Raw genomic sequence first — 57671 nt, forward strand, 5'->3', positions numbered from 1 at the left:
GTAGAAAATATGAGCTACATGAGCTCAACTGCCAGTAACGACGGTACTTTGGCCATTACCGTTTACTTTAAACAGGGAACTGATCCGGATCAGGCGGCGGTAAATGTGCAAAACAGGGTAGCCCAGGCTACAAGTCAGCTTCCTCAGGAGGTTGTGCAACAGGGGATCACCACCACGAAACAGCAGAACAGCTTAATTGGTGCCGTGGGGATTTACACAGAACATCCTGAAAAATACGACCAGACTTTTGTAGCGAATTACGCGCAGATTAATATCATTCCTGAAATTAAACGGATTCCGGGGATAGGTTCTGCAGTGATCTTTGGTGGGGTTAAAGACTACTCTATGCGTGTTTGGCTTAATCCGGCACAGATGGCGGCCTACAAAATTACCCCTGCCGAAGTGATGGGCGCTATACAGGACAAAAACCTGGAAGCTGCACCCGGAAAATTTGGGGAAACCAGCAAGGAAGTATTTGAGTATGTGATTAAATACAAAGGCAAGCTAACCAAACCGGAGGAATATGAAAATATTGCGATCCGTGCCAATAACGACGGTTCTGTACTGCATTTAAAAGATGTAGCGCGTGTAGAACTGGGTGCCTATTCTTACACTAGTGTTAGTCATTTAAACGGTAAAGATGGGATCGCAATCGGTTTGATCCAGCTGGCAGGTTCAAATGCCAATGAAATTCAAATTGAGGTAGACAAGCTGATGGAAAAAGCAGCAAAAGATTTTCCGGATGGCATTAAATACAATCAGTTTTACCGTACCAAAACGGCACTTGATGAATCCATCAGTCAGGTTGAACATACGCTTATTGAAGCCTTTATCCTGGTATTTATTGTGGTGTTCATTTTCCTTCAGGATTTCAGGTCTACCTTAATTCCGGCTATTGCCGTTCCTGTGGCCTTAATGGGTACATTCTTCTTCATGAGCCTGTTTGGATTTTCTATTAACCTGCTCACCTTGTTTGCCCTTGTTCTGGCCATAGGTATTGTGGTAGATGATGCTATTGTGGTGGTGGAGGCGGTGCACGCTAAACTGGAACACCACCCGGGAATGAGCCCCAAAACCGCTACTAAAAAGGCCATGCATGAAATTACTGGTGCTATTATATCTATTACCTTAGTGATGGCAGCGGTGTTTTTACCGGTAGGTTTTATGACCGGATCAACGGGTATTTTTTACCGGCAGTTTGCCTTTACCATGTCCATAGCCATTGTGATCTCGGCGGTTAACGCCTTAACTTTGAGTCCTGCTTTGGCCGCATTGTTCTTGAAAAGTACACATGTTAACGAACACGGAGCAGTAGTTAAAACAGGATTTGTACAAAAGTTTTATACTGGCTTTAACAGTGCTTTCGGAGTAATTACCGACAGGTATATCAATGGGGTAAAGTTTCTGATTAAGAAAAGATGGGTAGCCATTAGCGGATTGGTAGTGATTGTGGTGGCCACTGTTTTTATGGTGATGAATACCAAGTCTGGATTCATCCCTACGGAAGACCAGGGTTTTATTGCCGTGTCTATGTCAACGCCCTCAGGGACTTCCTTAGATGGAACCACTAAAATACTGAATGCAGCAGAAGAATCTGTACGTTCATTGCCTGCGGCAAGATTTGTGACCGCTATATCTGGGTTTAACTTGTTAACGAACTCCAACAGTCCATCTTCCGCAGTGTTTTTTGTACTGCTTAAACCTAATAAAGACCGCGGAGAGGTTAAAGACATCAATGCCATACAGGACATCATCCGTGGTAAATTGGGTGCTATAACTGGGGGTAGTTTCTTTGTGTTTAGTTTTCCAACGGTGCCTGGTTTTAGCAACGTAGAAGCACTTGATTTGGTGTTGCAGGATAAAACTGGTGGTAAATTGGAGAAATTTAGTGGTGTGGCCAATGAGTTTATCGGCAAACTGATGCAAAGGAAGGAAATAGCATATGCTTTTACTTCTTTTAAAGCAGATTATCCGCAATTACAACTGGAAGTTAACGATGAAAAAGCTAACCAGCTAGGTGTAAATGTGAAAGACATTCTGCAAACAATGCAAGCCTATTTCGGGAGTGCCCAGGCTTCGGATTTTAACCGCTTTGGTAAATATTACAGGGTAATTGTACAAGCTGACGTGAGCGACAGAACAGATCCATCATCGATAGACAGGGTATTTGTGAAAAACAAAGCCGGTGAGATGGTGCCAATTAATACATTGGTTAAACTGACCCGGATTTATGGGTCTGAAACGGTTTCACGTTACAACCTGTTCAATTCTATACAAATTAATGCAATTCCTAAACCTGGATTTAGTTCTGGTGATGCGATTAAGGCAATTCAGGAGACTGCTGCGGAGCAATTGCCATCTGGCTTTGCGTACGAGTTTTCTGGTCAGACACGTGAAGAAATTTCATCCGGTGGCCAGTCTACCGTTGTATTTCTGCTTTGTTTGGTCTTCGTTTACTTTTTGTTATCTGCACAGTACGAAAGTTACATCTTGCCACTGGCCGTAATTCTTTCCATCCCTACAGGTATATTTGGTGTGTTTGTGGTACTTGGTTTAACAGGGATTGAAAACAATATCTATGTGCAGGTGGCCCTGATTATGCTTATTGGTTTGCTGGCAAAAAATGCGATCCTGATTGTAGAATTTGCGGTGCAAAAGCGAAAAGCAGGAATGGGATTGGTTGAAGCCGCCATTGATGCCGCAAGGTTAAGGATCAGGCCAATTATCATGACCTCACTGGCTTTCGTATTCGGTTTGTTCCCAATGAGTATTGCTACAGGTCCATCAGCCCAGGGTAACCACTCTATCAGTATCGGCGCAGCCGGAGGAATGGTGTCCGGGGTAATTTTGGGATTGTTCATCATTCCGGTGCTCTTCATCATTTTCCAGCATTTGCAGGAAAAACTTAGTGGTAAAGCCAATGCTGTTGACCACAATCAACATAACCATAAAGAAATTGAATATGAACCCGACATGATTTAAATAATTATTAAGTACACGGTACAATAATTATTTAAATCATCAAAGGCTCCATCTAACAATTAAAATAAAATAAATAAACAGATGAAAACGCATAATTTTATATATGGCTTTTTAATCCTTGCGCTAATTGCGCAGGGATGTAAAGTCTCTAAAGACATCAAAACCCCGGTTTCGGCCGCACCTGCTGCTTTCAGAAATAGCGCTGCGGGAAGCAGTATAAACGATACGCTTAATATTGCCAGTAAGCCGGTAAGCGATTTCTTTAGCTCAACTGTGCTCAAAGCCTTAATTGATACCGCATTGGTTAGAAACTATGATTTACAGCTGGCGGTAAAAAACATAGAATCTGCTGAGCAGTTGTTTAAACAAGCCCGGTTGGGTAATGTGCCAACGCTAAACCTTCAGGTAACGGCAAGTTCAAACCGCCCTTCAGACAACAGTTTGAATGGCTTAAGTACAAGTCAGTTTTTAGGTACCAAACACCTGGAAGATTTTAATGCGGCACTGGGCCTGAGCTGGGAAGCTGATATCTGGGGCAAGATTAAAAATCAAAAGCAAGCTGCTTTGTCTTCTTACCTGCAAACCACAGAAGCTAAAAAAGGTATTCAAACCCGTCTTGTTGCCAATGTTGCCCAGGGTTTTTACAGACTCCTGATGTTGGATGCCCAGCTGGCTGTAGCTAAAAGAAACCTTTTGTTGAATGACAGTACTTTAAGGATCATCAGGATGCAGTTTACGGCAGGTCAGGTTACCTCTCTTGCCATACAACAGGCCGAAGCACAACAGTTGGTTGCCGCACAACTGGTGCCTCAAATGGAGCAAAATATAGAAATACAGGAAAATGCATTGAGGGTACTTACAGGACAATTGCCATCGGCAATTGAGCGCTTGGTTACTTTAGATGAGTTAAATGTACAGGAAAATATGGCTGCCGGCGTTCCGTCACAGTTGTTAAGCCGCAGACCTGATGTAAAAGCCTCGGAGTTTGCATTAGCTGTGGCTAACGCCAGAGTTGGTGTTTCCAAAGCCAATATGTACCCTACGCTGGCCATTACGGCTAATGGTGGATTAAATTCTCTTCGTGCAAGCAATTGGTTTAATGTACCCGCTTCCCTGTTTGGCGTAGTTAGTGGTGGCATCACCCAGCCTTTACTTCAACGCAGACAATTAAAAACGCAGTATGAACTTGCCAAAATAGATCGTGAGAAAGCGGTGATCGAATTTAGACAAGCTGTTTTAAACGCAGTAGCAGAAGTATCGGACGAATTGACAAGGGTTGAAAAACTAAAAACACAATATACCATTGCCACCTCTCGTACGGCAACTTTGCAGCAAGCTGTAAAAAATGCAAACTTGTTGTTTAAGAATGGTATGGCCAATTATTTAGAAGTGATTACTGCACAAAGTAATTTACTTCAAAGCGAGCTGGATCTTGCAACGCTTAAAACTTCGCAGCTAAGTGCCTCGGTAGAGTTGTACCGTGCGCTTGGAGGAGGATGGCAATAAGCGATATTAATAACCGTTAGAGACGTTATATTCTGGCCGAATATTTGGAGTATTAGCTTTTTGTTGTACATTAAGCTAATATTCCAAATTTTCGTTTTAAAAGGTAGGCCCGGCGTTTTCTATGGTAAATTTTATTCCCAAGTCTTTTTGTATACTGACTTTGCTGTTATTTTTCTTTTTTGCTCCAAGTTCAGCGCAACAAACGCAAGGTTTATCCCGTACGCTGGTTTCCGGCACGGTTACCGACAGCAAAGACCGAAGCCCTATTCCTTATGCAACGGTATCTTTTAGCAATTCTAAAATTGTAACCAAAACCGATGCTAACGGCAAATATACCATTAGCAGTACTACGCCCTACAGCCAGTTACAGGTTGTTTATGTAGGGTACAAAATACAAACATTGTCGGTTAAGCCTTCTGAAAGCCAGGTAATCAATATCAGGCTTCAAGAATCTGCCCAGCGGTTAAATGAAGTAACCATCAATACGGCGAAGAAAAAGGAGCGGTACCGGAATAAAGACAATCCGGCTGTTGAATTGATTCATAAGGTTATTGAACACAAACCGATGAACCGGATGCAAAGCGAGCAGACGGTGCAGTATCAGCAATACGACTGGATGCAGTTCTCTATGAGCAACATCAGCGATAAATTTAAAAACAAGAAAATCTTTCGCAAATATCAGTTTTTGTTTAATGAACAGGATTCGACCGAAGTAGGAGGGAAAAATACGCTGCCTATCTATTTGAGGGAGCGGTTTTCAAATAATTATTACCGTAAAAATCCTGAAAAAACAAAAGTAATTGTACTGGCAGATAAACACGTAAACTTTGATGCGGGCGTGGTAGATAACAATGCCATAGCGCAGTATTTTGAGCGGATGTATGCTGATGTAAATATTTATGATAATAACATCATTTTTACGAACAGCCAGTTCCTGAGTCCAATTGCAGATGGTGCACCATCGTTCTATAAGTTTTTTATCACAGATACGATTAAATCGCATAGTCCAAACCTGATTGAACTTTCATTTATCCCACGCAATCCCAATACCTTACTTTTTGAAGGAAAAATCTTCATTACCATGGATGGCAAATATGCCGTTCAGGATGCGTATTTAAAAACTGCTAAAGGCGTAAACATCAATTTTGTACGCTCGCTGGAAGTTAAACTTAATTTTGAAAAGGACACAGCTGGCAAGTACCACTTAAATAAAAGTCACCTTGTTATGGATTTTGGTACTGGTAAAGAAGGTGCAAGGGGCTTTATAGGAGAGCGGTCTGTAGTCATTAAAGATTATAAAAGCAATGTCGTCCAGCCCGATAGTTTATATAGAGGTGAAGACGTGGTAGTAGCAGTTAATGCCGAAAAACAATCTGACCAGTTTTGGCAACAGAACCGTTTAGATAGTGCGGCTAATTCAAAAATTAAGATCTATAGCAATATGGATAGCCTGGGCAGAATGAAATCTTTCAAAAGAATTATGGCCATTGGCGGAATTGTTTTTGTAGGCTATAAACAATTCGGCCCAGTTGATGTAGGTCCCTTTTACAGCTTTTATAGTTTCAATAGTCTTGAAGGACTGAGGCTGAGACTTGGCGGGCGTACCAATGAAGAATTTAGCAAGAGTTTTTATTTTGATGGTTATGGTGCTTACGGTTTTGGAGACCAAAAATGGAAAACTCTTTTAAGCGCTGCGTATGCCTTTAATCATAAGTCTATTTATACTTTTCCCCAAAGTTTTATCCGGGCCAGTTTTCAACGTGATGTAGATGAACCTGGAGATGGAGCAAAAAACTTTATTGCAGAGAGCAACCTGTTAACCGCTTTAAGGCGGGGCGAGAACAATAAGTTTATGTATAGTGACTATTACCGTTTAAACTATATACAGGAGTATGCTAACCATTTCTCTTTTGATTTGGGATTTCGAAAATGGTCACAGACTCCTGCAGGTGTCCTTTTATTTCAAAGTTATCAGAACAATCAGCTGTTTAACCAGGATAAGGTAACCACCTCAGAGCTAAGCCTGGAGTTGAGATACGCACCTAAAGAGAAATTTTACCAGGGCAAGCGTTACCGTGAGCGTACGATAGAGAAGTACCCTGTTTTTGAACTGAACTATACTGCGGGTATCAAAGGGCTGCTTGGTGGACAATACAGTTACCAAAGTCTGCTGGGTACAATAGACAAGCGGTTCTACTTGTCACAGTTCGGACGGTCAGATGTTCGTTTGGAAGGTGGCTACATTTTTGGCCGGGTTCCTTTTCCACTATTAAATATTCACAGGGCCAACCAAAGCTATTCTTATGAGGTATATGCGTATAACCAAATGAATTTTTTGGAGTTTGTGAGTGATCATTATGCCGGTTTAACAGTTGATCATAACTTTAACGGATTGATTTTAAACCGGATTCCATTGATTAAAAAGTTAAAATTGAGGGAGTACATCACCTTTAAAGCCCTTTATGGCGGACTGCGCTCAGAGAACGACCCGCTAAAAGATAGATCTTTATTGCAGTTTCCTGTAAATACATCTGGTGTTCCCACTACTTATTCGCTCGGTTCACAGCCTTATATGGAGGGTAGTATCGGAATCGGGAATATCTTAAAAGTAATCAGATTAGACGTTGTACGTCGTTTCAATTACCTTAACAATCCTAACGTAAGTAAATACGGTTTAAGGGCCAAAGTTCAGTTCGAATTTTAGAAAGAAAACTGTTCATCCTGTTCATTTTTTTCTATAAATGCCCTTGGTGATACATTTAGATTCACCTGGATTTTATTTACTTGTTTTTGTACTATATTTAGTGACCAATCGAACTTAATACCAGTTTACCATGTCACCTAACCAAATAAACGAACAGGAACGGCTCAGGGCGCTTCATAATTACGAAATTTTGGATACGCTTGCTGAAGAGGAATTTAACAGGATTACTGAACTAGCTGCATTAATCTGTGAGGTTCCCATATCATTAATTTCTCTGGTAGATGAAAATAGACAATGGTTTAAAGCTACAACAGGATTGGATGTTGCTGAGACGCCAAGAGAGGTTGCATTCTGTGACTATACCATCCGTGGAAACGGTTTGATGGAAATTAAAGATGCCAGTAAAGATGATCGGTTTAAAGACAATGAATTTGTAACTGATGAACCCAATATCCGCTTTTATGCAGGGTATCCGCTTACAGATCCCAATGGGTATAATCTGGGCAGTTTATGTGTCATTAGTTCAGAAGCCAAGGTGCTAAATGATTCGCAGAAGAAAGCGCTTAAAATACTTACTGACCAAACGGTAGCGCTAATTAAAAACAGAAGGCAGCAGCAAGAATCCCGGTATTTTAGTTCTTTATTTAATTTGTCTAACGATTTGATTTGTGTGGCTGGAGAAGATGGGAAATTTAAAAAAATCAACCCTGCATTTTCTAGACTGCTGGGTTGGGATGACGAATTTTTGCTGAATAAGGCTTTAACAGACTTGGTTCATCCAGATGATATAGAGAATACCAGGTTCCGTATGATGGAACTGCTGAGTGACCGGAACGATCTAACTCATTTTGTGCAGCGATTACAGGCTAAAAGTGGTGAATATAAGGTGTTGCAATGGACAGCTACCTTAGAAAATGGTACGGGTAATATTTTCGCCATAGCCAGAGATATTAGCCATGAAAAGATGCAGGAAGAGAAGTTACGGGTAAGCGAAAATAGTTTAAGGTCATTTTTTGAGAATTCTCAGGGGCTAATGTGTACGCATGATCTGGAAGGAAATTTCATTTCTGTAAATGCTGCGGGTGCCGGGCTTCTGGGTTACACTACGGACGAGGTGTTACAGAGGAGTTTGTTTGATATTATCCCGCCCGCCAACCGGCATTTAATGGAGGCTTACATACAGGAGATTCAAAATAATGGAACTTCAAGTGGTTTAATGACCACTGTAACAAAGGATGGAAGGATCCGGATATGGATGTACAATAATATCATTGAATGGGATTTTAAAGGACATCCTTATGTGATTGCAAATGCTATAGACATTACAGATAAGTATTTACTGGAAAGGGATCTGGAACGAACTAAGAATATGCTGGAAGAAACCAACCAGGTAGCCAAAATTGGGGGTTGGGAGTGGGATATAGGGAATAATAAGATCATGTGGTCAAAACTTACCTACCAGATTCATGAGGTTGATGAAAATCATAAACCTGAATTGTCTACTGGACTCGATTTTTACGTGGAAGGTGAGCATAGAAACGCCATAGCGAAAGCAATTGAACTGGCATTGCTAAATGGCACCCCATGGGATCTGGAAGCGCAATTTATTACGGCCAAAGGAAATGTCATTTGGGTGCGCTCCATCGGGAATCCTGAATTTGAAGATGGGAAGTGTAAATGTATATTTGGTGCATTCCAGGATATAAATGAAAAAAAGCTAGCAGAAATTGCCCTTCAAAAGGCAAAAGAGCAGGCAGAAATGGCTAGTGTTGCAAAATCGGAATTTCTCGCTAACATGAGCCACGAAATCCGAACGCCACTAAATGGAGTAATTGGTTTTACAGATTTGGTACTCAAAACAGATTTGAATGTGGTTCAAATGCAGTATATAGGTATCGTAAACCAGTCTGCGAATGCATTATTAAGTATCATTAATGACATCCTTGACTTTTCTAAAATAGAGGCTGGTAAGCTCGAATTAGATATAGAAAGGTGCGATTTGTATGAGATTGCTGGCCAGTCGGCAGATATTATCACTTATCAGGTTCAGCACAAGAACCTGGAAATGCTTTTGAACATTCCGGTCAATTTGCCTCGTTTCATTTGGGCTGATGAGGTAAGGTTAAAACAGGTGCTGATTAACCTGTTGGGCAATGCGGTAAAATTTACTAGCCAGGGCGAAATTGAATTGAAGGTGGAATGTATTTCAGATCCGAATGAACTTGAAGTTGTTTTTCGCTTTTCTGTGCGGGACACCGGAATTGGCATTAAACAAGAAAAACAGCAGAAGATTTTTGAAGCTTTTGCACAGGAGGATGGTTCTACCACAAAGAAGTATGGCGGAACGGGGCTTGGTCTTACCATTTCTAATAAATTACTGGAACTAATGGGCAGTAAACTCCAGATCATCAGTAGTCCTGGGGCTGGTAGTATATTCTTTTTTGATGTAGCTTTAAAATCTGAGCAGGGAGTACCTATAGCCTGGGACAATCTTGAAAAGATTAAAACAGTTTTAATTGTTGACGACAACGACAATAACAGAACGATTATGAGGCAGATGCTTTTGTTAAAAAGTATACAGGTTACAGAAGCTAACAATGGATTTGAAGCGCTAAAACTTCTGGCCCAGGGAGAGCGCTATGATGTGATCCTGATGGATTACCATATGCCTTATATGGATGGTCTGGAGACCATTCAGAAAATCAGAAAAAGCTTTTTCCCTTCAGCAGAAGATCAGGCAATTGTTCTGCTTTATAGTTCTTCTGACGATGAAACGGTAATTAAAGCCTGCGACGAGCTTCAGGTGAGTTTGCGTCTTGTAAAGCCGATAAAAATGCAGGAAATGTACAGAGCACTGTCCCGCTTGTATCAAAAAGAACAAGAGCCGGGGCTTACAATTGTGCCTGATTTTACAAAAAATGATGAACGTGTGATTAACGTGCTGGTTGCCGAGGATAATACGATCAATATGTTTTTGTCTAAAACCATCATTCATAGAATTGCCCCTAATGCTGTTATTTATGAGGCTTATAATGGCTCTCAATGCGTGGCAATTTGTGAACGGCACACCCCGGATATCATTTTAATGGATGTACAAATGCCTGATATGAATGGTTATGAGGCCACACAAAGGATTAGAAAGTTTGAGGGCTTCGCTGATATTCCAATTATCGCATTTACTGCCGGTAATGTGAAGGGTGAGCGGGAGAAGTGCCTTGATGTGGGCATGAATGATTTTGTATCTAAGCCGGTAATTGAAGAGGATATCGCATTAATGTTTAGGAAGTACCTGGAGTTTTAAACCTCTTTTTTTTAAAATATTCCTTCTTTGCAGGTGTGCTTTCTTATATATTTACCTCTATGCTAACAAAGAAAGACATATTCGGATATATACCGGATCAAAAATACGATACTTCAGTTGCTTATTTCTCTATGGAATTTGCTGTTGACCAGGCATTGAAAATTTACAGTGGTGGCCTTGGATTTTTAGCTGGTTCTCATTTGAGAAGTGCTTATGAACTTAAACAAAATCTGTTGGGGATAGGCATGCTTTGGGAATATGGATATTATGATCAAACCAGGGATGAAAAGGCCTTGATGAAGCCGGGTTTTACAGAAAAACAATATTCGTTTCTGCTGGATACAGGCATCGTATTTACAGTGCCTGTTCATGATGCCCAGGTTCATGTAAAGGCTTATTTGTTAAAACCAGAAACTTTTGGTTCTGCTCCTTTATTTTTATTGAGCACAAATATCCCGGAAAATGATTACCTCTCCAGGACCATTACGCAGCGCTTATACGATCCACATGAAACGACCCGGATTTCTCAAAGTATTATTTTGGGCATTGGTGGTGCCATGCTTTTAGATATTCTGGAAATGACGCCTGATGTATACCATATGAATGAGGGACATGCCGTTCCGCTGAACTTTTACTTGTATGCCAAACATAAAAGTTTAGAGGAGGTTAAAAAAAGAGTGGTCTTTACTACCCATACTCCTGAAATGGCCGGGAATGAAGAGCACCGGTATGAATTGTTAAAGGAAATGTCCTTCTTCTATCATCTTCAGGACCATGAGGTAAAGTATATTTTAGGTATGGATGGCGATATGTTCAATTACACGCTTGCTGCATTAAAGTTTGCCCGTAAAGCCAATGGTGTATCTGCCTTGCATGGCCAGGTAGCCAGGGAGATGTGGAGCCACAATGCCGGGGTTTGTGAAATTACCTCGATTACAAATGCCCAAAATGCAACATACTGGGTTGATCCGGAAATAGGCAAGTCTATCCAGGCTAAAGATGATGCTGCTATACTGATCCGTAAAAAAGAGATGAAGCGTGAACTATTCAAAGTTGTGGCTGATCAATGCGGGAAGATTTTTGATGAAAATGTACTTACTATTGTTTGGGCGAGACGTTTTGCGGGGTATAAACGTGCTGATTTGATGATGCAGGATTGGGATAGGTTTCTTAAATTGATAGAGAACGCAGAATATCCTGTACAGGTAATTTGGGCGGGGAAACCTTATCCGGAAGATTTTGCTGCGATAGATATGTTTAACCAGATTATCAGCAGGGCCAAACCTTATAAAAATTGTGCGGTATTGCTGGGTTACGAACTTGGGCTGTCGGCATTGCTGAAGAAAGGATCGGATGTTTGGCTAAACAACCCGCGCATGTACCGTGAAGCTTCTGGAACAAGTGGTATGACGGCCGCCATGAACGGATCTGTAAATTTATCCCTGCCTGATGGCTGGGTACCTGAATTTGCCAAAGATCTCGAAAACTGTTTTATCATACCTGCTGCGCCAGATCAGTTTTCAACAGAAGAGAAAGATCAAAAAGAAAATGCCAGTTTAATGGATACTTTTGAAAGCAGGGTATTGCCCATCTATTACAATAGTCCAGCACAATGGCTGGATATTGTAAAACAAGGATTTGCTGATGTGATGCCAGATTTTGAAGCAGGACGCATGGCAAATGAGTATTATGTAAAAATGTATAAGGCCTAAGGCCTTATACTGCTTTAAAAACTATAGTTGCATTGTGACCGCCGAAACCGAAAGTATTGCTCATTGCTACATCAACCTGTAGAGGTAGGGAAGATCCAGTAACAATGGTAATATTTTCTGGAATGGCAGGATCCAGTGCTGTAGTATTTATTGTTGGTGGAATGACCTTATCCCGAATAGCCAATAAGCATAATATAGCCTCTATGGCGCCTGCAGCGCCTAAAAGGTGACCGGTCATAGATTTTGTAGCACTGATTTTTAGTTTTATTTTTTCATCACCAACAAGGTTGGTGACCGCTTTAATTTCCGATAAATCACCAACAGGTGTTGAAGTGGCATGCGTATTTAAATAATCCACATCGGCAATACTTAACCCAGCTTCCTTTAACGCTAATTTCATAGCCTGTGCCGCACCTAATCCTTCAGGATGCGTGGAGGTCATGTGGTATGCATCAGCAGTCATGGCCGCACCAACAACTTCAGCATAGATCTTTGCACCTCTGGCCAGGGCATGTTCATATTCTTCCAATACTAATGCACCCGCACCTTCGCCCATTACAAATCCATCTCTGTTTACATCGAAGGGCCTTGAGGCAGCTCCCGGCTCGTCGTTTAAATTAGACATGGCTTTCATTGCGGTAAATCCGCCTATAGAAGCAGCAGAAATAGGTGCTTCAGAACCACCGGTGATGATGATATTGGCTTTGCCCCAGCGGATGTAGTTAAAGGCGTCCATAATGGCCGTATTCCCTGTAGCACATGCAGAGACTGCGGTATAATTGATGCCCATGTAGCCATTTCTTAATGAAATTAAGCCTGCTGCCATGTTAACCAAAAATTTAGGAACAAAGAAGGGGCTATACCTGGGTTGTCCGTTGCCCTGTGCAAATTCAGTTACCTGTTGCTCGTAGGTATCCATTCCGCCCTGGGCCGATCCCCAGATCACACCCACGTCAAAAGGGTCCATGGTCTTTAGGTCGAAACCGGCATCTTTGATCGCCTCATCGCTGGCAACCAGCGCGTATTGTGTGTATAAATCCGTTCTTTTTAAATCTGCCCTGTCCAAATGCTTTGTAACATCAAAGTCCTTAAGCTCACAGGCAAATTGAGTTTTAAATAGGGTGGCGTCAAACCTGGTAATCTTAGCAGCACCGCTTACACCTGCAAGCGCATTGTTCCAGAATGTCTCCCTGTCGTTTCCAATCGGGGTAAGCGCTCCAATACCGGTAACTACAACTCTTCTATGCATCATATTTCAATATTAAGGCGCAAAGCTACTAATTGTGGCATCATTTTTAGTATTTGATGGCTATGATAAAATTAAACCAGCGGTCTGTCTCTCTTATAGCGTACTACTTTTTATTTTTTGTGATGCTTAGTCTAACTATTTTTTCATGTAAAAAGAAAGAACGTTCAGACATCTCCAAAGTGCTATTTACGGAAACCCGAAATAAGGTATTCAAAAATCTGGATGCAGATACATTTGCATTGGTGATGAAAAAGAACCTGGAAGCGAAAAGGGCACAGCTGAGCAATCCAAAGCTGATTACGGGTTTTTATGCATCCAAAGATTATGAGCCGATTTTAATCTTGCAGCATTTACCTAAAGGGGTATTAAAGGTAATTCCCGAGTATTTAAATAAATCTGCCGAGCATGGTCTTAGCCCAGATATTTTTCATGCTTCTGCCATTGCAGCTTTAATGTCAAAGTTTTATGATAAAAAAGCCATAAAGACTAAAGAAGAAGCCTATCAGGATTTAGCCGACCTGGAAATGATGCTGGCCAATTCCTTAATTAACTATACCAATGCATTGCAGTTTGGGATATTGAGTCCGAGAAAAATTTACGCCAATTATTATACAGAAACTAAAAGGCCGGATAGTGCCAGTATGATGCATGTGTTTGCGGTACGGGATGTACGCGGTTTTCTGGATAGCATTCAGCCTAAGGATGGGCAATATCTTGCACTACAGAAAGCACTGCAAAGTGGAGTTACTGCGGCAGGGATGACTAAAGAGGAAACAAGCAGGATTTTACAGGTTAACCTTGAACGTTTAAGATGGAAGAATAAGCCCTCGCAGGATAAGTATGTATTGGTAAATATTGCTGATTATAGGTTGGATGTGATGGAAAAAGGTAAATCTGTATTGAATATGAAAGTTTGTGTAGGAGAGGGCCGCAACAAGGGTTTAAATCCGGAATTAAAAGAATATGATGAAACAGGTTTAAACAAAGACCGTCCTTTTTCCAGGGAAACACCACAGCTGAATAGTATGATCCATAGTGTGCAGGTAAATCCGGTTTGGAATATTCCGGAAAGTATTGCTACGAATGAAATTACCAAATATGCGGCTGCCGACCGTTATTATCTGGACAACAAGAATATAGATGTATATAAGGATGGACAGAAAATAGAAGATCCGGAGACAATAGATTTTAGCGCCGCTGGCGCAGGTAAAATATATAGTTTTAAACAGCGCCCTGGTGACGATAACTCATTGGGCAAGATAAAGTTTCTTTTTAAAAATGACCTGAGCGTTTACCTTCATGATACACCTGCAAAAGAGGCCTTTAACCAATCCATGCGTGCCGTAAGCCATGGTTGTGTAAGGGTAGAAAAACCGCTTGATCTTGCGCATGCTTTGTTTGGCGACGGGTCAAAGTTTGAAACCATTAAAAAGGAAATGAGTGCAGAGACACCCGAAGCCAAAGATATTTCTTTGAAACCGCAGGTACCGGTTTACTTATCCTATTTTACAAGCTGGGCAGATGAAAAAGGGACCATACAGTTCCGTAAGGACGTGTATGGTCTTGATATCGTTTTGGATAGTTACCTGCAAAGGTTAAACCGGATCAAAAACTAAGTTCCGGAAGCGATTAGCGCTGTACTGATTTTTTCTGGGTAAATACCAGCTAGATCTGCAGCTTTGTGCTCGTCTAAAAACTTAGAGGTATATCGTTGATCGCTGCTGTTGATGAACAGTACAGTCTTACCTTCAATAGTATTGATGACTTCATTGGCAAGTTCGGGCGCAACCGCAGGGCAACCCTGACTGCGACCCAGCCTGCCTAATGCGTTAATGGTACCCTGGCTTACATAAGCAGCACCGTGAACCACTATTGAGCGCCTACGTGCATTATCGTTATAGCCATTGTCCATGCCATCCAGTTTAAGTGATCTTCCATGTTTACCGGTATAAATTTCTCCGGTTACATAAAAGCCTAAACTGCTTTGAAAAGAATCATTGGTGTTGGAAAAACGAGTAGCTTTATCGTCTCCGCTATGTTGTCCATGAGCAACCCAGGTATTAAGAAGCAATTCTTTTTTATCCAAATCAATAATCCAAAGACGTTTTGAACTGCTGAGCTGGTCCATATCCGCAATGCTGAGAATGGATTTTGCATTACTTACTTTTCCGGTTATTTTAAGGTTGTAATAGCCGGTTATTGCTTTTTCAAAAACAGTTCTGCTCAATCCGGTTGTGGCCAGTTTTACTGAATCATAAAGGTCCTTTACGTATTTGTTATACAAAGAATCTTCCGATGCAGTGCGTACAACCGGGCTGGTTTCTACTGGAGATTTCCAGCTCATGGTAAAAAGCGAAAGGGTGATTAGAACAATACCAGCTCCGCCTAAAATGTATTTTCTCATAGAATGTATTTAACTCTGTGTGGTGATACGTTGATTAGGTAAGTTATCTTCAAATAAATTGTTTAAGTATTTCGTCTTATTTCTAAAACAAATATACGTATTTGTAAACGAATGTCAGCATATGTCCTTCGGTTTTACGCTTTTGTGACTATTCGGAACTTCAATACTATCAGTTAATTAGTGGAATTATCAGCCCTGCTCAACGTTTAAAGTGTAGTTTTGTAATTTATTGTATGGAATATCTAATTTATTGAAGATTTTTCGCAAAACAAATGTTTAAAAAAATGATGAGTTAACTATATATTTGTTGTATTAACTTATGGCGATATGGAAGATGATAAATTGGAAGAAAAAAAATACAATATTGAAGATCCGGTTATTAGTAAAGTGGAGGAGATTGACCTTTCCGGAACCTATAGCTATGCACAGTATTTGAAATGGGAAATTGACGAACGCCTGGAGCTTATAAAAGGGAAGATTTTTGCCATGAGTGCCCCGAACCGCAACCACCAGAAGATTTGCGGGCATATATTTAGTAAATTATATAATTACCTTGAAAAACATCCCTGCGAAGTATATATCGCTCCTTTTGATGTGAGGTTGGCTAATAGGTACAATCCGGATTCAAAGGTTTTTACCGTAGTGCAGCCAGACATATGTGTGGTATGCGATCAAAATAAGCTGGATGAAAAAGGCTGCATTGGCGCTCCGGATATTATGGTTGAGATTTTATCTCCCGGTAATAATGCCAAAGAAATGCTAAATAAATACGATGTGTATGAAGAATCTGGCGTGAGGGAGTATTGGGTAGTGGTGCCCGCAGAAAGAATTCTTTTGCAATACGTTTTAAACGAGGCCGGCGTATTTGAAGCACAGCGCCCTATTACTGGAAAAGGGATGTTGGTTTCTGTGGTGTTGCCCGGATTTCAAATTGAAGCAGACCTTGTTTTTAAAGGAATTAGTGAATAAATGTTAAAAGATTACCCGTTAGCCTAAGCTAATGGTAATCTTTTACCGCATCCATCTTTTTGGGAAATGCCGAAGTACCTTCCAGTCCAATTACTTTTACGCTTCCTGATTGATGTATTTCCACCGCGTGGCCAAAATAATCAGGAAGCTGCGTTCCCCATTTTATGCTGCTGTTGCGAATGAGTACATCATTGGCCTTATCAATATAGAACGCAGAGACATTGGCTTTTGGTAAACCTTCTACATTAGAGGGACGGCGGTCAAAGAAGCCTCCAGAGATGTTTGTTGTTTTATCAATGAAGAGATCTACCTGGTCAAATGTAATTCCAGACACAAGCTCCGGACTTTCGCCGCCTACGTAAATGCCATTTTCACTGCTGCATTTGATGTTGCTGAAAAAGATGTTTTTTACGGCACCTGCGCGGCCTTCGGTTGCCCCTTTCGGAAAACGCCAGCCTGCGTCCTTGTTATTGCCTTTTGCACGGGCATAAGAAGTAACATATATCGGCTCTGATTTGCCCCACCATACATCAGAAAACAAATGAGACTCTATAATAATGTTAGAGAAGATCACATCAGATACGGTTCCCTCATCTCTGTTCTGAATACCAATACCGCGGTTACTTTTTTTAATGATGCAGTTATTGATCAGCACCTGGCTAATTTTGTCCATGTTCTCAGAACCTATTTTAATGGCACAAGAGCGTGAGGTCATGGTGCAGTTATTTACGGTAATATTTTCACAAGTACCAAATTCTTCATATTCTCGTCTGTTTTTGAGACAGATACAATCATCACCTGATTCGATATAACAATTGCTGATGCGCACATTTTTGCTGTGATCAAGGTCTATGCCATCGCTGTTTCTAACTTTAAGGCTATTTAGAAGTGTAATGTTATCAATGGTTACATCATTGCATCCAATTAAATGAATGGTCCAGTAAGCGGAGTTAACGATGCTTAAGTCACGAATCCTGATGTTTTTACCGCCAACTATCGTTAAGAGATGCGGGCGTGGATCTACAACAGTAAACGGTTTTAGTACGTATGAATCCTCCAGCTCCGCACCCATAAAGGAAATGCCATTGCCATCAATAGTTCCTCCTCCGCTAATGGTAACATTGATCAGGTTTTCTCCTCCAATCCAGATTGTACCTTCACCTTTGTTTTCCCTGAAGGCACTTTTGGTGTAAACTTTCTCATTTGGATTAGCCAGTACTTTCGCATTTACCTCAACATTAAATTCAATATTAGATTTCAAGTTAAAAGGGCCGGTTAAAAATACTGCACCTGCAGGGACAATTACCTTTCCACCACCAGAATTTGATGCGGCGTCAATGGCTTTCTGTATGGCCTGGGCATTGTCTGTCTTTCCATCTCCGATAGCACCGTAAGCTTTAATGTTAAATTCCTTTTGAAGAGCTGGTAAAGGGTATTTCGCTTTCAGGTTTACTGTAAAAAGGATACAAACTGTAAGTATGGCTAAAACTTTTTTGAACATATTTTGGATTATTTGGTTAGCAAGGGCCAATATAGCTATTTATGGCGGTTTAAAGGCTTTGCTAAACATTTATACAGGGCAACTGTTAACACCATATTTAAACAGGTAAATCATGAGTCTGGAGAAATATATAAAAAAACGTGATTTTAGTAAAACATCAGAACCTGCGGGTGAAAAGGCTAAAAGCAAGGCTAAAGGAAAAACTGTTAAGGCTGGTTCAGCATTAACTTTTGTGATTCAAAAGCATGCAGCCTCACATTTACATTACGATTTCAGGCTTGAAATGGAAGGCGTGCTCAAAAGCTGGGCGGTGCCAAAGGGTCCTTCTACAGATCCGAAAACCAAACGATTGGCCATGATGGTAGAAGATCATCCTTACGATTACAGAACCTTTGAGGGCTTGATCCCAAAGGGAGAATACGGAGGGGGAACCGTTATTGTGTGGGATGAAGGGACTTATGAGCCGATTGAAAAAATTAAAGGTAAAAAGGCACAGGAAAAACATTTACTTACACAATTGGAAGAGGGGTCATTGAAGATTGTACTCCATGGACATAAAGTAAAAGGGGAGTTTGCGCTGGTTAAGACCAAAGGTATGGGCGAAAATGGATGGTTACTGATCAAACATAAAGATAAGTATGCCTCTGAAAATGACATTACAAAAAAAGACAAATCTGTATTGTCTAAAAAGACGGTTGAGCAGGTGGAGAAAACAAGTGATCAGGTTTGGCACAGTACCCAAACCGATTATTTACGGGACGGGAAAAAGGCTAAAATACCTGTTGGTATTAAGCCTATGCTGGCTACATTGGTAGATGAGCCTTTTGACGACCCGGACTGGATATATGAAGTGAAATGGGATGGCTACCGTGCCCTCGGTTTTATAAATGAAGGTAATGTAGAACTGCTGTCCAGGAATTACAAATCTTTCAATGATAAGTTTTACCCCATTTATAAAGCCCTTCAACAATGGAAAATTAATGCGGTAGTGGATGGCGAAATTGTGGTGATAAACGATAAGGGGATCAGCAATTTTGCTAAGCTGCAAAACTGGCGAAGTGAAGATGATGGCGACTTGGTTTATTATATTTTTGACCTGCTTTGGTATAATGGTATGGACCTTACAGAATTGCCCCTGGCACAGCGCCAAGCTATTTTAAAGGATGTTCTACCTGAAGGCGACGATCAAATTAGGATGAGTAAGGTATTTGAAGCAAATGGAATAGATTTCTATAACGCATCTAAAAGAATTGGTTTGGAGGGTATTATTGCCAAGAAGGCTAGCAGTACCTATTCTGCCGGTGCCAGAAGCAAAGAATGGCTTAAAATAAAAGTTGGCAAACGCCAGGAGGTTGTGATAGGAGGCTATACGCTCAATAAAGATTCGTCCAAATTGTTCAGCTCCCTGTTGCTTGGCGTATTTGATCAGGGCAAGTTTAAGTATGTTGGAAAAGTGGGTACAGGTTTTAACGATGAAATGCAGAAAGAGCTGATGCAGCAGTTCCAACCCCTTATCCTAAAAAAAAGTGCCTTTGATGAAGAACCGGATTACAACAAACCTTCGCGTTTCAGACCCAATCCTCCTCATGCCAAAGCTACCTGGTTAAAACCTGAACTGGTTTGTGAGGTTGCTTTTAGTGAGGTTACCAGCGATGGCGTTTTCCGTCATCCATCGTTTCAAGGTATGAGGATTGACAAAAAGGCTAAAGATATTGTTAAGGAAGTCGCAGTTGCTACAGATCGGATAGTTGAGGAGGCAGATGTTTCAGAACATGATACAGCTATAGTTCCTCCGAAGGGAAAGTCCCGTAAAACTTTGCTTAATCCTAAGGATGAAACCCAGGTGCGGAAAGTAAAAGGGCATGAGCTTAAGTTTACGCACTTGAGTAAATTGTACTGGCCGGAAGATCAAATTGAGAAAAGAGAAATGTTCAATTACTATTATCAGGTGGCAGATTATATCTTGCCTTATTTAAAAGATCGGCCCATGTCATTAAACCGGTTTCCTGGTGGTATCCATGCCAAGAGCTTTTATCAGAAAGATGTGCGGGGTAAAGCGCCGGATTGGGCCAAAACTTTTCCTTATGAAAATGGAGATGGCGAGCATAAAGAATATCTTGTAGGCCAGGATGAAGCTACTTTACTTTGGATGGCTACGCTGGGCTGCATTGAAATGAACCCCTGGTTTAGCAGGATTTCTTCACCAGAACATCCTGATTATTGCGTAATTGATCTTGATCCTGATAAAAATACTTTTGATCAGGTGATTACTGCTGCGCAAGAGGTAAAAAAGGTTTTAGATGAACTGGATATCCCAGGTTACTGCAAGACTTCAGGTTCAACCGGAATGCATATTTATATCCCCCTGGCGGCAAAATATGATTATGAGCAGTCGCAATTGTTTGCCCGGATCCTGGTTAAAATAGTGCATCAGCAAATTCCAAAGTTTACCACGCTGGAACGGATGATAAGCAATCGAAAAGGGAAGATGTATCTTGATTTTTTACAAAACCGGCCGGGCGCTACCATTGCCGGTCCTTATTCATTAAGACCAAAACCAGGTGCTACCGTTTCTATGCCTTTGCATTGGGATGAAGTTAAAGCTGGTTTGAAAATGAAAGATTTTACGATTTTAAATGCTGTTGACAGGTTGAAAGAAACCGGAGATTTGTTTAAAGGTGTATTGGGTAAGGGAATAGACTTGGAGAAAACCATTAAAAAAGCACAAAGCATATTTAAGTAAATTGTCCTTTTTTGCTATTGCCCCTTGAAATGAGCTTCTATATCTGCGATGTTGTTTTTTGCCTTTTCAAATACTTCAGGTTCTGAGGACGAAGATACCGGTGCATAGCGGGCCATTTCGCACATTTCTAAAGTTTTCAATAGCTCATTGATGGTATTTTCGTTCAGTTTCGTATCACGAAGCCTGCTCACAATATTATGATGGTTTAGGTCTGATACGGCAATACTTAGTTTATGGCTCAGGTATCCATAGATTCCTTTATAAATGGCTTCATAAAAGGCTATTCTATCTGCTTTTTGAAGCTCTGTTTTTGCCTGTGCTAAATATTTTGCCGCCAGTTTATTGGCATTTCTTTTTTTAATGGCTTCGGGATCAATGTTACGTGCTAAGTTCCAGTTGCGGTAGTACCGGTAACCGAACCAGGAGCTTACTGCTACTACAAGAATAATGTATAACCATACGGTTCCAAAAAGGGCCTTCATAGCAGTGCTAAAATGATTTTGGGTAGACTGAATGTCTATTTCATCTCCATCAAGCATGTTGCCGTCTTTTTTGTTTCCCGAAGTAAAGACCTTGCTCTCTGCACTTACATCGCCTTTATTTACGGTAACCGGAAAAGTGCCGGAAATAAGGGTATGATACTGACCTGTTGCAGGGTTAAAGTAGGAGAATTTATAAGCTGGAATTGTATATTTTCCTTCCTTTCGTGGAATGGTCAGGAAAGTATAATCTCTGCTTCCCGAAACACCGTTTACGCTTTCTGTAATTTTATCTGTGATTTTTGGGTCGTATTTTTCAAATCCTTCAGGGAAATCAACCGTTAAATTTGGAAGTAGTTTGAGGTTTCCGGAACCGGATATTTTGATGGTATAATTTAAAGATTCATTGGCTTTTAAAACATCCTTATCTACAACGGTGCCCAACGAGAAATCACCCACTGCACCTTGAAATCCTGCTGGTTTACCCGCCATTGGGAGTGGTTTTACGCGAATGGTAACCTGTGCGCTTTTAACCTTATACTTGCTGTCTTTAAAAGAACCGCCTCCAAAAAGCTGCTCGAAGGGATCGTTGGAAGGAACGGCTTGTCTTACAGAAAAGGTGGCACCCAATGGATCAAGGGCAAGGTTACCTGCATGTTCAGGGAAAAGGATAATCTGCTTGATGATCCCTGTATGATAGGATACGCCTTTGTATACCTCAGTTGCCCATTCAATATTTGGATTGTTATTTTTGATCTCCTGACTCCAGAACCCATTAAATTCAGGTAGTTTATCTGGTTGCATATCTACCAGAGACACATTGGTATATAGTTTATAGGTAACAGAAATTTGCTCTCCCTGATAAACGGATGTTTTGTCTGGAATGGCCCTTATAAACAGACTTTTTGCAAGGTTTGCCGGATTTCCAGGCGCCACATCCTGCTGTTGCGCAGAATTAGAGGAAGAGCCATTTTGCTGTTGTTGTACCGCTCTGCCTTTAACTACCTTTATTTTTAGGGGATTTGACCGGTAAGTTTTTCCGTTGGCTGTAATCGTTGCTGCGCCAATGGTGTATTCGCCCTCTTTAACAGCCATTAAATCGTATCCAAGAGACATAGACATCGTGGTATTCCCGTTGATAGAAGTCATGCTTGAACTCTGATTAGGGCCGCCCAGTACACGAAATATGGAAAGATCTGGTGGATTAAAAGATTCTATATTGCCGTTAACGCTAAAACTGAGTTCAAATGCTTCTCCCGTACCAACAGTGTTTTGGCTCAGTGATGCCGTAAATTTTATGTTTTGAGCCAGTAAAGTCACTGACCACAACATCAATAGGACTAAAATATATGGTGTCTTCTTCATTCTGTAATGCGGTTACCAGTCCTTAACAATTCTTGCTTTAGTCCCTTTTGCCTTCTTATTTTTGAGTTTGTCCTGTGTGTTTTTTTCCTCATTGTTTAAGGCTTGCAACATGCGCTCGGCATCTTCCTTTGATAATTTGTCAGGTTGCGGCTGCTGTCCTTTTTGATCTTTATTCTGTTGATCTTTGTCCTTGCCGTCTTTGTCCTTTTTGTCTTTATTCTTATCGTCCTTATCCTTTTGCTCCTGGTTCTTATTGTCCTTGCTCTTATCGTCCTTGTTTTTGTCCTTGTTCTTTTCGTTTTTCTTATCCTGCTGTTGCTGCTGTTTCAGCTTTTCCATGGCATAAGCAAGGTTGTACCTGGTTTGCTCATCTTTTGGGTTGTTCATCAAAGATTTCTTATAAGCATCTACGCTTTCCTGTAGCTTTTTATCTTCCAGCAGGGCATTTCCAAGGTTATGATAGGCTTTGGCTTTTACATCAGGACGAGTAGCCGATTCGGCAAGTTCCGTAAACTTCTGTGCTGCATCTTTAAAGTTTTTCTGTTTGTATAAGGCATCTCCAAGGTTAAAATTGCCTTCCAGCGATTGGCTCGCTTTCGTTACAGACTTTCGGTAGCTGGCTTCAGCTTCCTTATATTTCTGTTCCTTGTACAGCTGGTTCCCTTTATGAATATCTCCCTTTTCTTTTTGTGCTAAGAGTATGCCGGCATGCAGCAGCAAAGCCGCAATGATAATTGTCTTTTTCATGATTTACGTACCTCAAATAGCTCCCACAATTTAGATTTTCTTTCCTGGCTAATGTATTTTCTGTTAGAGATGAAGAATTCCAATAACAGCAGGGCCAGGGTAATGCCCAGAAAGATCTGGAACCTGTCTTCGTAGTTTTTAAATACTTTGCTTTCATAGGTCTTCTTTTCCATTTTGGCCACTTCGTTCATAATCAAACCTAAGCCGCTATTGGCATTAGAAGATCTTACGTATGCTCCATTTCCTGCTGTTGCAATTTCCTTACACATTTCTTCATTCAATTTACTCAAGACGGTTTTTCCTTGTTCGTCGGTATGAAAGCCTACGGGTTGTCCGTTTTTGTAAACCGGTACAGGAGCACCTTCAGGAGAACCTTCGCCAATCACATGGATTTCTATACCCTTAGCACTGGCAGTTTTGGCAGCAGCCACAGCATCGTCTTCATGATTTTCGCCATCTGTCATGATAATCATGGCTTTGCTTTTTCCGGTAACCTGCTCAAAGGTCTCCAGTCCCATTTCTATGGCAGCACCAATGGCCGTTCCTTGTGTTGGAACAATGTCTGTGCTGATATTGTTGAGAAACAGTTTAGCAGCAGCATAGTCTGTAGTAATGGGGAGTTGAACATAAGCCTGACCTGCAAAAATGACGATGCCAATCCTGTCGTTATGCATACTGTCTATCATTTGAGAAATGGCACGTTTAGCATTCTCCAGTCTGTTTGGAGAAAGATCAGCTGCCAGCATACTGTTTGATACATCCAGTAAAACCAGTACATCCGATCCGCTTCGCTTGCCTTCTTCAGTTTTAGTACCTATCTGCGGATCTGCAATGGCCACAATCAAAAATGCATAGGCCAGTACAAAAAGGACAAATTTCCAGATAGGGCGGGAAAATGAAACTTCGGGCATCAGGCGCTTTACGGTATGGGCATTGCCTAAACGTGCCAGGGCTTTATGTTTCCATCTGGTGATGAAAAAAAATAAGAGGATTAAAACAGGAATACCCAGTAAGCCCCATAATATTTGTATGTCTGCAAAACGTATCATTTTATGTCAATGCCCCTTTAAATACAGTGTTTTTTAATAGAAATTCCAGCAACAGTAAAAATAGCGCCAGCAATGCCAAAGGGAAAAAGCGCTCGGTTTTTTTGTGGTACTGCGTTACCGCAATCTTTGCCTTTTCCAGGTTGTCAATCTGCGTATAGATCTCTTTTAGCTTTTGGTTATTGGTGGCCCTGAAATACTTACCTCCGGTAATTTTAGCAATATTGGTAAGGGTAGGTTCATCAATGGTAACAGGCACCTGCTGGTATTGGATGCCAAAGGGAGTTTTAACCGGGTAGGGGGCAAAGCCTTTAGTGCCTACGCCTACTGTATATACCCTTACCTTCATTTGTTTGGCAATTTCTGCTGCCGTAGCAGGAGGTATAGAACCGGTTGTATTAGATCCGTCAGTTAGCAAAATGACTACCTTACTTTTTGCATCACTTTCTTTAAGTCGGCTTACTGCTGTAGCAAGGCCCATCCCAATTGCCGTACCGTCGGTAATCATCCCGTTGCTAATTCCTTTAAACAGGTTAATGAGCACGTCATGGTCTATCGTAAGCGGACATTGGGTAAAGCTTTCACCACTAAATACCACCAATCCAATCCGGTCGTCTGGCCGGTCTTTAATAAAATCAATTGCAATCTCTTTACCGGCTTCGAGGCGGTTGGGTTTTAAATCCTCTGAAAGCATACTTCCTGAAATATCAGTCGCAATCACAATATCTATTCCTTCTGTCGTGCTGTTTTGCCAGCTTAAGGCAGATTGTGGCCTGGCCAATGCAACAATGATCATGATTAAGGCAAGCACCCTCAATACAATGGCATAATGACGGAGGCCAGCATGTTTAGCAAAAAAGCGGTTTTTATTTTTAGCTGCCGCGGCAGAAAACCCTTTAATTGCCGAAACGCCAAGTGTGCCCTGTAACTTATTTTGACGCTTGATGTACCAAAGTACAACCAATGGAATTAAAAGCAATAACCAGAAAAAAACTGGTTGGGCAAATGTTATTCCTTTAAACCAACTCATTGCTGTTTTTTATTTTCAGTAACTGTCTCTATCTGCCTGGTGTTTTTTATAAAGTTAATGGCAGATTCCATACTTTGTTCGTTCTCTGTGCTCAACGGCTTTTCTTTAGCAAACTTTACCAAATCTGCCAGCACTAACAATTCTTTTAAATTTTTCCTGTCATCATCGCTAATATCTTTGTTTCTGAGGCTTTTGAAGATTTCTTCGGTTGTTTGCTCCAGCGCATTGATCTGATAGCGTTTTTCAAGGTATTCCCTCAAAATGTCTGTCAGGCTACTGTGGTACAGTTTCATTTCGTTCTGTTGCCATAGCTGACTTTGTTTTAGTTCCTGCAATTTCTGTAAAGCCAATTGGTGGATTGGAATTAAGGGCTTTGCAGGTGCATTTACTACCGGTTTTGATTTTTTTCTTTTAGCCAGCAGCCATATTAAACCAATAACCAGTAAAAGCCCTAATGCCGAAAGCTCAATGGCCATAATGTGATCTTTAATCCAGTCCACCCAGTTATACTTTACAGCCAATGGTTCTTTGATATCATACACACCCTTGGAGGTATCCACCTTTACTGCATTGACCTGTAGTGGAAGTGCATTGGTGTTAAAAGTGCCGGTAGAAGTTGTAAAGGTAAATGATGGGATCATTTGCAATCCTGTATCAAAGGAGGTAATGATATATTGCCTGTTGATGCTGATTAAATCCGGACTAGCTGGATTTTTTATGGTATCGGTGTTACCTAATTTTACAATCTGCACCTTTGCAGACAGGGTGTCTGACAGCACAGGGAAATCTATTTTGCTGTTGGCAGGGATGGTAGCAGTTAAGCGTAAAGTGGTCTGGTCGCCCATCATCATAGATGACCGTTCCAGTTTGGCTTCAACCTTTACATCCTGTGCTTTACTATTAAAGCATAAAAGTGCTAATCCTGTAAATAAACTTATTTTTAAATACTTCATCGCTTGCGCTCACGTTTTTTAAATAATGCCATTAAAGGCTTTACATAGGATTGATGGGTTCCAATTCCGGTAAAGTCTACGCCAGACTTCTTAAACTGGTCTGCAAGTCTCCCATTGCGTTCTAGTGCGGCAGCCCTGAACAGGCTTCTAACCTTAGCATCGCCGGTATCAATCCATTCCATAACACCACTTTCTTCATCCTTTACAGGTATCAATCCAAGATCAGGGAATTCTTCTTCATGGATGTCGTAAAGACGCAGGGCAATCAGGTCATGTTTTCGATTGGCAATTTTTAGCTCGTTCAGGAAAGTGTCGCTCATAAAATCCGAGATGATAAAAGCCGTACATCTTTTTTTAATGGCACTGGTAAAATACCTTAGTGCTTCGGCCACGTTTGTTCCCTTACGCTGCGGTTTAAAATCAATTAGTTCACGGATAATCATCAAAATATGGCTTCTCCCTTTTTTAGGGGGGATAAACTTTTCTACCTGATCGCTAAAGAACAGCACGCCTACCTTATCATTGTTTTGTATGGCCGAAAAGGCGAGTACCGCACAAAGCTCCGTGGCCAGTTCCTGCTTAAGCTGTGTTTGCGTTCCAAAATTTTTAGAACCGCTTACATCTACCAACAGCATCACCGTCATTTCGCGCTCTTCTTCAAATACCTTTACATAAGGATGGTTGAAACGTGCGGTTACGTTCCAGTCTATGGTGCGGATTTCATCGCCAACCTGATATTCCCTTACTTCGTTAAAGGCCATACCGCGGCCTTTGAATGCAGAATGGTACTCACCAGAGAAAATCTGGTTACTAAGCCCCCTGGTTTTGATTTCAATCTTCCTGACTTTTTTTAACAGCTCTTTGGTGTCCATGATTAAGGAACTTCTACTGCATTTAATATTCCGGTAATGATATCCTCTGTGCTAATGTTTTCTGCTTCTGCCTCGTAGGTCAGCCCAATGCGGTGCCTAAGCACATCATGACAAACGGCACGTACATCTTCCGGAATCACATAACCCCTGCGTTTTATAAAGGCATATGCTTTAGCGGCCAGGGCTAAATTTATACTTGCTCTTGGCGAAGCGCCAAAATTTACCAGGTTTTTATAATCTGCCAGTTTATATTGTTCAGGGAAGCGGGTGGCAAACACAATATCGATGATATATTGCTCAATTTTCTCATCCATGTACACCTCTCGTACAATCTTTCTGCCCCTGATGATGTCATCCGGGTGCAAAATGGTATTTACTTTTGGCATGCCCTGAGGAGCAATATTAGCCCGCATGATCATTTTTTCGTCTTCCTTTTTCGGATAGCCGATAATTACTTTGAGCATAAAACGGTCTACCTGTGCTTCTGGCAGTGGATAAGTACCTTCCTGTTCAATTGGGTTTTGGGTAGCCAGTACTAAAAAAGGAGTAGGCAATGGAAAGGTATGGTCGCCAATGGTTACCTGACGTTCCTGCATCGCTTCCAGCAAGGCACTTTGTACTTTGGCTGGCGCACGGTTAATCTCATCGGCAAGAATGAAGTTGGAAAACAAAGGGCCTTTTCGGACCACAAACTCTTCTTTTTTCTGGTTATAGATCATGGTGCCCAGCAAATCTGCCGGCAACAGATCGGGTGTAAACTGAATTCTGCTAAAGCCGGCATCAATACATTTAGAAAGGGTGTTGATGGCTAGTGTTTTAGCTAGTCCAGGTACACCTTCAAGCAAGATGTGGCCGTCTGCAAGCAGACCTATCATCAGCCGCTCTACCATGTAGCGCTGTCCCACAATAACTTTATCCATCTCCATAAACAGGAGGTCAATAAATGCACTCTCTTGTTGTATTTTATCGTTAAGTGCCCTGATGTCTGTTACGTTATTTACTTGTTCCATTTGGAATTTTTCTTTTGGAGGCGAAAATTAGAGAAACCTTTAGCTTCGTGCAAGCGCAATAGAACCGAATACTGTTAAAATTTGTTAAATTTTATTGTAGCCCCAATAGATGACATATAGCCATACCAGGCCTTTGAGCAGGAAGAACAGAAATCCCCATATTCCTAAGCGTTTTACCCATTTGATTAGGGCAAGCTTTTTATCGGATGGTTGTTCTGTAGAGGGTTCCATGGAGTTATAACGTTATGTCTTCAAATTTATTGAATTTTGCTAACAAATAATAATCTGAAACTATTAAACTCCAGTATTGTTTTAAGGGTACATCAAAAAACAAATGCCATGGAAAATAATGAAAATACAATTCCCGAAAACGAGGAATTTGAAAATGCTGACGTTGATCCAGGGTTTGACCCACATACAGGCCATGTGATACATGGACGCGAGGATAAACGTGAAACCAATATTGACAGCAATAAGAGCATTAGTGAAATGAGGAATGATAATGCAGAAAAGCCACTAGATGACTTAGGGGAGCCGGCTGAAGGTAATGATGCTTTAAATTATAAGAATGACCGGGATAACGGTACTTATAATCCTAAAAATATTTAAATATCCTGCCCTTCACTATAATTATCTGCGTAAAGCTCTTACTAAAAAGCCCGAAATCAATATATTTATATAATATTGCGCTTTGTAGTATAATCAAACATGGGTAATTATAGTGAATTTTCCGATCTTCAACTCGTAGATTTATTAAAATCCGGGGATCGTGATGCTTTTGCTGAAATCTATAACCGCTACAAATTTTTACTCCACCATCACGCATGGAATAAAATCCGTAATAAGGAGGAAACACAAGACCTTGTACAAGAAGTTTTTTCTATGATTTGGGCCAAACGCGAAACCATTAACATCGGTAGTAATTTATCAGGTTATCTGTATACCTGCATAAACAACCAGTTTCTTAATAGTGTTGCTCATAAAATAGTCCGGGATAAATACATTGATTCTATAGTCAAATTCAGCCAGACAGCACCTGTTATTACAGATCACAGGGTTCGTGAAAATATGTTGCAGGCTTTAATAGATAAGGAGATTGCAAATTTGCCCGACAGGATGCGGGAAGTATTTGAACTGAGCCGTAAAAAACACTTGAGCAACAAAGAAATAGCCGAAATAATGGGTACGTCCGAACTTACAGTGAAAAAGCAAATGGGCTACGCTTTAAAAATTCTTCGGAAGAAATTAGGCCTGGTACTTTTTCTGGCTTCTTATGTCGTTCTCCATCATCATCCATAAAAATTAGATTTTTATTTACTACCGCAGCAGCAGCTTCTTGTCTTACACTCATACGCATCGGTGATGCTAACAACTGTAACCAGAAACTAAGTAAATAAATTGAAAAAAGAACTTGTCAGGGTAGAACATCTATCGCATCGCTACAGTAATGACTGGGCCATTCGCGATATTAATTTCGCAATAGAAGAAAAAGGCATATTGGGTTTGTTAGGTTCCAATGGTGCCGGGAAATCCACCACCATGAATATCCTTTGTGGGGTACTCAGCCAAACAGAAGGAAAAGTCTACATCGACGGAATTGACCTGAGGGCAGAGCCTGAAGCTGCGAAAAGCCTGATAGGTTTTTTGCCCCAGCATGCGCCCTTGCACCTGGATTTAACTGTAGATGAATACCTGATTTTTTGTGCCTTTATCAGGAACATTCCAAAAAATAAAGTAAAATCTGCGGTTACAGAAGCTAAAGAGAAATGCGGCATCAGTCATTTTAGTAAAAGACTAATCCAGAACCTTTCAGGAGGTTACCGCCAGCGCGTGGGCATTGCACAAGCCATTATCCATAATCCCAAACTGGTAGTTTTAGACGAGCCTACAAATGGGCTTGATCCCAATCAAATTCTGGAAGTTCGTAAGTTGATTAAGGAGATTGCAGAAGAAAGATCGGTGATCTTTTCTACACATATGCTGTCAGAAGTTCAGTCCACTTGCAAAGACATCAAAATGATTGAAGGAGGCAGGATGGTATTCTCCGATTCAATGGAGGCGTTTAACAACTATATCCTGCCTGATTCTATGCTCGTTGCTATGAATATGCCTCCCGCGTTAGCTGAACTAGCAAACCTGCCGGGGATCACGATGGCAGAGCAGCTAAGCGATGTAAGTTTTCGGTTGAGGTTTGCTGCTTCTTCAACAATTTCTGCCGATATCATTAAGCACAGTGTACAGCAAAACTGGCAACTGACGGAAATTACACTGGAAAGAAGTTCCCTCGACGAGATTTTTGCACAGCTTTCTAACAAATCATTACACAACACATCACATGACCAGAATATTAAAAATAGCTAAATTAGAGCTTAACTCCTTGTTTTATTCGCCTGTAGCATGGCTGGCGTTGGCCATATTTATGGTTCAAAGTGGCATGAGTTTCCTCTCCATGTTTGGAAGCTTTCAGGAAGCACTTTCTATGGGGATACCTGTAAGTAAACTTACATTTTCACTTTTTCCGGGTTTAAATGGCTTGTTTGATACGGTACAGCAAAACTTATACTTATACATTCCCTTGCTTACCATGGGGTTGATGAGCCGCGAAATTAGCAGTGGTTCCATCAAATTGCTCTTGTCTTCGCCAGTAAAAATAAAGGAAATCATTATCGGCAAATACCTGGCTATGGTTGTATATGGTTTGTTGATGGTAGCGGTTTTACTTATTTATTCGATAGCCGGAGTCCTGATCATTAAAGACCCCGATGTTAAATTGATCATCTCTGGCTTAATTGGCTTGTTTCTGCTCATTTGCACTTATGCAGCCATCGGACTGTTTATGTCTAGTTTAACTTCTTACCAGGTTGTTGCGGCAATTAGTACACTTGCCGTCTTTGCGGCACTGCGCTTTATCGGATCTGTGGGACAGGGGATAGATTTTGTTCGCGACCTTACTTATTTTCTATCTATATCTGGAAGGGCCGATGACATGATTAAAGGCTTAATCAGCACTAAGGATGTACTTTATTTTTTAATCATTATTGTACTCTTCCTCTCCTTGTGCATTATGCGCTTAAAAAATGACAGGGAATCTAAATCTGTAAAGGCTCAGCTAATTGGTTACACACTGTTGATTTTTAGTTCTTTATTGGTTGGTTATGCCAGTGCAAGACCAGGTTATATTGCTTATGCAGACATGACGGCTACAAAATCCAGAACGCTGACTAAAAACAGCCAGCAGATTGCTTCAACGATTAAAGGCCCTTTAGAAATTACAACCTATGTTAACCTGTTAGATCAGAACGTGTATTTTGGTCTGCCTCAATCCAGGAATTATGATCTGGAAAAGTTTGAGCAGTTTCAGCGTTTTATTCCTCAGTTAAAAATGAAGTATGTTTATTATTATGATATCACAGACTTGAAGAATAACCAAAATATGTCTTATCAGGGTGATTTAACTGGTTTGAGTACAAAACAGATTGCAGAGAAGGTGGCAGACAATATGGGTTTAGATCTTGACATGTTTATGTCTCCGGTACAGATCAAAAAAATCATTGATCTAGAGGCTGAAAATAATGCTTTGGTACGTGTACTCAAGTACAAAGGCAAAACCAGCCGGTTGCGATTTTACGAGGGGATTGATCAGTTTCCATCAGAAACCGAAATAGCTGCGGCCATTAAACGCTTAACTGTTCCTGCTCCAAAAGTTGCTTTTGCCATTGGAAACAATGAGCGTAGTATAGCTAAAACAGGCGACCGTAATTATCAGATGATGAGTAGCATGAAAAGGGGAAGGAATGCACTCATTAATCAGGGCTTTGATGTAATGACGGTTGATTTAAGGTCTGAGCCGTTACCCAAAGACCTGGGCCTGATTGTACTTGCAGATCCTACAACACCTTTGGATGCGAATGCGCAAAAAGAAATTCAGGCTTATATTAATCGGGGCGGAAATATGCTGATTACCGGGGAACCTGGTCGCCAGGAGATTTTAAATCCGATATTACAGCAATTTGGCGTAGCTATGAAAGCTGGAATGTTGCTGAACCCAAGTAAGGATGATAGTCCGGATTTAATTTATGGCAGTTATATAGAGGGCGGTAAGATAGCGATGCCGGGAGCCGCTGCCTTAAGCTGGCAGAAGGGCTCGCCTTATAAAATAGAACCCATAGTGTGGAGTTCTACAGCCGGTTGGAACAAGGTTAGACAAGTGGATTTTAATACTACAGAACCTAAATTCAATGCGGAAGAGGGCGATGAGCAGGGGCGCTTTGCGACGGCGATTGCAGTTAGCAGGCAAATTAATGGCAGGGAGCAACGCATAGTGGTTGTGGGAGATGCAGATTTTATGGGCAATGCAGAATTACAGCATCCACGTGGCATGAACGAGCGAATGGTCAGCAAATTATTCAATTGGTTTAGTTATGGTGCTTACCCGGTGGATACGCGTAGGCTTGCTACTACAGACGATAAGATTTTGTTGAGCCGCAGGCAACTTGCCACCTTGAAAACAGTATTACTTGTCGTTATTCCGGGACTGATTTTGTTGCTCGGTGCAGTTATTCTGATTAAAAGAAAAAGAAATTAATTTTTATCTACTACCAATGCATTGGCTATCTTGTCTTACTATTAACAGCAGGGCGAAATGAATACAAAAGATATAGAAAATATTCTTGATAAGTATAAAGCGGGAGTGGCATCTGAAGAAGAAGTTGCGCTGCTGCAAGACTGGTCTATGAGCTATGAAGCGCCTGGTACAGCTGATTTATCTATGGATGAACGCATTCGGGAAACCGATAAGATCTGGGCGCATCTTGAGCTGGATAATTTGCAGGATAAAAGCCTCAGGCTTTGGCCCCGGATTGCGGTTGCGGCTTCTTTGTTCCTTATATTTTCAGTGGCGGTTTATCTACTGTTGTCAAAACCTGTTCAGCAGGGAGATTTTATTAGTGCTAAAAACGATATTGCCCCGGGTAAAAATACGGCAGTACTTACTTTGGCAAATGGAAAAAAGATTTTGCTTAACGATGCTTTAAATGGCCAACTGGCCAATGAAGCGGGTGTTACTATTAGTAAGGCAAAAAATGGGCAGCTGGTGTATCATATTACAGCTGAAGAATCGGGAAATACAGGACAGTTTAATACATTGGAAACCAGGAATGGGGAACAATATCAGGTAGTATTGCCAGACGGCTCTCATATTTGGTTAAATGCAGCCTCTTCTTTACGGTACCCAACGGTTTTTTCAAAGAAAGAACGGTTCGTTGAGTTGAAAGGTGAAGGATATTTTGAAATTGCCAAATCGTATACCTCGGTTCAAAAAGGGATTCGTAAGCCATTTATTGTAGCAACCAAAGGCCAGCAAGTTGAGGTATTGGGTACGCATTTTAACATTAATGCCTATGATGATGAGCCAATCAGCAGAACAACGCTGATGGAAGGCAGCGTGCAGGTATCGTCCTTAAATGAGGGCCGGCCCAATTCTCCTGCACGCTTAAAACCAGGTGAACAAGCTGTATTGGTAGGCAATCAGCTTAATATACGTAAAGCGAATGTAGAAGAGGCAATGGCCTGGAAAAACGGACAGTTCATTTTTGAAAAGGAAAATATTGAATCTATTATGCGGAAAATTACACGTTGGTATAACGTGGAGGTGAGCTATAGTGGAGAATTGCCTGCAGAGACCTTTAGTGGTGTGGTAAATAGGTTTGAGAATGTATCTCAGGTACTTCGTTTATTGTCCTTAACCAATAGGGTAAACTTTAAAATTGAGGGAAGGAGGATCATCGTGACTAAATAGATACGTTGTAAGCGATTGATCCAAATCAAAAAAGGGCCAGAAGTGATTGCAACACAACTGACCCAATAGACTGGATCAAGTATATAAAATTGGAGATTCTATCAACCGTAAACCAGACAAACAAACTTAGATAAAATTGTGGATAACGCAACAATTTTAAAGGCCTGTTCATCAGCTGCTAAGTCTTTGTCATAAAAAAGATGAAATGTATAAAAACTATACTATAAAAAAAGTATTGCTCATCATGCGATTAACCACCGTCATATTAATAGCAACGTTTCTGCAGGTAAGTGCTTCGGGCTACGCGCAGAAAATTACACTGTCTGAAAAAAATGCAGGGATCAAACAGGTCTTTGATAAAATCAGGCAACAAACAGGCTATAACTTTTTATTTGCCGATGCAGAATTGCAAGCCTCCAGGCCTGTAGATATTAAGGTATCTGCTATGGAGTTGAGTGATGTATTAACCCTCTTATTTAAGAATCAACCCTTAACGTATACCATCGATGCAAAAACAGTTGTGGTTAAAGAGAAGGAAAAAACGCTCTTAGACCGATTTAGTGATTACATCAACGCGGTAGATATAAAAGGGCAGGTGCTAAATGAGCTGGGTCGTCCGCTGCTTGGTGCCTCTGTAAAAGTATTGGGGACGCAGAAACGTACATTAACAGATGTGGACGGGAAATTTGCCTTTAAATCGCTTGCTGAAGATGCACGTATTGTGGTTTCCTACATTGGTTATCGTACAGATACTATCGCCCTTAGTGGTAAAACAGATTTTGTCATCCGTATGGACCCACAGGCCAATAACATTCAGGAAGTTACCATTGTATCTACCGGTTATCAAAGCCTTCCAAAAGAACGTGCTACCGGTTCATTTGAAGTGATCACTAAAGAACAGCTTCAACACAGTACAGATCCTAATCTGATCAGAAGGTTGGAAGGAATCACAAATTCCATGGATTTCCGGAATGACCTTCGCCCAATTATGTCAAGTAATGCAAATGCACAGCGGTCACCTTTGGCCAATTTAACGATTAGAGGTAAAAATACACTGAACGAATCTGAGAATGCTGATGACAATGGGAATTATAGCGGACAGGTGCTGGTGGTGATTGACGGAATTGCAACGCCGTATTCTATTGATCAGATCAACCCCCTGGATGTAGAAAGTATTAACGTTTTAAAAGATGCTGCTGCAGCAAGCATATGGGGCTCCAGAGCAGCCAATGGGGTAATTGTGGTGACCACAAAAAAAGGAAGGTACGGTACACCTGCCAGGATTTCCTTTAATTCCAGTGTAAACATCGCCGAAAAGGTGAATTTGTTTTACAATAAAACTATGAGTATTTCTGATCTAATTGATGCGCAAATGCGACAGTTTAGAAATGCCAATACTGCCCCAAACCCGCCACTCCCTGATTTAAGTATAAGTGTTTTGTATGGACAGGAACCGGTTTCTCCTGTTGCTGAAATTATGAATGCCTGGTTGAATAAGGGAACTCTAACTGAAACTCAAGCCACAGCACAACTCAATGCACTTCGTGGAAATGACATCAGAAGAGATTATGATCGGTACTTTCTTCGCAATTCGGTGAACCAGAATTACAGCTTGTCTGTTGATGGAGGCTCTGATTTGTTCAGGTACAGATTATCCGGTGGGTACGATAAGGGGCTTAACAATACACAAAACTCAGGTTCTGATCGTTTGAGCCTTGGTTATAACATGGGTATTAAGCCTATCAAAAACCTGGAACTCCAGGGATCAGTTAAATACACGGTTAGAAATAACAATGAACAGGCAGCAGAAAATAGAATAACAGGGGTAACAGGTGCTCCGTTCTATGCCTATAGCAGGTTGGCAGATAATAATGGTAATGCACTGGAACTTACTAAAAAATACCGTCAGGGCTTTGCAGATCTTTTTGAAAGCGTGTACCCAACCCAATTTCTGAGCTGGAGGTATAAGCCATTGGAAGATATCAATGAAGGATACAACAGACTTAGGGATCAAAATCTGAATCTTGAATTTACCACAAATTATAAAGTATTAGAGGGATTGTCTTTGCAGGCAACCTACAATTATAATACCGGACGTATAGAAGACAATACCCTTTACAGGCAAAACTCCTTCTATATGCGCGATAAGATCAATTACTTTACCACTTCCCTTTCTTCTACCGACCCCAGGACAGGAAATTCTGTAACGCCTTTTGTGCGGCAATTGCCTTTGGGCGGCCAATATACCATGGGGCTTACCAAATCCAGCAATCAAACTTTGAGGGGACAGGTAAATTATGAAAAAAGCTGGAATGAAAAACACCAGGTTTCTGCAATTGCAGGTCTAGATGTCAATCAGAATTATAGGACTGTAAGCAATAACGGTTATTATGGCTACGATGAAAATACTTTGCAGAGCGAAAATAAGCTTGATTATAAATCCATGATTCCTATTGTGTTTGCTGAGGATTTTAGCGGATACGGAGGTGAATATATTCCTAACTTAAACACAGGTTTGCGCGCCTTTAAGTTGAGAACTATCAGCTGGTATTCGAATGCTGCCTATACTTTTAACCGTAGGTATACCTTATCAGCAAGTATCCGTAAAGACATTTCAAGTGAATTTGGTGATGGTACCAATACAGGAGGTACACCATATTATTCTATTGGCGGACTTTGGAACATCAGCAATGAATCCTTTTTTCATTCAGAACTTTTTCCAGTACTCAGCTTTAAATCTACTTTTGGATACAATGGAAATGTTAATCCGAGAGTGCTTTCCAGACCAACAATTATTTACTCGAACGTTTTAGGTTTGCTTCCCGGAGACAACGGCCTTCCTTATGCCTATACAGATTTAAGTGCTGGTGTTTCCAATCGGTTACTTCGTCCTGAAAAAACCGGGGTTTGGAATATTGGTGTAGACTTTGGGATGAAAGGCAACAGGCTTTCGGGAAGTATCCAGTATTATGTTAAATCAACATCTGACTTATTAGACTATGGTAATCTTGATCCGAGTACGGGATACAGCTATACAATCTATAATATCGGAAATTTAAAAGGGAAGGGTGTTGACCTGGCTTTAAATTCTGTCAATATTAATGGTGCGAAATTTAGCTGGAACACCAACTTTTTAACGAGTTATAACCGTGTTAAAGTGACTAAGTTATTTGGAACTTCTGCAAGTGCTGCGGGCCAGGTGGTAGGGAACAGTTCAGGGTCATTTAACGAGGGTTACGATCTTTCAAGAGTGTTTGGGTATGAATGGGCTGGTTTAAGTCCTTTAACCGGCGATCCACAGGGATATGTGAATGGAAAAGTCGTTGCCATCTCGAATGATGGAAACGGTAATGCGGCATACAATGACATTCAGAATGCGCCTATTACTTCCTTAAAATACTTTGGTTCTGGTGTTCCTGTTTTTTATGGTGCTTTACGCAATACCTTTAATTATAAAGCATTTTCTCTCTCCATCAACATTCAATATAAACTGGGTTATTACGTTAGAAGGCCAAAAGCTCAGGTTGTAAATTACAGCGCATTATATAATGTAAATGCAGTATTACAAGGGGAGGAGTACAATAACAGGTGGCAGCAAAGTGGAGATGAGTTAACTACCAACGTGCCTTCTACTGTGTTCTCGGCTACAAATGCAAATCGGGATAACTTTTATTATTACTCCAGTATCAATGTACTTAAGGGCGATCATATAAGGCTGCAGGAAATAAACTTTGGTTATACAATTCCGGTAAGGGATCATAAGTTTATTAAAAATCCAAGGGTTTACGCCAACGTAAATAACCTTGGACTGATTTGGAAGGCGAATAAAGTAGGGGTTGATCCCGAGGTCTTTGACTATCCTTCGCCAAGAGCATACAGTTTGGGTTTTTCTGCTAACTTTTAAACCAGATTATCATGAAACATATTAAAATCTATATATCATTATTTTTATTAGGGCTTAGCTTTAGCTCCTGTCAAAAATTTGTGGCTATTCCAAAAGATAGTTCCCAATCTTTTATAGAAACAGCAAATGACTGTCAGCTTATATTGGATAATTACGATTTGTTTAATACAGGCTATCCAATAGATGGGGAAATTTCTGCGGACGATTATTACCTTGACGATACGAGGTACAACGACCCTTATACCTTAACCATTGAAGACCGGATTCTGTATACCTGGCAGTCAAATGCAATACGGGTATCTGCGCAGCAATGGGTGGGCCCCTACAACAAAATCTATCATGCCAACTTAGTATTGGAAGCTGTTGCCAAACTGGAAGGCAAAGAACAACCTTCTGTTTTGAATAATTTAAAGGGGAGTGCTTTATTTTTAAGGGCTTATGCTTTGTGGCATGTGGCGCAATTGTATGCCAAGCCCTATGGCGCTACTTCAAATCAAGATCCTGGTGTACCCGTTCATTTGGTTTCTGATATTAACGACACACCGGGAAGGGGAACTGTAAAGCAAACATATGACCAGATAATTGCAGATTTGAGGGAAGCCACTGTACTATTAAATCCCACATCCAGTGTGGCTTCGAGGCCTAATAAGATTGCTGCCTATGCAATGTTATCCAGAGTTTACCTGGCTATGGAAGATTATTCTAACGCCTTGACCAGCGCCAGTTCTGCTTTGGCCTTAAAACCTTCAGGCAAATTGATTGACTTTAATGGTCTTGACCAGGAAAGTTTTGCGCCTTTCAGACGGTTTAATAATGAGGTGATTTTCCATTCTGTTGTTTTAAGTCAGAATGGGATGTTGGAGCCCGGATATGGTTATGAGAACCTGGCGATCATCGCTCCGGAAATCATCGCCTCTTATCAGGATAACGATCTCAGAAAAACTGTTTATGTGAAAGAAAATACAGATTTGCCAACCCCAATGAATACCTGGCGTTTTGTAGGAAATTATGAGTCTGCAGTAGGTTCAGCCAAATTATTTAATGGTTTGGCCTTTGATGAATTGTATCTTAACAGGGCCGAATGTTATGCAAGGGCAAATGACGCCGCAAATGCAATGGCTGATTTGAATACGCTTTTGATAACCAGATGGGTTAAGGATACCTATACAAATATGACGGCTACGAATGCGGGTGATGCTTTAGCGAAAGTATTGGCTGAGCGTAGAAAGGAGTTGTTGATGCGGGGTATCCGCTGGACAGATTTGAGGAGGTTAAATAAGGATAGTCGATTTGCAAAGAATATTTCCAGAACCGTAGAGGGAACAACCTATACGCTTCCGGCAAACGATTTAAGATATACGTTGCTGATTCCACAAGAAGTGATAACGAATTCAGCCCTGCCACAAAACCTAAGGTAGTACAGTTATTTCTTTAAGAACAGAGGGAGTACCATTAGCTATGGTATTCCCTCTGTGTTTTGTCAGGATTGTAATTGAGCTTCATTATCCCCCTGTATTTCTTAAAATCTTTAATGGTGGCTGGTTCAGTATACTTCTGCTGCTGAGTATGCCGGTGAGCACCACAAGCGCAACTATTGAAAAAAATAACAACATGGTTGGCAGAAAAGGCGGAACAAATAAAGCATCGAAGCTGAACTTAGCTAGTCCCCAGCTTGCCATAAAAGAAAGAATTAATCCGGCTATTGCGGCAAAGCTTCCCAGAAAAAGATATTCTATGGCATTGATGGCCAGGATTTGCCGCTTGCTGGCACCCAGCGTCCGCAGCAGCATGCTCTCTTTAATACGCTGATTTTTGCTGCTTAACACTGCCGATATGAGTACAATCCATCCTGTAACCATACTAAAGCCTGCCATAAAACGAATTACAAAGCCAATTTTACCCAGCAATTCATCCAGTAATTTTAAAACCAGATCAAGGTCAATCACTGAAATATTAGGAAAGCTTTGTACCACTGCGCCCTGGTACTGTGCAGATTTTTCTGCACTGGAAATCCTTGTCATGAGTACATGAAATTGTGGTGCGCTTTCTAAAACCCCACCAGGAAAAACCACACGGAAATTAGTTTGCAGCCTGCTCCAGTTTACTGATCTGATGCTGCCTACTACAGTAGGAATGAGCATGCCCTGTACATTAAAGATAATTTTGTCATTGATGCCCACGTGGATACGATCTGCATAGCTCTGTTCTAATGAAATGTAAACTGTACCGCCGGGGACCACTTTACCTGTCCATTTTCCTTCCGAAATTTTTTCTGCTGCCGTTAAAGTATCTTGATAGGTGGCCCGGATCTCGCCCCTAAAGGCACGTTTGTTACTGCTGTCTGAAGCCGCCTTCTTTCCGTTAATTTCTTCAATTCTCATGGTGATAACCGGAACCCTGTTCATTAAAGGAAGTTTAAAACCAGTGGTGAGCGATTCTACCGCTTCCTTTTGTGTATTCTGGATGTCGAACAATACAATGTTAGGCTGTTTGCTGCCAGAAGAAAGGGTAACCCTGCTGATCAGTATACCTTGTACAAAAAATAAGGTACAAATAAACGTTGTGGATAGACCAATGGCAACCGTAAGTAAGAGTGTCTGGTTGTTTGGGCGATATAAATTGGCAAAACCCTGTCTCCATAAGTAATTGGCTGATTGAGGTAAAATCCTGCGAACGGTTATTAACAATAACTTTGAAAATAGGCTGAGCAAGCCAAAAGCAAGTGTTAGCCCAGTTATAAAAACAAGCGTCTGCAGCCAGTCGCCCATTTGTACGTAGGTAAATCCAGCTATAAAAAGTAGCATAATGAGGTAGACCAGCCATTTAAGGTAATCCTTTTTTTGCCGGCTTTGTTCAAAAGAAATTCTAATGGCATTTAACGGGGAGATTTTTCTTACCGCCAATAGAGATGGCATCGCAAAAAGTACAGAGATGATTAAACCCAAAAATATCCCCTGTATAATCGCTGTCCAGGAAACCTGCATCGTAATTTCAACGGGATGGAAATCCTTAAGTACTAAAGGTAAGGCAAACTGGATGGCTGTGCCCAGCGTAGCGGCCAGTAGTGCCGCTATCAAGCCAATACATGAGATTTGAATCAGGTAAATCAGAAAAGCATCAGTTGCTTTTAAGCCCAGACAACGAAGTGTAGCGATGGTGCTCAACTTTTCCTGGATATAAACATGAATGGCACTGCCAATACCAATGCAACCCAGAAGGAGTGCAATAAAGCCTGTGAGGGACAAAAAGCGGTTCAGGTCTTTAAAAGCACGTCCGGTATCTGCTTTCTTCGATGCAACAGTTTCGTGGTCTAATCCTTCTTTATCTAAGCCTGGCTGGATTTTTTTGAGTACAGCGGCTACTTGTGCAGCATCATTATATTTATAATAAAACCTGGAGGTAATTCTGCTGCCAGTTTTTACCAGGCCTGTGGCGTCCAGATACTGAAGAGGGATATATACTGTTGGTGCGATGCTGGATGCAATTCCGGTTTGTCCCGGAGCCTTGTCTAAAATACCTGCAATCAGGAAGGTCAATTCCCCTACTTTAACTGCATCACCAATTTTGGCATTAAATTGCAGCATCAGCGTTTTATCTACCAGTGCATTTTTACCTTCTTTAAAGGCTTTGGCAGCAGCAACGGGCCGGGTTTCTATGCTTCCATAAAATGGATAATTTCCTTGCAGGGCCTTCATTTGCACCAAACGACTACCGCCGCTCTTGAGGAAATAAATCATAGAAGCGAAAGACTTTTCCTTAGCACGTTCATCTCCAAGGGTATCCAGTAAGGATAATGTTCTTTTAGAAATTTCCTTTCTGCTTTCAATCGTTAAGTCAGCTCCGGCAAGCTCTTTTGCCTGCTGGTCAATATCTCTTTGCAGATTATCTTTGAAGGAGTAAACAGCTACCAGGGCGGCAATGCCCAGTACCATAGAGGAAATGAAGAGAAATAACCTGCCCTGGTTTTTACGACTATCACGCCAGGCCATTTTGAACAGCCAGGATAATGAAACAGATGAATTAGTCAACAAGTAAGCCTCCTTTGATTTTTATGATGCGGTTAGTTCTTGCGGCCAGTTCCAGATCATGTGTAACAACGACCAGGGTGGTGCCGGCATCCCTGTTTAAGTCAAACATTAATTGGATTACCTTTTCACTCGTTTCCGCATCAAGGTTCCCGGTAGGCTCATCTGCGAAAAGGATAGGCGGTTGATTGGAAAAAGCCCTTGCTAATGACACCCGTTGTTGCTCTCCGCCAGATAACTGTACAGCATAATGGTTGGAACGATCCGCTAGTCCTACTTTATCAAGCAGCTCTAACGCTGTCTTTCTGATGTTTTTTGCTCCCCGCAATTCCATAGGAACCATTACATTTTCCAGGGCAGTTAAGGTAGGGAGCAGTTGGAAGTTTTGAAAAATAAAGCCGATGTACTGGTTGCGGACTGCCGCCCTTTCATCTTCATCAAGATGGTCTAACTGAATACCATTTAGGATGACCTGCCCGGCACTGGAACGGTCTAACCCAGCACAGAGCCCGAGTAAAGTGGTTTTTCCACTTCCGGAAGGGCCGGTAATGGCTACGGTAGAGCCAGTGCTGATCGAGAAACTGATGTCCTTAAGTACGGTAAGTTCCTGTCCCGCGTTTTGATAAATTTTGCTTACATTTCGAATGTTCAGTATGTTTTCCAAAAGGATATATTTTAGGGTTGATCAGGCGTTATCTTCATACACATAAGAATGCCTTTCCTGTTAAAGATAATTGCTTTTTGAGGGATACGTCTATTATAAACCACATTTTACAGATATGTTACATTTAAGATTAATGAGTTTACTGGTTGCCGCAAGCGTAGTATTTGGCTGCGGAGAAAATTCTGGGAAAAAAGCAGAAGATAAAACGACCATTAGGGAAGCGAAAAAAGTTGAGGCTTCAGCAGCCCGTAAAAATATTCTTTTTTTTGGCACCAGTTTAACCGCAGGTTATGGATTAGAGCCTGAAGAAGCTTATCCTTCACTTATTCAAAACCGGATAGATTCCCTAAAAATGCCTTATAAAGTTATTAATGGTGGTTTAAGTGGCGAAACCTCTGCTGGTGGTAAGGGAAGGATTGACTGGTTGCTGAAACAACCAGTGGATATTTTTGTATTGGAACTTGGTGCGAATGATGGGTTAAGGGGGATTTCTGTGGCCGAAACCACTAAAAACCTGCAATTTATTATAGATCAGGTTAAGGCAAAGTATCCGAAAGCAAAGCTGGTAATTGCCGGGATGCAGCTTCCGCCAAGCATGGGGCAAAGTTACGCTACCGCATTTAAAAATATGTTTCCGGGCCTGGCTGCTAAAAATAATATGGCGTTAATTCCCTTTTTGCTGGATAAAGTAGGAGGTGTTGCCAAGTTGAATCAGGCTGACGGAATACATCCCACTGCGGAGGGGGACAAGATTCTTGCTGAGAATGTTTGGTCTGTTTTGAAGGACCTCTTATAAAAAAAACGAGGATGTTCCCTCCGGAACACCCCCGCATCTAAATTAACGCTCTCAAATATATAGACGCTGAAATTTTAGGTTTATTGTATCAGATTAAAAAAAAATATTGAGGGTCTTTTTATGTCTGTATTACGTCTTGTTTTAAGGGGGTATATTTTACATTTGTACCTTTAATTAATACCGATATTATATGATGAAGTTCTTTTCCTTGCCCTCGTTATTTTTTTTGTTGGCCATTCAGGCAACCGTTGCCCAGGATGTTAAAATCAATAAAAGAGTAGATTCACTGATGAAGCTCATGACGCTGGAAGAGAAGGTTGGACAGCTGAACCAATATTCAGGAAGTGTAGTTACGGGTCCGGTTAACGATGCCAAGACGAATATGCTGAATGATATAAAGCAAGGGAAGGTGGGCTCCATGCTCAATGTACGGGGCGTAAAAGATACCAGGGAAATTCAGGCTGTCGCGCTTCAATCCCGTTTAAAAATTCCATTGTTATTTAGTTTGGATGTGATTCATGGTTATAAAACCATATTTCCTGTTCCCTTAGCTGAAGCTGCTTCGTGGGATTTGGATGCGATTAAAAGCGCTGCTCATATTGCGGCTAAAGAAGCAGCTGCATCTGGCATTCACTGGACATTTGCGCCAATGGTTGATGTAGGGCGTGATCCACGCTGGGGAAGGGTAATGGAAGGGGCTGGAGAAGATACTTACCTGGGCTCAAAAATTGCAACGGCCAGGGTAAAAGGTTTTCAGGGCGAGCAATTGGGTGGACTTGATGCCATTATGGCCTGTGCAAAACATTTTGCTGCTTATGGTGCGGCAATAGCAGGAAGGGACTATAACGCGGTTGACCTTAGCAATCAGCAATTATGGGAAACATATCTTCCACCATTTAAAGCGGCTGCTGATGCAGGCGTGGCTACTTTTATGAATTCTTTTAATACCATTAATGGGATTCCGGCTACTGGAAACAGCTATTTGCAGCGTAATATTTTAAAAGGCAAATGGAATTTCGGAGGTTTTGTGGTTAGTGACTGGGGTTCTATTGCTGAGATGGTACCATGGGGCTTTGCGGAAAATCAAAAAGACGCTGCATTGAAAGCGATTACAGCCGGAAGCGATATGGATATGGAAAGTCTGGCGTATAAAAATAACCTGGTAAAGCTTGTTAATGAAGGTGCAGTGCCTATTGCATTGGTTGATGATGCCCTGAAGCGGATTCTTTACCAGAAATTTTTGCTGGGTTTATTTGATGATCCTTATAAGTTCTCTAATCTGGCGAGGGAAAAGAAGGTGATGGCTGATGTTAAACATCCGCAGATTGCGCGTGAAGTTGCTGAGAAATCTATCGTATTGCTGAAAAACAATGGTCAGTTGCTGCCTTTAACCAGGGACACTAAAAATATTGTGGTAATTGGGCCACTTGCCCATTCCAGAAAGGACATGGAAGGTGGCTGGATTGTAGCGTCTGACACCACAAAAGTGACCAGCCTTTATGAAGGCTTGGTAGCAAAAGCAGGTAAAAACGTGAAATTTACCTATGTGGAAGGATGCGGTATCAACGGTATGTCAACAGCAGGTTTTGCCTCGGCAGTAGCAGCAGCTAAATCTGCTGATCTGGTGATTATGGCACTTGGAGAAAGTGCAGAGATGACCGGAGAGGCCAAGTCACGGACAGATATTCATCTTCCGGGTGTTCAGGAAGATTTATTTGTGGCGGTTAAAGCTACAGGTAAGCCTGTGGTAAGCGTGTTAATGGCAGGGCGACCAATGATTTTTAATAAAGTTGCAGATCAGTCTGATGCCATTGTTTACGCCTGGTTACTTGGAGAGCAAGCCGGACATGCTATTGCAAATGTGCTTTATGGCGATTACAATCCCTCCGGGAAACTGCCATCTACCTTTCCGAGGTCTGTAGGGCAAATTCCACTTTCTTATCAAACGTATAATACAGGTAGACCCGTTACTGACCCAAAAGACATCCGGTATAAATCTGGTTATATTGATGAATTAAACAGTCCGCGTTATGCTTTTGGCTATGGTTTGAGTTATACGACTTTTAATTATACCAATTTGAAAAGTAGCGCTACCACAATTACATTAACACCTGAAAGTACCGTTCAATTGAGCTTTACGCTAACCAACACAGGAAAATATGCGGGTGCAGAGGTTGTACAATTGTACATTCGCGACCTGGTTTCGTCTGTGGTGCGTCCGGTAAAAGAGTTAAAAGATTTTCAAAAAGTAATGTTAAAAGCGGGTGAGTCCACAACAATAACGTTTACCATAGATAAAGACAAGCTGTCTTACTTTAACCAGGATTTACATTGGGTAGCTGAACCGGGTGCTTTCTCCCTTATGATTGGTTCAGCATCTGACGACATACGTTTGTCTGCTACGCTAAATTTAACGCAATAGGTATTTACATTTTTTATAACTTACAGGCCATAATTAAACTCATTACAACATGTTGAAGTTGATCCTTTCACAACTATTTTTGATTGTACTGCTGACCATAAATACGGAAGCAGCAACGGTTGATACCGCAGTTACGTATAGTGCGTCTATGAAAAAGAACATTAAAGCTATTGTTATCCTACCTGAAGGCTATAAAAATGGAAAAACTTATCCGGTGGTGTATCTTTTACATGGTGCTGGCGGGCGGTATGACAGTTGGGTTAAGGCTGTGCCTGGCCTAAAAGGTTATGTAGATCAGTACAATATCATTGTGGTTTGTCCGGATGGGAATGTGACCAGTTGGTATGTAGACAGCCCTATTGATCCGGAATGGAAGTACGAAACTTATGTGGCTACCGAACTTGTCAATTATATCGACAAAAATTATAAAACATTAAAAGATCGTAAAGGCAGGGCGATCACTGGCCTAAGTATGGGCGGACATGGCGGCCTTTCTCTTTCTTTTAAACATCAGGATATTTTTGGTGCCGGTGGCAGTATGAGTGGTGGGGTAGATATTACACCCTTTCCTGCAAATTGGGACATTGCTAAAAGATTAGGCGCTTACACAGAGAATGTGGAGGTATGGAAGCAAAATAGTGTAGTGAATATGGTTGATAAGCTTACGCCAAAAAGTCTAGCCTTAATTATTGATTGCGGTAAGGACGATTTCTTTTACGCTGTTAATATGAAATTGCACGAGGAGCTTTTATACCAAAATATCCCTCACGATTTTACCATCAGACCGGGCGGGCATACCTGGGATTACTGGCGAAATGCTATCGGTTATCAGATGCTTTACTTTCACGATTTTTTTTCCAGGCCATAAACATTAGTACGATGCTGGTGAGGGTTGGTTAGACCTCATGTTGATTTTTGTACGGTTTAAATAAGGAAACAATGCAATGATAAGGATAACAATTGCAATGATAAAGCTAATGATGAGGTAGTAATCCATCATGGACCTTAGAGAAGCCTGGTTTTCTACAGCCCTGTTGAGCAGGCTTCTTGATAGTTTTGCTGCCTGATCTGGAGCCATTCCCTTTGCCGTTAAATTCCCTGAATATAAGGCTAAGCGTTCTGCCACAGCGGTATTTAATCCACTCAGTTGTTCCTGAAAGCGGTTAATGTGGCCGGTTTTGTGTTCAAGCTGGAAATAATTGATTAATGCTATGCTGCTGCAAAAGCCGGTAAAGCGGAAAAATACGCCTGTTGCGGATGCGGTGCTGCCTAGATGTGCAGGTACTGAAGATATGGTAAACAGCACAATAGGGGTCATGAGCATTCCGGCGCCTAATCCCTGTATAATTAAGGGAATGAAAAAGGTAGAAGGATCTGCCCGAGTGCTGAATAAAAACCACATCCATACATGGAAGATAAGCAGTAATAGGAAACCGTAAAGCCAGATGAGCCGCATAGGACGTTTCATCAGGATTAAACGGGAAGATATTGTAACGCTTAGTACGATGCCGGCAATATTAGCCAGCATGATGTAGCCGATGTGGATGGGATCCATGCCCAGAATTGTGGCGAAATAAATAGAGGTGATGCCCAAGGCACCCCGTACAAGGTATAATACTACTATGATACCCGCACCTAAATTGAAGTTTCTGTATTTGAATACCTCGAGGCTAAGATAGGGGCGTTTTAAGTGAAGCTGACGAAGAATATGTATTCCGAATAATCCGGCGACTGTTATTGTAGCGAGGATAATCCGGCGATCCTGCCACCAGTAATACTGCTGACCGTATACCAGTACATAACCCATGAGGCACAAGATAGCCGAGTAAATTATAAAACTGGAATAGTCTAGCTGGTATAGCGGAGTTTTACGGTTTAGCCTTACATTGTTCATGACCAGGACTAATAAAATGGCTCCGGGGAAATAAGAAAAGATGATGAATTTATACAGTACATTGTAGTCAAAATTATCGAGAATTGGAGCGGTAACTAATGTAGATACAGGTGTAATGCAAAGCAGCAGGCAATAAAATATGGAATATCCAATTTCACGAGCGCGCTCGTTGTGTAAATTGCCGAAAATAAGTGTAATGCAAATACTTGTGCTCATACAGTTAGACATTCCCTGAATAAACCGGATGATTAAAAGGAGATATAAATTGTGGGTATGGTAGCAGGCAAAGGAAGTGACCACCTGGATCACTATGCTTAATAAAAAGTATTCTTTGGTAGCTGTAAAGATAAAGAAACGCCTTTCCAGTACAAAAAAGCCTGCAACCGCCGCATAAAACACAATCATGCTATATTGCACATCAGCGGGTTCAAAGCCATAATAGCCCGCCGCACCTTGCGCACTGGCCATAGATAGGCCAAAGAGGAGTAATCCCGGCAGCATCACCAGAAAGATAGTTATTCTTACCAGCCATACCGGAACCCAGCTTTTAAATACAGGTAATGTATTGCTCATCTTAGTCCTTAACAATGCTTACGTTAGCGTTCATTCCTGCACGCAGCTCTTCAATTACCGTTTTGTTTTCTGTAAGTTTAATTTTAACAGGGATGCGCTGTACAATTTTTACAAAATTTCCTGTAGAGTTATCTGGCGGCAAAAGCGAAAATCGGGCACCCGTTGCAGGCGAAAGGGATACAATCTTCCCTTTGAATTTATGGTCCGGATATGCGTCTGTTGTAATTTCTGCAGTTCCGTTGATGTGCATTTGGGAAATTTGTGTTTCTTTAAAGTTGGCAATTACCCACTTGCCAGCATCCTGGTCAACTATGTACGCTAAGGTTTGCCCTGCCTGAATAAGCTGCCCTTCCTGTATGGTTCTTCTGCCCATCTTGCCATTATAAGGAGCGCGGATAATGGTGTAACCGACATCAAGCTTGTTCCTGTTTAGCAATGCCTGGCGGCGTTTAATCTCTGATTCATACACCCCCTTCTGGGCCTTGATGTCGTTAATTTTGGATAGAGAAGCCTCGTAGTTTTCTATTGCAGACTGGTACTCAGATTTGGCTACATCCAATGCAGCTTTACTGTTTTCAAGCTGCTGCAGGGTAGCAGATTCTACTTTAAAAAGTTTAGCGTAACGCTCATAGTCCTGCTGTTGTCTGGTTAGTTTCGCTTTTGCTGCGGCAATTTGTGATGCACTTGCTGCTGATACCCTTGAGGTAGTAAGCACGTTGCTTTCCATTACACCAATCTGCGCCCGGGCATTGGATAATGCAGCTTCAGCTTCTTCCTGTTGCAGTTTATATTCGCTGTTGTCTATAATCAGTAGCGTGTCACCCTTTTTAACATCCTGATTTTCTTCATATTTAATGGTGTGTATAAAGCCGCTAACCCGTGATGTAATTGGATTGATGTATTCCTCTATCTGGGCATCGTTGGTATCTTCATAACTGTACATTTGAAAAACTGTACGTACGCCCCATACCAGTAAAACAAGTGCAATGATACCTGCAATCCAGGCCGTTATTTTGGTAATCAGTTGATCAGTTCTCGTATATTTCTTTTGAGTGCTCATATTAGAGGTTGCCTATGGCTTTTTGTAGTTGATAATATTGAAGCTGTGCTGCTATTTGTGCCGCTGCCAGATCAAATTTAGTTTGTAATAATTGCGTGTCTGCATCCAGTAAATCCGTTAACAGAGATAGCTGGTTAAAATAGGTATTGTTAACAATCCTAAAGTTTTCTGCGGCCTGATGGATGTTTTGTTGTGCAACATTTATGCGGGTTAGCGCCTCCTGGTACCTTAAAAAAGCTTCATTTACTTTTTGTCTAACCCCATCCGCAGTTGCTAAATGTTCAATTTCCTGACGTTTATAGTTGATTTCGGCCTCCTGCACTTTGTGTTTATTGTGGTAAAGGGAAGATATGGAATAGCTGGCTTTGATACCGCCCAAGCCTAAGCCATATAATGAAATTGCGTAAGGGTAGAACCTGATTTGTGGGTAGGAATAAGCATAATTGGCAAACAGGCCAAGTTTTAATGCCGGCGACCTGGTATTTTGAAGCTCCAGTTTGCTTAATTTGGTTTCCTGTTCCGAGATCTGGGCTTCCCAGGCGTGCTCGCTGGCTTCTGTCAAATATTCCTGGTAAGTTTTTAAGGGGTAATTAAAATGTATAACGGTATCAGGATTTATCTTCTCCTCATCTGGATTGCCAATGAGAATATTTAATTTTTGATTGGCAATAGCAATGTCGTTGTCCAGTTGCACGAGTGACATCTTTTGTCTTGACAGCTTAAGTTCGGCACGTAAAACGTCACTTTTTAGCACCACCCCATTCTTTAGAAGTTGTTTGATCTCCTCAAGTTGTTTTTCCTGATCGCTAATGTCTTTCAGTACTAAATTCTTAAAGATTTTACTTCTTTGTAAATCCAGATAGTAGGCTGTTGCGCTCAGTTTGATTTCTGATGTACTGAGGTTACGTTGCGCAATTGCCAGTTCCTTTTTATCCTTTTCTTCCTTAATTTTTAAATTTGTTTTGTTGCCATTATACAGGTTCAAATAAGTATTGCCCCCAAAATCGTAAGCAGTGTGCAGCACCTCAAATTGAGAATGGGTATGAAAGAGCCCATTTTCGTAAATAGGCATGTTACTTACCTTCGCATACTCAGCTTCTACCTCTATTTCTGGTAAACGCTCTGCGCGAGCGTCCTTAATTGCTTCGTCTGTGGCTGCTACCTGAAGATTTCGCATTTGTATGGTTTTGTTAAAAGCAAGTGCTTTTTCCCAAATCTGGTTTAGTGGGGTTGGGTTTACCTGGGCATTGACCGTATTATAGGTGTAAAATAAGGGGATGAGCAGCAGATAAATCCGGGTTTTTAAATGGTGTTTTTTAAAGAGATACATGGTAGATTTCGAATACACAAAGGTAACATCAGCATTACAATGTAATTTTGTCTATATTGCCAATTATTTGTCCATTCCAGCCATGATGCTTAGTGCTAGCGAATATTTAGATGCAATTGATGCGCACCCAAATGGGGTTTACGTAGTACATGAAAGAATTGAGCGAAAATTACCCTTTCATGTGCACCGTAAAGGTCAGTTTACGTATGTGCAAGGTGGTATTGCTTATATTTATATAGAAAATATAAAATACGTTATTCCTGCCAGGCATTATGTCTGGATTCCCCAGGGACTAGCCCATTATTTAGAAGTGAGGCACAGTGTAACAATTACCAGAAACCTTTATTTCTACACCAATAATGATGATAAAGATGCGTTTTACAGTAGGTTGGGGATTTATCCGGTAAATAACCTACTTCTGGAAATGATTGTTTTCTCCGAGAGGTACAACGGTGTGATTGAAGGAGGATCGGATGCCTTTCAGTTTTTGGCTTCTATAAAAAACATTTTACCTCAATTGGGACAAGAGACTTTCCCTATCGCTTTACCCACCACCAATGATGAACGGCTAAGGCCAATTATACTTTACCTTGCCCAAAATTTCCACCTTCAGGTAACGCTCGAGCTTTTGAGTGATAAATTTGGTATTGGCGAACGTACTTTGTCCAGGTTATTTCAGTCAGTGATGAGGATCTCCTTTTTACAGTACTTAAAATTGCTTCGTGTAGTTAAGGCCATAGAAATGATGCTTCAAAATAAACTTAGCACCAGCGAAATAGCTTATGCAACAGGCTACAATAGCCTATCTTCTTTTAGTAAGGCTTTTTATCAGGTGACTAACATGCGCCCTTCTTCCCTTAAATTTAATCTTTGAGCAAAAATAAAGCAGGCTACCTTTTTAGGTAGCCTGCTGATAGGATTTTATACCGTAAAGGATGACGATATTATCTTATAAAAGGAGCAGCAATAGCCAATACTGCCTCTTTTGTTAAAATTTCATCGAATGCTTCTGACGCTGCGTTGGCAGATATTCCTGTGCCATTAATGTTGGTAATCGTAATCTTGCCATTGGCCTGAACGGTCTGACCTTCGCCAGCATAAATAGCAGCAACCGGGGTGCCTGTAGTATTGTCTACACCAGTAATCCAGGGTTTGATATTTACACCACCACCCGCAGTTGCTTTGCGCATTTGACGGATGTGTGAAGCATGACGTGCTTCAACAGAGTGGATGTTTAAAGCCGTTTCTAAATATGGGCTACCCATTAAATTGCCAGCCTGGCCTTTATATGCCCTTACACCTGTATCTTCAAAAGCAGCGGCTACGGCTAAAAATGTAGGATAATCTGACATTACTGTCGGAAATGTATTCCTTGCGGTAAAGTCAAATTGTGCAGCAGTGAATGCTACTGGAGTTCCTCCCGCGGCAGAAATAGCACCTTTCAACAAATTAACGTGTGCCAATTCATGATCGCGGATGGTGGTAATGGCACCACGGGCTGGAGAACCTGTCGTTAATCCAGAAAGCAGTAAAGGGGCAGAACCTAATGCCGTGTCATAAAAGTGATATTCCAGGTATTCCAGCGTTAGGGCAAAGTTTAATACACCTATTACAGCCGTATTGGTTTGTCCGTAGGCTTTTTTGAACATAGAACCTAAAGCCAATGGCACGGAGGCTAATGCAACTTTTGATCCAAAGCTATAAAACTGTTTCATGGCAGCCCGGCGAGGACTTAAACGTTCATAAATTTCGCCGTCTACTTTTTCAATTTCTTCTAATATATTTACAATATTCATGGCAGTTCAGGTTAAGAGGTTGGTAAGTTACTTGCGTTAATTTTAGTTTTTACATAAGCACCTGCAATAGCGAGTACCTGCGCAGGAGTTCTGGATGTATCCAAACCACTAGCATTCACAACGGTGTTGTCGGCAAAAGTTCCATTGCTGATTAAATCACGGATCAAAGCTGCATGTCTTGCTTCAACTGAAACAATCTGACCTGCAATGGTTAGGTAGTCAGCTGATTTAATGAGTTTACCTGCGCCATTGTAAGCAGATACACCCAGGTCTTCAAAGGCTTTTGCAGTAGCCAGTACACTGGTACGTGAGGTAAAATCAATACTCGCAAAATTTACTTCCAGACCAGGAATAGCTGCAGTTCCTATTGCATTTTTGAAAAATTCACGGTGAGCAACCTCATGATCCCTGATGTCTGTTAAAAGTGAAACCTCTGTAGCAGTAATTCCTGTAAATTGATTTTGTATAACCTGCGTGTAAAAAGCAGCTTCCAATTGCTCAAGCGCATAGGCATAATTTAAAATACCAATGTCACCACTGCCTAAGTTCACTCCACTTTCGCTTTCAAATCCCCGGTCTTTTCTGCAGCCTGCTGCTACAAGTGCTACGCCTGCAATTCCTGCCCCTGCATATTGCAAAAAGGAGCGTCGTTGTAATGTTGCATTTAAGATGCTGCTGTCTTTTTGAAGCAGATCTTGTTCCTGTTGTTGTTTCATAGTTTTGTAGATTAGATTATGGTGACATACGCCGGAAAAACGGAAGCGGTTTTAGATTTTTGATAAATATTCTTTATTGGTTTGTCTTTATTTTTTTATTTGCAAATAAATTATCAATTCATATTCATTCTTTTATAGGGTAAAGAGCAAGTGTTTTTTCTACATAAAAGCTGAATAAGCATTACTTTTATAGCACAAATTCATAGATATGGATGATTTTTTAGCTGCCCGTCTCCAGATGGCCTTTTCGTTAGGCTTTCACATCGTTTTTTCTTGTATAGGAATGGTGATGCCATTTTTTATGTGTACCGCCCACTACTTTTGGTTAAAGAAAAAAAGCCCTGTATTTCTGGATGTTACCAAGGCATGGAGTAAAGGTGTAGCCATATTTTTTGCTACCGGAGCTGTTTCCGGAACAGTATTGTCTTTTGAACTTGGGCTTTTGTGGCCAAAGTTTATGGAACATGCCGGTCCGATTTTTGGAATGCCATTTTCTTTAGAAGGAACCGCATTTTTTATCGAAGCAATAGCTTTGGGTTTTTATCTGTATGGATGGAACCGTTTTAACCCATGGTTTCATTGGTTTACGGGTCTGGTAGTAGGAATTACAGGATTGGCCTCAGGCATTCTTGTTGTAGCAGCTAATTCCTGGATGAACAGTCCATCGGGGTTCGACTTTATTCAGGGGCAATATCTGAACATCGATCCAATGAAAGCCATGTTTAATGCGGCATGGTTTTCTCAGGCACTGCACATGTGTATTGCGGCTTTTGTTTCTACAGGGTTTGCAGTTGCCGGGGTTCATGCGCTCATGATTTTAAAAGGTAAGAATATAAATTTCCATACCAAAGCATTTAAGATCGCCGCTATTTTCGCTACTATAGCAGCCTGTCTCCAACCCATTAGTGGTGATATCTCCGCCAAAGAAATTGCGGTAAGGCAACCGGCTAAACTGGCAGCTATGGAGGCTCATTTTCATACCGAAAAGGGAGCAGGACTGGTAATAGGTGGTATTCCGGATACGGCAACTAAAACCGTTAAATATGCCTTGAAAATCCCCAAAGCCTTAAGTTTTATGGCAACTGGAGATTTTAACGGAGAGGTAAAAGGATTAGATAAAATTCCAAAGGCAGACCAACCTCCAGTAGCAGTGGTGCATTATGCATTTCAAATTATGGTAGGCTTGGGAATGGCCATGATGGCTTTAGCGCTGATCTATTTTATTGCATTATGGAAAAAACAGCGCTGGATAAACAGTCGCTGGCTGCTAAAGTTGTTTGTTATTGCTACGCCGATGGGATACCTTGCCCTAGAAGCAGGCTGGACGGTAACAGAAGTAGGCAGGCAACCCTGGATTATTTACGGGGTAATGCGTACTGCAGATGCGGTAACGCCGATGCCGGGTATAGCATGGTCTTTTTACCTGTTTACTGCAGTGTATATTTCTTTAGCCTTGATTGTAAGTTTGCTGTTGTTTAGACAAATTACCATGGTAGACAAATTGTATGATTCTTCCAGCCCTAAAAATCAATAAATATGGTATATGTAGTGATCGTTTTTCTTTGGACCTCCATTTTATTGTATATTTTGCTCGGTGGCGCTGATTTTGGTGCAGGAATCATTGAGCTTTTTACCTCTAAAGGTAACCGTGCACGTACGCGTAAAAACATGTACGAAGCCATTGGCCCCGTATGGGAAGCCAATCACATGTGGCTCATTATTGTTATTGTAATTCTTTTTGTGGGGTTCCCAAAAATTTATACCACCGTTTCCATCTATCTGCATATACCGCTGGTTTGCATGCTGCTGGGTATTATTGCCAGGGGCACCGCATTTGTATTTAGAAATTATGACGCGGTAAAAGACGATTGGCAGAAGGTGTATACCCGAATTTTTATTGCTTCCAGTATTCTTACCCCATTTTTTTTAGGGATCATTGCTGCGAGTGCTGTTTCTTCACAGATAGATTTGCAGGCGGGTGATTTTGCTGCTGCTTACATCTTTAGCTGGTTAAGCTGGTTTTCTGTTGCCGTGGGGATTTTTACGGTTAGCATTTGTGGTTTCCTTGCCGCCATTTTTATCATTGGGCAAACAGATAATGAAGCTGACCGCATGTTGTTTACCAGAAAGGCAAAGCGCTCTATTTTTGCTGTCATGGTATCCGGGGCTCTTGTTTTTGCTGCTGCATATGCTGAAAATATCCCGGTATTTACCTGGATTTTCGGACATACCTTAGGCAGCATTGCCATTACTTCTGCAAGTTTATCCTTAGGGATATTATTCTGGGCACTCAAAACCCAAAAACCAATATTGAGCAGGTTGTTGGCCGGCTTTCAGGTTACCATGATCCTTTTCGCGGCTACCTATACCCACTTTCCTAATATTGTAGTCATGAAACATGGTGCCAGACTTTCTTTGCTAATGCATCATGGACAGAATAAAACGATTGCCTCTTTGGGCATCGCCCTGTTATTGGGGAGTATCTTTATTTTACCGGCACTTGGTTACCTAATTTATATTTTTCAAAAAAAGAAACCATATACAGGCGATCATTAAAGCATAGCTGATCTTAATTTTCGAATATTTACATGTGGCAAACATCTGTGCTGTAGTAATTGATTAATTTAGATTTTTTAGCAACGTATAGAGGCAGACAATGAATGAATCCAATTTTTTAAAACTCTCTCAGTTATCAGCCGGAGATTACCAGGCTTTTTTATACGATTGTGACGGTACCCTCACAGACAATATGCCTGCACACACGCAGAGTTATGTAGAAGTGGCCAGGGAGTATAACGTAGTTTTTGATCCGAAGATTATTGATGAACTGGCGGGCTGGCCCATCACAAATGTGGTAGAGGAAATTAACCTGCGTTATCAAACAAATATGGTTCCTGAAGAATTCAGGATCAGAAAGGCGCAGGTTTACAGGGAGCAATTTCTTGAAAAAATTACCCCTATTGATTATGTGGTAGATCACCTGAAGCTAAATGCGGGGCGTGTGCGTATTGGCGTAGTATCGGGTGGTGATAAATCAGGCATAGAAAGAACACTTGAAATTTTAGGCATCCGGGATTTGGTAGAAGTGCTGATTTGCTCAGGTGATACGGAACGCGGAAAACCATTTGCAGATCCATTTCTCAGGGCAGCTGAACTTTTAAATGTAGAACCCTCTAAATGTCTTGTGTTTGAAGATGGTTTGCCTGGTATAAAAGCAGCGGAGGCCGCTAATATGCACTGGATTAGGGTAGATCAACTTACTTTTGGTTAGGTTTTTGTTTCCGCTTTAAGATGAAGTTTTGGCTGAGTGCAACAGGCATCTTTTTTATACTCCTTTTTTCTGGTTGTGGCCTATTGCTCAGGAACCGGAAGGGGAACCATCATGGTATTGAAAAGCATGACTTTGGCCTTCCGGTAATTACTTATCCGTCTGGTAATCCTTTTTCTCAACGGATATTGTTCTTATTCTCCGGAGATGGCGGATGGATAGATTTTGAAGATCAACTTGCTTTGGCCTATGCTAAACGAGGTTTTTTTGTGGTAGGTTTTAATTCAAGAAGTTACTTTTGGGAACAAAGAACACCGGAGCAGACCGCAGTAGACGTGCAATTACTTGTTAAAAAATATACCGGTCTTTACAAGGGAAATAGAATTTACATGTGCGGCTATTCTTTTGGTGCAGATGTGCTTCCTTTTATATACAACCGCCTGCCTTTGGCAACCAAAAATAAAGTGATTGCATTGCAAATGCTTTCTCCATTTGCTACATCAGATTTTATGGTCCATACGTCGGAATTGTTAAATCTTGCTGACGATAACCACCCTTATAAAGTGCGGCAGGAGGTAGAGAAAATTACCATTCCTATCTATTGCTTTTATGGAGAAGCAGAAAATCCTAAAGCCCTGGCTTTAGTTAAGGCTGATAATTTTTCTATTGGCACGGTACCCGGTGGACACCGGTACGAAACTTCGGGATACGAACAAATTGTAGCTTCCTTGCGTCCGTCACGCAGATTTTTATAGTTTAATGTCCTTCAGATACTCTTTTTAAAGCCCTGGGAACTTGTAGCAGATGGTAGTTATGGCTATAAATGAGGTATTTCTTTTCCCATGACGGATAA

General features: G+C 41.2%; 42 protein-coding genes (2 of these 42 only partly in view). 23 read left to right on the plus strand and 19 right to left on the minus strand.

Annotated features, from left to right (window positions below):
* The 5 genes from LPB86_RS13580 to glgP all read left to right on the plus strand — a co-directional run.
* Nucleotides 1–2982 carry the 3' portion of an efflux RND transporter permease subunit gene (locus tag LPB86_RS13580; protein WP_230644812.1) on the plus strand. 213 nt of this gene lie to the left of the window's left edge, so 2982 of the gene's 3195 nt are visible here — the last part of the coding sequence; its start codon lies beyond the left edge, outside the window; the stop codon is at nucleotides 2980–2982.
* 81 nt (nucleotides 2983–3063) lie between these two features.
* Nucleotides 3064–4488 (plus strand): efflux transporter outer membrane subunit, encoded by a 1425-nt coding sequence (locus tag LPB86_RS13585; protein ID WP_230644814.1) that lies wholly within the window; start codon nucleotides 3064–3066, stop codon nucleotides 4486–4488.
* Between the two features lie 160 nt (nucleotides 4489–4648).
* The gene (locus LPB86_RS13590; protein ID WP_230644816.1) at nucleotides 4649–7192 is read left to right on the plus strand and encodes a DUF5686 and carboxypeptidase-like regulatory domain-containing protein; all 2544 of its coding nucleotides are present in this window, start codon (nucleotides 4649–4651) and stop codon (nucleotides 7190–7192) included.
* 130 nt (nucleotides 7193–7322) lie between these two features.
* Nucleotides 7323–10493, plus strand: coding sequence for a PAS domain S-box protein (locus LPB86_RS13595; RefSeq protein ID WP_230644818.1), 3171 nt, complete (start codon nucleotides 7323–7325; stop codon nucleotides 10491–10493).
* Nucleotides 10494–10552: 59 nt separating this feature from the next.
* A complete protein-coding gene (glgP, locus tag LPB86_RS13600) occupies nucleotides 10553–12205 on the plus strand; it encodes an alpha-glucan family phosphorylase (protein WP_230644820.1) in 1653 nt (550 codons plus the stop codon).
* Between the two features lie 4 nt (nucleotides 12206–12209).
* On the opposite strand, the gene fabF is transcribed toward glgP, so the two are convergent.
* Nucleotides 12210–13457, minus strand: coding sequence for a beta-ketoacyl-ACP synthase II (gene fabF / locus LPB86_RS13605; protein WP_230644822.1), 1248 nt, complete (start codon nucleotides 13455–13457; stop codon nucleotides 12210–12212).
* A gap of 59 nt (nucleotides 13458–13516) precedes the next feature.
* On the opposite strand from fabF, the gene LPB86_RS13610 reads away from it, so the two are divergent.
* Nucleotides 13517–15070 (plus strand): L,D-transpeptidase family protein, encoded by a 1554-nt coding sequence (locus LPB86_RS13610; protein ID WP_230644824.1) that lies wholly within the window; start codon nucleotides 13517–13519, stop codon nucleotides 15068–15070.
* Here LPB86_RS13610 and LPB86_RS13615 read toward each other — a convergent pair.
* Nucleotides 15067–15858 carry a murein L,D-transpeptidase catalytic domain family protein gene (locus LPB86_RS13615; RefSeq protein WP_230644826.1) on the minus strand — a complete coding sequence of 264 codons (792 nt, stop codon included), beginning with the start codon at nucleotides 15856–15858 and terminating at the stop codon, nucleotides 15067–15069. The genes LPB86_RS13610 and LPB86_RS13615 overlap by 4 nt on opposite strands.
* Nucleotides 15859–16185: 327 nt before the next feature.
* Here LPB86_RS13615 and LPB86_RS13620 point away from each other — a divergent pair, with 327 nt between their 5' ends.
* Entirely contained in the window at nucleotides 16186–16827 is a 642-nt protein-coding gene (locus tag LPB86_RS13620) for a Uma2 family endonuclease (protein WP_230644828.1), read from the plus strand.
* A 28-nt stretch (nucleotides 16828–16855) separates the two neighbouring features.
* Here the strand turns inward: LPB86_RS13620 and LPB86_RS13625 are convergent, their stop codons facing one another.
* Entirely contained in the window at nucleotides 16856–18328 is a 1473-nt protein-coding gene (locus LPB86_RS13625) for a glycoside hydrolase family 28 protein (protein WP_230644830.1), read from the minus strand.
* A gap of 112 nt (nucleotides 18329–18440) precedes the next feature.
* Between LPB86_RS13625 and ligD the strand changes: the two genes are divergently transcribed.
* Complete coding sequence (gene ligD, locus LPB86_RS13630; RefSeq protein WP_230644832.1) at nucleotides 18441–21071, plus strand: DNA ligase D; 2631 nt, start codon at nucleotides 18441–18443, stop codon at nucleotides 21069–21071.
* Between the two features lie 14 nt (nucleotides 21072–21085).
* Here ligD and LPB86_RS13635 read toward each other — a convergent pair whose 3' ends face one another.
* The 8 genes from LPB86_RS13635 to LPB86_RS13670 form a co-directional block, all read right to left on the minus strand.
* Entirely contained in the window at nucleotides 21086–22915 is a 1830-nt protein-coding gene (locus LPB86_RS13635; protein WP_230644834.1) for a BatD family protein, read from the minus strand.
* A 12-nt stretch (nucleotides 22916–22927) separates the two neighbouring features.
* Nucleotides 22928–23662 carry a tetratricopeptide repeat protein gene (locus tag LPB86_RS13640; protein ID WP_230644836.1) on the minus strand — a complete coding sequence of 245 codons (735 nt, stop codon included), beginning with the start codon at nucleotides 23660–23662 and terminating at the stop codon, nucleotides 22928–22930.
* Nucleotides 23659–24711 (minus strand): VWA domain-containing protein, encoded by a 1053-nt coding sequence (locus LPB86_RS13645; RefSeq protein ID WP_230644838.1) that lies wholly within the window; start codon nucleotides 24709–24711, stop codon nucleotides 23659–23661. The genes LPB86_RS13640 and LPB86_RS13645 overlap by 4 nt, the downstream gene beginning before the upstream one ends.
* A 1-nt stretch (nucleotide 24712) precedes the next feature.
* The gene (locus LPB86_RS13650) at nucleotides 24713–25738 is read right to left on the minus strand and encodes a VWA domain-containing protein (RefSeq protein ID WP_230644839.1); all 1026 of its coding nucleotides are present in this window, start codon (nucleotides 25736–25738) and stop codon (nucleotides 24713–24715) included.
* Nucleotides 25735–26691 carry a hypothetical protein gene (locus tag LPB86_RS13655; RefSeq protein ID WP_230644841.1) on the minus strand — a complete coding sequence of 319 codons (957 nt, stop codon included), beginning with the start codon at nucleotides 26689–26691 and terminating at the stop codon, nucleotides 25735–25737. The genes LPB86_RS13650 and LPB86_RS13655 overlap by 4 nt, the downstream gene beginning before the upstream one ends.
* Nucleotides 26688–27563 carry a DUF58 domain-containing protein gene (locus LPB86_RS13660; protein ID WP_230644845.1) on the minus strand — a complete coding sequence of 292 codons (876 nt, stop codon included), beginning with the start codon at nucleotides 27561–27563 and terminating at the stop codon, nucleotides 26688–26690. Before LPB86_RS13660 ends, LPB86_RS13655 begins: the two co-directional genes overlap by 4 nt.
* 2 nt (nucleotides 27564–27565) lie before the next feature.
* Entirely contained in the window at nucleotides 27566–28573 is a 1008-nt protein-coding gene (locus LPB86_RS13665; RefSeq protein WP_230644847.1) for a MoxR family ATPase, read from the minus strand.
* Between the two features lie 84 nt (nucleotides 28574–28657).
* Complete coding sequence (locus LPB86_RS13670) at nucleotides 28658–28804, minus strand: alanyl-tRNA synthetase (protein ID WP_230644849.1); 147 nt, start codon at nucleotides 28802–28804, stop codon at nucleotides 28658–28660.
* Between the two features lie 108 nt (nucleotides 28805–28912).
* On the opposite strand from LPB86_RS13670, the gene LPB86_RS13675 reads away from it, so the two are divergent.
* From LPB86_RS13675 to LPB86_RS13705, 7 genes are all read left to right on the plus strand, one after another.
* Nucleotides 28913–29182, plus strand: coding sequence for a hypothetical protein (locus LPB86_RS13675; RefSeq protein WP_230644851.1), 270 nt, complete (start codon nucleotides 28913–28915; stop codon nucleotides 29180–29182).
* A gap of 99 nt (nucleotides 29183–29281) precedes the next feature.
* The gene (locus LPB86_RS13680) at nucleotides 29282–29872 is read left to right on the plus strand and encodes an RNA polymerase sigma factor (protein WP_230644853.1); all 591 of its coding nucleotides are present in this window, start codon (nucleotides 29282–29284) and stop codon (nucleotides 29870–29872) included.
* A 99-nt stretch (nucleotides 29873–29971) separates the two neighbouring features.
* Nucleotides 29972–30934 (plus strand): ABC transporter ATP-binding protein, encoded by a 963-nt coding sequence (locus tag LPB86_RS13685; RefSeq protein ID WP_230644855.1) that lies wholly within the window; start codon nucleotides 29972–29974, stop codon nucleotides 30932–30934.
* Nucleotides 30909–33158, plus strand: coding sequence for a Gldg family protein (locus LPB86_RS13690; RefSeq protein ID WP_230644857.1), 2250 nt, complete (start codon nucleotides 30909–30911; stop codon nucleotides 33156–33158). The genes LPB86_RS13685 and LPB86_RS13690 overlap by 26 nt, the downstream gene beginning before the upstream one ends.
* A 57-nt stretch (nucleotides 33159–33215) precedes the next feature.
* Complete coding sequence (locus LPB86_RS13695) at nucleotides 33216–34370, plus strand: FecR family protein (RefSeq protein WP_230644859.1); 1155 nt, start codon at nucleotides 33216–33218, stop codon at nucleotides 34368–34370.
* 205 nt (nucleotides 34371–34575) lie between these two features.
* Complete coding sequence (locus tag LPB86_RS13700; protein ID WP_230644861.1) at nucleotides 34576–38274, plus strand: SusC/RagA family TonB-linked outer membrane protein; 3699 nt, start codon at nucleotides 34576–34578, stop codon at nucleotides 38272–38274.
* A gap of 11 nt (nucleotides 38275–38285) precedes the next feature.
* A complete protein-coding gene (locus LPB86_RS13705; RefSeq protein WP_230644863.1) occupies nucleotides 38286–39692 on the plus strand; it encodes a RagB/SusD family nutrient uptake outer membrane protein in 1407 nt (468 codons plus the stop codon).
* 84 nt (nucleotides 39693–39776) lie between these two features.
* On the opposite strand, the gene LPB86_RS13710 is transcribed toward LPB86_RS13705, so the two are convergent.
* Together LPB86_RS13710 and LPB86_RS13715 are read right to left on the minus strand one after the other, a co-directional pair.
* The gene (locus LPB86_RS13710) at nucleotides 39777–42302 is read right to left on the minus strand and encodes an ABC transporter permease (RefSeq protein ID WP_230644865.1); all 2526 of its coding nucleotides are present in this window, start codon (nucleotides 42300–42302) and stop codon (nucleotides 39777–39779) included.
* Nucleotides 42295–42963 (minus strand): ABC transporter ATP-binding protein, encoded by a 669-nt coding sequence (locus LPB86_RS13715; protein ID WP_230644867.1) that lies wholly within the window; start codon nucleotides 42961–42963, stop codon nucleotides 42295–42297. The genes LPB86_RS13710 and LPB86_RS13715 overlap by 8 nt, the downstream gene beginning before the upstream one ends.
* A 115-nt stretch (nucleotides 42964–43078) precedes the next feature.
* On the opposite strand from LPB86_RS13715, the gene LPB86_RS13720 reads away from it, so the two are divergent.
* From LPB86_RS13720 to LPB86_RS13730, 3 genes are all read left to right on the plus strand, one after another.
* A complete protein-coding gene (locus LPB86_RS13720) occupies nucleotides 43079–43759 on the plus strand; it encodes an arylesterase (protein WP_230644869.1) in 681 nt (226 codons plus the stop codon).
* A 190-nt stretch (nucleotides 43760–43949) separates the two neighbouring features.
* The gene (locus tag LPB86_RS13725) at nucleotides 43950–46181 is read left to right on the plus strand and encodes a glycoside hydrolase family 3 N-terminal domain-containing protein (RefSeq protein WP_230644871.1); all 2232 of its coding nucleotides are present in this window, start codon (nucleotides 43950–43952) and stop codon (nucleotides 46179–46181) included.
* Between the two features lie 49 nt (nucleotides 46182–46230).
* Nucleotides 46231–47049 carry an alpha/beta hydrolase family protein gene (locus LPB86_RS13730; RefSeq protein WP_230644873.1) on the plus strand — a complete coding sequence of 273 codons (819 nt, stop codon included), beginning with the start codon at nucleotides 46231–46233 and terminating at the stop codon, nucleotides 47047–47049.
* Between the two features lie 3 nt (nucleotides 47050–47052).
* On the opposite strand, the gene LPB86_RS13735 is transcribed toward LPB86_RS13730, so the two are convergent.
* The 3 genes from LPB86_RS13735 to LPB86_RS13745 are packed head-to-tail and all read right to left on the minus strand — an operon-like array spanning nucleotide 47053 to nucleotide 51038.
* Entirely contained in the window at nucleotides 47053–48648 is a 1596-nt protein-coding gene (locus tag LPB86_RS13735) for an MFS transporter (protein WP_230644875.1), read from the minus strand.
* A 1-nt stretch (nucleotide 48649) separates the two neighbouring features.
* The gene (locus LPB86_RS13740) at nucleotides 48650–49708 is read right to left on the minus strand and encodes an HlyD family secretion protein (protein WP_230644877.1); all 1059 of its coding nucleotides are present in this window, start codon (nucleotides 49706–49708) and stop codon (nucleotides 48650–48652) included.
* Nucleotide 49709: 1 nt separating this feature from the next.
* Nucleotides 49710–51038 (minus strand): TolC family protein, encoded by a 1329-nt coding sequence (locus LPB86_RS13745; protein ID WP_230644879.1) that lies wholly within the window; start codon nucleotides 51036–51038, stop codon nucleotides 49710–49712.
* Between LPB86_RS13745 and LPB86_RS13750 the strand changes: the two genes are divergently transcribed.
* The gene (locus LPB86_RS13750; protein ID WP_230644881.1) at nucleotides 51037–51912 is read left to right on the plus strand and encodes an AraC family transcriptional regulator; all 876 of its coding nucleotides are present in this window, start codon (nucleotides 51037–51039) and stop codon (nucleotides 51910–51912) included. The two genes, LPB86_RS13745 and LPB86_RS13750, sit on opposite strands and share 2 nt — an antisense overlap.
* A gap of 70 nt (nucleotides 51913–51982) precedes the next feature.
* Here LPB86_RS13750 and LPB86_RS13755 read toward each other — a convergent pair whose 3' ends face one another.
* Together LPB86_RS13755 and LPB86_RS13760 are read right to left on the minus strand one after the other, a co-directional pair.
* A complete protein-coding gene (locus LPB86_RS13755) occupies nucleotides 51983–52834 on the minus strand; it encodes a ferritin-like domain-containing protein (RefSeq protein WP_230644883.1) in 852 nt (283 codons plus the stop codon).
* 11 nt (nucleotides 52835–52845) lie between these two features.
* The gene (locus LPB86_RS13760; protein ID WP_230644884.1) at nucleotides 52846–53550 is read right to left on the minus strand and encodes a ferritin-like domain-containing protein; all 705 of its coding nucleotides are present in this window, start codon (nucleotides 53548–53550) and stop codon (nucleotides 52846–52848) included.
* A gap of 208 nt (nucleotides 53551–53758) precedes the next feature.
* On the opposite strand from LPB86_RS13760, the gene LPB86_RS13765 reads away from it, so the two are divergent.
* From LPB86_RS13765 to LPB86_RS13780, 4 genes are all read left to right on the plus strand, one after another.
* The gene (locus LPB86_RS13765) at nucleotides 53759–55084 is read left to right on the plus strand and encodes a cytochrome ubiquinol oxidase subunit I (protein ID WP_230644886.1); all 1326 of its coding nucleotides are present in this window, start codon (nucleotides 53759–53761) and stop codon (nucleotides 55082–55084) included.
* Nucleotides 55085–55086: 2 nt separating this feature from the next.
* Nucleotides 55087–56106 carry a cytochrome d ubiquinol oxidase subunit II gene (locus tag LPB86_RS13770; RefSeq protein ID WP_230644887.1) on the plus strand — a complete coding sequence of 340 codons (1020 nt, stop codon included), beginning with the start codon at nucleotides 55087–55089 and terminating at the stop codon, nucleotides 56104–56106.
* 100 nt (nucleotides 56107–56206) lie between these two features.
* Nucleotides 56207–56821, plus strand: a complete 615-nt coding sequence (locus LPB86_RS13775; protein WP_230644889.1) for an HAD family phosphatase — start codon at nucleotides 56207–56209, stop codon at nucleotides 56819–56821.
* A 20-nt stretch (nucleotides 56822–56841) separates the two neighbouring features.
* Nucleotides 56842–57573 (plus strand): AcvB/VirJ family lysyl-phosphatidylglycerol hydrolase, encoded by a 732-nt coding sequence (locus LPB86_RS13780; protein WP_230644891.1) that lies wholly within the window; start codon nucleotides 56842–56844, stop codon nucleotides 57571–57573.
* A gap of 1 nt (nucleotide 57574) precedes the next feature.
* Here the strand turns inward: LPB86_RS13780 and LPB86_RS13785 are convergent, their stop codons facing one another.
* Nucleotides 57575–57671, minus strand: the end of a protein-coding gene (locus tag LPB86_RS13785; protein WP_230644894.1) for a phosphatidylglycerol lysyltransferase domain-containing protein. 2492 nt of this gene lie beyond the right edge of the window; the window shows 97 of its 2589 coding nt (coding positions 2493–2589); the start codon falls outside the window, past its right edge; it ends in the stop codon at nucleotides 57575–57577.

It is taken from the genome of Pedobacter sp. MC2016-14 (assembly GCF_020991475.1).
GTDB lineage: Bacteria > Bacteroidota > Bacteroidia > Sphingobacteriales > Sphingobacteriaceae > Pedobacter.

Bases quoted from the DNA above. Each gene is read 5' to 3' on its own strand.
- LPB86_RS13585 (WP_230644814.1), top strand. From the start codon at position 3,064: ATGAAAACGCATAATTTTATATATGGCTTTTTAATCCTTGCGCTAATT.
- LPB86_RS13595 (WP_230644818.1), top strand. From the start codon at position 7,323: ATGTCACCTAACCAAATAAACGAACAGGAACGGCTCAGGGCGCTTCAT.
- glgP (WP_230644820.1), top strand. From the start codon at position 10,553: ATGCTAACAAAGAAAGACATATTCGGATATATACCGGATCAAAAATAC.
- fabF (WP_230644822.1), bottom strand. From the start codon at position 13,457: ATGATGCATAGAAGAGTTGTAGTTACCGGTATTGGAGCGCTTACCCCG.
- LPB86_RS13610 (WP_230644824.1), top strand. From the start codon at position 13,517: ATGATAAAATTAAACCAGCGGTCTGTCTCTCTTATAGCGTACTACTTT.
- LPB86_RS13615 (WP_230644826.1), bottom strand. From the start codon at position 15,858: ATGAGAAAATACATTTTAGGCGGAGCTGGTATTGTTCTAATCACCCTT.
- LPB86_RS13620 (WP_230644828.1), top strand. From the start codon at position 16,186: ATGGAAGATGATAAATTGGAAGAAAAAAAATACAATATTGAAGATCCG.
- LPB86_RS13625 (WP_230644830.1), bottom strand. From the start codon at position 18,328: ATGTTCAAAAAAGTTTTAGCCATACTTACAGTTTGTATCCTTTTTACA.
- ligD (WP_230644832.1), top strand. From the start codon at position 18,441: ATGAGTCTGGAGAAATATATAAAAAAACGTGATTTTAGTAAAACATCA.
- LPB86_RS13635 (WP_230644834.1), bottom strand. From the start codon at position 22,915: ATGAAGAAGACACCATATATTTTAGTCCTATTGATGTTGTGGTCAGTG.
- LPB86_RS13640 (WP_230644836.1), bottom strand. From the start codon at position 23,662: ATGAAAAAGACAATTATCATTGCGGCTTTGCTGCTGCATGCCGGCATA.
- LPB86_RS13645 (WP_230644838.1), bottom strand. From the start codon at position 24,711: ATGATACGTTTTGCAGACATACAAATATTATGGGGCTTACTGGGTATT.
- LPB86_RS13650 (WP_230644839.1), bottom strand. From the start codon at position 25,738: ATGAGTTGGTTTAAAGGAATAACATTTGCCCAACCAGTTTTTTTCTGG.
- LPB86_RS13655 (WP_230644841.1), bottom strand. From the start codon at position 26,691: ATGAAGTATTTAAAAATAAGTTTATTTACAGGATTAGCACTTTTATGC.
- LPB86_RS13660 (WP_230644845.1), bottom strand. From the start codon at position 27,563: ATGGACACCAAAGAGCTGTTAAAAAAAGTCAGGAAGATTGAAATCAAA.
- LPB86_RS13665 (WP_230644847.1), bottom strand. From the start codon at position 28,573: ATGGAACAAGTAAATAACGTAACAGACATCAGGGCACTTAACGATAAA.
- LPB86_RS13670 (WP_230644849.1), bottom strand. From the start codon at position 28,804: ATGGAACCCTCTACAGAACAACCATCCGATAAAAAGCTTGCCCTAATC.
- LPB86_RS13675 (WP_230644851.1), top strand. From the start codon at position 28,913: ATGGAAAATAATGAAAATACAATTCCCGAAAACGAGGAATTTGAAAAT.
- LPB86_RS13680 (WP_230644853.1), top strand. From the start codon at position 29,282: ATGGGTAATTATAGTGAATTTTCCGATCTTCAACTCGTAGATTTATTA.
- LPB86_RS13690 (WP_230644857.1), top strand. From the start codon at position 30,909: ATGACCAGAATATTAAAAATAGCTAAATTAGAGCTTAACTCCTTGTTT.
- LPB86_RS13695 (WP_230644859.1), top strand. From the start codon at position 33,216: ATGAATACAAAAGATATAGAAAATATTCTTGATAAGTATAAAGCGGGA.
- LPB86_RS13700 (WP_230644861.1), top strand. From the start codon at position 34,576: ATGTATAAAAACTATACTATAAAAAAAGTATTGCTCATCATGCGATTA.
- LPB86_RS13705 (WP_230644863.1), top strand. From the start codon at position 38,286: ATGAAACATATTAAAATCTATATATCATTATTTTTATTAGGGCTTAGC.
- LPB86_RS13720 (WP_230644869.1), top strand. From the start codon at position 43,079: ATGTTACATTTAAGATTAATGAGTTTACTGGTTGCCGCAAGCGTAGTA.
- LPB86_RS13725 (WP_230644871.1), top strand. From the start codon at position 43,950: ATGATGAAGTTCTTTTCCTTGCCCTCGTTATTTTTTTTGTTGGCCATT.
- LPB86_RS13730 (WP_230644873.1), top strand. From the start codon at position 46,231: ATGTTGAAGTTGATCCTTTCACAACTATTTTTGATTGTACTGCTGACC.
- LPB86_RS13735 (WP_230644875.1), bottom strand. From the start codon at position 48,648: ATGAGCAATACATTACCTGTATTTAAAAGCTGGGTTCCGGTATGGCTG.
- LPB86_RS13740 (WP_230644877.1), bottom strand. From the start codon at position 49,708: ATGAGCACTCAAAAGAAATATACGAGAACTGATCAACTGATTACCAAA.
- LPB86_RS13750 (WP_230644881.1), top strand. From the start codon at position 51,037: ATGGTAGATTTCGAATACACAAAGGTAACATCAGCATTACAATGTAAT.
- LPB86_RS13745 (WP_230644879.1), bottom strand. From the start codon at position 51,038: ATGTATCTCTTTAAAAAACACCATTTAAAAACCCGGATTTATCTGCTG.
- LPB86_RS13755 (WP_230644883.1), bottom strand. From the start codon at position 52,834: ATGAATATTGTAAATATATTAGAAGAAATTGAAAAAGTAGACGGCGAA.
- LPB86_RS13760 (WP_230644884.1), bottom strand. From the start codon at position 53,550: ATGAAACAACAACAGGAACAAGATCTGCTTCAAAAAGACAGCAGCATC.
- LPB86_RS13765 (WP_230644886.1), top strand. From the start codon at position 53,759: ATGGATGATTTTTTAGCTGCCCGTCTCCAGATGGCCTTTTCGTTAGGC.
- LPB86_RS13770 (WP_230644887.1), top strand. From the start codon at position 55,087: ATGGTATATGTAGTGATCGTTTTTCTTTGGACCTCCATTTTATTGTAT.
- LPB86_RS13775 (WP_230644889.1), top strand. From the start codon at position 56,207: ATGAATGAATCCAATTTTTTAAAACTCTCTCAGTTATCAGCCGGAGAT.
- LPB86_RS13780 (WP_230644891.1), top strand. From the start codon at position 56,842: ATGAAGTTTTGGCTGAGTGCAACAGGCATCTTTTTTATACTCCTTTTT.